The 50,670-nt window shown below is 70.8% G+C and carries 51 protein-coding genes and 2 pseudogenes (1 of these 53 only partly in view); 28 read left to right on the forward strand and 25 right to left on the reverse strand.

Annotated features, from left to right (window positions below; translation table 11 throughout):
* Both ACFQQJ_RS14295 and ACFQQJ_RS14300 read left to right on the forward strand, forming a co-directional pair.
* A protein-coding gene (locus tag ACFQQJ_RS14295; protein WP_377107427.1) for an ABC transporter permease subunit crosses the window boundary here: on the forward strand, positions 1–478 show its end. The gene continues 1,124 nt to the left of window position 1, outside the view; only the last 478 of its 1,602 coding nucleotides appear in the window; its start codon lies off the left edge, out of view; it ends in the stop codon at positions 476–478.
* Complete coding sequence (locus ACFQQJ_RS14300) at positions 478–1,371, forward strand: sugar ABC transporter permease (RefSeq protein WP_377107428.1); 894 nt, start codon at positions 478–480, stop codon at positions 1,369–1,371. Before ACFQQJ_RS14295 ends, ACFQQJ_RS14300 begins: the two co-directional genes overlap by 1 nt.
* Positions 1,372–1,539: 168 nt before the next feature.
* Here ACFQQJ_RS14300 and ACFQQJ_RS14305 read toward each other — a convergent pair whose 3' ends face one another.
* The 5 genes from ACFQQJ_RS14305 to lpdA all read right to left on the reverse strand — a co-directional run bounded on the left by ACFQQJ_RS14305 (position 1,540) and on the right by lpdA (position 5,249).
* Positions 1,540–2,259, reverse strand: a complete 720-nt coding sequence (locus ACFQQJ_RS14305; protein WP_377107430.1) for a CPBP family intramembrane glutamic endopeptidase — start codon at positions 2,257–2,259, stop codon at positions 1,540–1,542.
* A 148-nt stretch (positions 2,260–2,407) separates the two neighbouring features.
* Positions 2,408–2,890, reverse strand: coding sequence for an aminoacyl-tRNA deacylase (locus tag ACFQQJ_RS14310; protein WP_377107431.1), 483 nt, complete (start codon positions 2,888–2,890; stop codon positions 2,408–2,410).
* A 68-nt stretch (positions 2,891–2,958) separates the two neighbouring features.
* The gene (locus ACFQQJ_RS14315) at positions 2,959–3,234 is read right to left on the reverse strand and encodes a hypothetical protein (protein ID WP_377107433.1); all 276 of its coding nucleotides are present in this window, start codon (positions 3,232–3,234) and stop codon (positions 2,959–2,961) included.
* Between the two features lie 189 nt (positions 3,235–3,423).
* Complete coding sequence (locus ACFQQJ_RS14320; RefSeq protein WP_377107435.1) at positions 3,424–3,585, reverse strand: Flp family type IVb pilin; 162 nt, start codon at positions 3,583–3,585, stop codon at positions 3,424–3,426.
* A 266-nt stretch (positions 3,586–3,851) separates the two neighbouring features.
* A complete protein-coding gene (gene lpdA, locus ACFQQJ_RS14325; RefSeq protein WP_377107436.1) occupies positions 3,852–5,249 on the reverse strand; it encodes a dihydrolipoyl dehydrogenase in 1,398 nt (465 codons plus the stop codon).
* Between the two features lie 152 nt (positions 5,250–5,401).
* On the opposite strand from lpdA, the gene ACFQQJ_RS14330 reads away from it, so the two are divergent.
* The gene (locus ACFQQJ_RS14330) at positions 5,402–6,928 is read left to right on the forward strand and encodes a helix-turn-helix domain-containing protein (RefSeq protein ID WP_377107438.1); all 1,527 of its coding nucleotides are present in this window, start codon (positions 5,402–5,404) and stop codon (positions 6,926–6,928) included.
* A 202-nt stretch (positions 6,929–7,130) separates the two neighbouring features.
* Here the strand turns inward: ACFQQJ_RS14330 and ACFQQJ_RS14335 are convergent, their stop codons facing one another.
* From ACFQQJ_RS14335 to pdxY, 3 genes are read right to left on the reverse strand one after another with little or no spacing between them, the layout of a single operon-like run.
* Entirely contained in the window at positions 7,131–7,613 is a 483-nt protein-coding gene (locus ACFQQJ_RS14335) for a universal stress protein (protein WP_377107439.1), read from the reverse strand.
* Positions 7,610–8,872: an SLC13 family permease gene (locus tag ACFQQJ_RS14340; RefSeq protein ID WP_377107441.1), complete on the reverse strand. Its 1,263-nt coding sequence runs from the start codon at positions 8,870–8,872 to the stop codon at positions 7,610–7,612. The genes ACFQQJ_RS14335 and ACFQQJ_RS14340 overlap by 4 nt, the downstream gene beginning before the upstream one ends.
* 3 nt (positions 8,873–8,875) lie before the next feature.
* Positions 8,876–9,730, reverse strand: coding sequence for a pyridoxal kinase PdxY (gene pdxY / locus ACFQQJ_RS14345; RefSeq protein ID WP_377107443.1), 855 nt, complete (start codon positions 9,728–9,730; stop codon positions 8,876–8,878).
* Positions 9,731–9,804: 74 nt separating this feature from the next.
* Here pdxY and ACFQQJ_RS14350 point away from each other — a divergent pair, with 74 nt between their 5' ends.
* The 3 genes from ACFQQJ_RS14350 (at position 9,805) to ACFQQJ_RS14360 (ending at position 12,338) form a co-directional block, all read left to right on the forward strand.
* Positions 9,805–10,587 carry a glycerophosphodiester phosphodiesterase family protein gene (locus ACFQQJ_RS14350; RefSeq protein WP_377107445.1) on the forward strand — a complete coding sequence of 261 codons (783 nt, stop codon included), beginning with the start codon at positions 9,805–9,807 and terminating at the stop codon, positions 10,585–10,587.
* On the forward strand, positions 10,584–11,918 hold the full coding sequence (locus ACFQQJ_RS14355; RefSeq protein ID WP_377107447.1) for an MFS transporter: 1,335 nt from the start codon (positions 10,584–10,586) through the stop codon (positions 11,916–11,918). The genes ACFQQJ_RS14350 and ACFQQJ_RS14355 overlap by 4 nt, the downstream gene beginning before the upstream one ends.
* Before the next feature lie 84 nt (positions 11,919–12,002).
* Entirely contained in the window at positions 12,003–12,338 is a 336-nt protein-coding gene (locus ACFQQJ_RS14360; RefSeq protein WP_377107449.1) for an RNA polymerase-binding protein RbpA, read from the forward strand.
* Positions 12,339–12,379: 41 nt separating this feature from the next.
* On the opposite strand, the gene ACFQQJ_RS14365 is transcribed toward ACFQQJ_RS14360, so the two are convergent.
* The 3 genes and pseudogenes from ACFQQJ_RS14365 to lnt all read right to left on the reverse strand — a co-directional run bounded on the left by ACFQQJ_RS14365 (position 12,380) and on the right by lnt (position 15,340).
* Complete coding sequence (locus ACFQQJ_RS14365) at positions 12,380–12,916, reverse strand: FxsA family protein (protein ID WP_377107450.1); 537 nt, start codon at positions 12,914–12,916, stop codon at positions 12,380–12,382.
* A 134-nt stretch (positions 12,917–13,050) separates the two neighbouring features.
* Positions 13,051–13,791 (reverse strand): annotated as a pseudogene (locus tag ACFQQJ_RS14370) (polyprenol monophosphomannose synthase); the annotation flags it as partial.
* Positions 13,766–15,340 carry an apolipoprotein N-acyltransferase gene (gene lnt / locus ACFQQJ_RS14375; RefSeq protein ID WP_377107452.1) on the reverse strand — a complete coding sequence of 525 codons (1,575 nt, stop codon included), beginning with the start codon at positions 15,338–15,340 and terminating at the stop codon, positions 13,766–13,768. The pseudogene ACFQQJ_RS14370 and the gene lnt, both read right to left, overlap by 26 nt.
* Before the next feature lie 89 nt (positions 15,341–15,429).
* On the opposite strand from lnt, the gene ACFQQJ_RS14380 reads away from it, so the two are divergent.
* Entirely contained in the window at positions 15,430–16,335 is a 906-nt protein-coding gene (locus tag ACFQQJ_RS14380; RefSeq protein WP_377107454.1) for a 5'-3' exonuclease H3TH domain-containing protein, read from the forward strand.
* Between the two features lie 16 nt (positions 16,336–16,351).
* On the opposite strand, the gene metW is transcribed toward ACFQQJ_RS14380, so the two are convergent.
* A complete protein-coding gene (gene metW, locus ACFQQJ_RS14385; protein ID WP_377107456.1) occupies positions 16,352–16,945 on the reverse strand; it encodes a methionine biosynthesis protein MetW in 594 nt (197 codons plus the stop codon).
* A complete protein-coding gene (locus ACFQQJ_RS14390; protein ID WP_377107457.1) occupies positions 16,942–18,090 on the reverse strand; it encodes a homoserine O-acetyltransferase in 1,149 nt (382 codons plus the stop codon). Before ACFQQJ_RS14390 ends, metW begins: the two co-directional genes overlap by 4 nt.
* A 105-nt stretch (positions 18,091–18,195) precedes the next feature.
* On the opposite strand from ACFQQJ_RS14390, the gene ACFQQJ_RS14395 reads away from it, so the two are divergent.
* Positions 18,196–18,663, forward strand: a complete 468-nt coding sequence (locus tag ACFQQJ_RS14395) for a GatB/YqeY domain-containing protein (RefSeq protein WP_377107459.1) — start codon at positions 18,196–18,198, stop codon at positions 18,661–18,663.
* A gap of 131 nt (positions 18,664–18,794) precedes the next feature.
* On the opposite strand, the gene ACFQQJ_RS14400 is transcribed toward ACFQQJ_RS14395, so the two are convergent.
* The 3 genes from ACFQQJ_RS14400 to ACFQQJ_RS14410 are packed head-to-tail and all read right to left on the reverse strand — an operon-like array spanning position 18,795 to position 21,198.
* Positions 18,795–20,057 carry an MFS transporter gene (locus ACFQQJ_RS14400; protein ID WP_377107461.1) on the reverse strand — a complete coding sequence of 421 codons (1,263 nt, stop codon included), beginning with the start codon at positions 20,055–20,057 and terminating at the stop codon, positions 18,795–18,797.
* An 11-nt stretch (positions 20,058–20,068) separates the two neighbouring features.
* Positions 20,069–20,632, reverse strand: coding sequence for an RNA 2',3'-cyclic phosphodiesterase (gene thpR, locus ACFQQJ_RS14405; RefSeq protein WP_377107463.1), 564 nt, complete (start codon positions 20,630–20,632; stop codon positions 20,069–20,071).
* Complete coding sequence (locus tag ACFQQJ_RS14410) at positions 20,629–21,198, reverse strand: HdeD family acid-resistance protein (RefSeq protein WP_377107464.1); 570 nt, start codon at positions 21,196–21,198, stop codon at positions 20,629–20,631. Before ACFQQJ_RS14410 ends, thpR begins: the two co-directional genes overlap by 4 nt.
* 158 nt (positions 21,199–21,356) lie before the next feature.
* Between ACFQQJ_RS14410 and ACFQQJ_RS14415 the strand changes: the two genes are divergently transcribed.
* From ACFQQJ_RS14415 to gnd, 3 genes are all read left to right on the forward strand, one after another.
* The gene (locus ACFQQJ_RS14415; RefSeq protein ID WP_377107466.1) at positions 21,357–22,250 is read left to right on the forward strand and encodes a hypothetical protein; all 894 of its coding nucleotides are present in this window, start codon (positions 21,357–21,359) and stop codon (positions 22,248–22,250) included.
* A gap of 17 nt (positions 22,251–22,267) precedes the next feature.
* A complete protein-coding gene (locus ACFQQJ_RS14420; protein WP_377107468.1) occupies positions 22,268–23,509 on the forward strand; it encodes an AI-2E family transporter in 1,242 nt (413 codons plus the stop codon).
* A 72-nt stretch (positions 23,510–23,581) separates the two neighbouring features.
* Positions 23,582–24,478, forward strand: a complete 897-nt coding sequence (gene gnd, locus ACFQQJ_RS14425; protein ID WP_377107470.1) for a phosphogluconate dehydrogenase (NAD(+)-dependent, decarboxylating) — start codon at positions 23,582–23,584, stop codon at positions 24,476–24,478.
* Between the two features lie 6 nt (positions 24,479–24,484).
* Here the strand turns inward: gnd and ACFQQJ_RS14430 are convergent, their stop codons facing one another.
* The 3 genes from ACFQQJ_RS14430 to ACFQQJ_RS14440 all read right to left on the reverse strand — a co-directional run bounded on the left by ACFQQJ_RS14430 (position 24,485) and on the right by ACFQQJ_RS14440 (position 26,777).
* Positions 24,485–25,009 carry an ion channel gene (locus tag ACFQQJ_RS14430; protein ID WP_377107471.1) on the reverse strand — a complete coding sequence of 175 codons (525 nt, stop codon included), beginning with the start codon at positions 25,007–25,009 and terminating at the stop codon, positions 24,485–24,487.
* Positions 25,006–26,043 (reverse strand): alcohol dehydrogenase catalytic domain-containing protein, encoded by a 1,038-nt coding sequence (locus ACFQQJ_RS14435; RefSeq protein ID WP_377107472.1) that lies wholly within the window; start codon positions 26,041–26,043, stop codon positions 25,006–25,008. The genes ACFQQJ_RS14430 and ACFQQJ_RS14435 overlap by 4 nt, the downstream gene beginning before the upstream one ends.
* 83 nt (positions 26,044–26,126) lie before the next feature.
* Complete coding sequence (locus tag ACFQQJ_RS14440) at positions 26,127–26,777, reverse strand: class I SAM-dependent methyltransferase (protein WP_377107474.1); 651 nt, start codon at positions 26,775–26,777, stop codon at positions 26,127–26,129.
* Between the two features lie 166 nt (positions 26,778–26,943).
* Here ACFQQJ_RS14440 and ACFQQJ_RS14445 point away from each other — a divergent pair, with 166 nt between their 5' ends.
* A complete protein-coding gene (locus ACFQQJ_RS14445) occupies positions 26,944–29,343 on the forward strand; it encodes a RyR domain-containing protein (protein WP_377107476.1) in 2,400 nt (799 codons plus the stop codon).
* Here the strand turns inward: ACFQQJ_RS14445 and ACFQQJ_RS14450 are convergent.
* On the reverse strand, positions 29,294–31,084 hold the full coding sequence (locus tag ACFQQJ_RS14450) for a glycerophosphodiester phosphodiesterase family protein (protein ID WP_377107478.1): 1,791 nt from the start codon (positions 31,082–31,084) through the stop codon (positions 29,294–29,296). The genes ACFQQJ_RS14445 and ACFQQJ_RS14450 overlap by 50 nt on opposite strands.
* Before the next feature lie 185 nt (positions 31,085–31,269).
* Between ACFQQJ_RS14450 and ACFQQJ_RS14455 the strand changes: the two genes are divergently transcribed.
* Positions 31,270–31,875, forward strand: coding sequence for an AAA family ATPase (locus ACFQQJ_RS14455; protein ID WP_377107479.1), 606 nt, complete (start codon positions 31,270–31,272; stop codon positions 31,873–31,875).
* A 49-nt stretch (positions 31,876–31,924) separates the two neighbouring features.
* A complete protein-coding gene (locus ACFQQJ_RS14460) occupies positions 31,925–32,398 on the forward strand; it encodes a cupin domain-containing protein (RefSeq protein WP_377107480.1) in 474 nt (157 codons plus the stop codon).
* Positions 32,399–32,400: 2 nt separating this feature from the next.
* Here ACFQQJ_RS14460 and ACFQQJ_RS14465 read toward each other — a convergent pair whose 3' ends face one another.
* From ACFQQJ_RS14465 to ACFQQJ_RS14480, 4 genes are all read right to left on the reverse strand, one after another.
* The gene (locus ACFQQJ_RS14465) at positions 32,401–32,640 is read right to left on the reverse strand and encodes a hypothetical protein (RefSeq protein WP_377107481.1); all 240 of its coding nucleotides are present in this window, start codon (positions 32,638–32,640) and stop codon (positions 32,401–32,403) included.
* 115 nt (positions 32,641–32,755) lie between these two features.
* A complete protein-coding gene (locus ACFQQJ_RS14470) occupies positions 32,756–33,244 on the reverse strand; it encodes a DUF305 domain-containing protein (RefSeq protein ID WP_377107483.1) in 489 nt (162 codons plus the stop codon).
* Positions 33,245–33,419: 175 nt separating this feature from the next.
* Entirely contained in the window at positions 33,420–34,460 is a 1,041-nt protein-coding gene (locus ACFQQJ_RS14475) for a DMT family transporter (protein ID WP_377107485.1), read from the reverse strand.
* 56 nt (positions 34,461–34,516) lie between these two features.
* Positions 34,517–35,029 carry a GNAT family N-acetyltransferase gene (locus ACFQQJ_RS14480; RefSeq protein ID WP_377107487.1) on the reverse strand — a complete coding sequence of 171 codons (513 nt, stop codon included), beginning with the start codon at positions 35,027–35,029 and terminating at the stop codon, positions 34,517–34,519.
* A 147-nt stretch (positions 35,030–35,176) separates the two neighbouring features.
* Between ACFQQJ_RS14480 and ACFQQJ_RS14485 the strand changes: the two genes are divergently transcribed.
* The 9 genes from ACFQQJ_RS14485 (at position 35,177) to ACFQQJ_RS14525 (ending at position 45,093) form a co-directional block, all read left to right on the forward strand.
* Positions 35,177–35,980, forward strand: a complete 804-nt coding sequence (locus tag ACFQQJ_RS14485; RefSeq protein WP_377107489.1) for a hypothetical protein — start codon at positions 35,177–35,179, stop codon at positions 35,978–35,980.
* Positions 35,981–35,992: 12 nt separating this feature from the next.
* Positions 35,993–37,153: a neutral zinc metallopeptidase gene (locus ACFQQJ_RS14490; protein ID WP_377107491.1), complete on the forward strand. Its 1,161-nt coding sequence runs from the start codon at positions 35,993–35,995 to the stop codon at positions 37,151–37,153.
* Between the two features lie 491 nt (positions 37,154–37,644).
* Positions 37,645–38,811, forward strand: coding sequence for a tyrosine-type recombinase/integrase (locus ACFQQJ_RS14495; protein WP_377107493.1), 1,167 nt, complete (start codon positions 37,645–37,647; stop codon positions 38,809–38,811).
* A 265-nt stretch (positions 38,812–39,076) separates the two neighbouring features.
* A protein-coding gene (locus ACFQQJ_RS14500; RefSeq protein WP_377107523.1) for an IS3 family transposase occupies positions 39,077–40,323 on the forward strand; the annotation gives its coding sequence in 2 pieces (ribosomal slippage) (positions 39,077–39,401 and positions 39,401–40,323; 1,248 coding nt in all).
* A 142-nt stretch (positions 40,324–40,465) separates the two neighbouring features.
* Positions 40,466–41,107: an MBL fold metallo-hydrolase gene (locus tag ACFQQJ_RS14505; RefSeq protein WP_377107495.1), complete on the forward strand. Its 642-nt coding sequence runs from the start codon at positions 40,466–40,468 to the stop codon at positions 41,105–41,107.
* A gap of 373 nt (positions 41,108–41,480) precedes the next feature.
* A complete protein-coding gene (locus tag ACFQQJ_RS14510; RefSeq protein ID WP_377107497.1) occupies positions 41,481–42,242 on the forward strand; it encodes a calcium-binding protein in 762 nt (253 codons plus the stop codon).
* 385 nt (positions 42,243–42,627) lie between these two features.
* On the forward strand, positions 42,628–44,064 hold the full coding sequence (locus ACFQQJ_RS14515; RefSeq protein ID WP_377107499.1) for a sensor histidine kinase: 1,437 nt from the start codon (positions 42,628–42,630) through the stop codon (positions 44,062–44,064).
* A 3-nt stretch (positions 44,065–44,067) separates the two neighbouring features.
* Complete coding sequence (locus ACFQQJ_RS14520; protein ID WP_377107501.1) at positions 44,068–44,727, forward strand: response regulator transcription factor; 660 nt, start codon at positions 44,068–44,070, stop codon at positions 44,725–44,727.
* A 111-nt stretch (positions 44,728–44,838) separates the two neighbouring features.
* Positions 44,839–45,093, forward strand: a complete 255-nt coding sequence (locus ACFQQJ_RS14525) for a hypothetical protein (protein WP_377107503.1) — start codon at positions 44,839–44,841, stop codon at positions 45,091–45,093.
* On the opposite strand, the gene ACFQQJ_RS14530 is transcribed toward ACFQQJ_RS14525, so the two are convergent.
* The gene (locus tag ACFQQJ_RS14530; protein ID WP_377107504.1) at positions 45,090–46,265 is read right to left on the reverse strand and encodes a phosphotransferase; all 1,176 of its coding nucleotides are present in this window, start codon (positions 46,263–46,265) and stop codon (positions 45,090–45,092) included. The two genes, ACFQQJ_RS14525 and ACFQQJ_RS14530, sit on opposite strands and share 4 nt — an antisense overlap.
* A 119-nt stretch (positions 46,266–46,384) precedes the next feature.
* Here ACFQQJ_RS14530 and ACFQQJ_RS14535 point away from each other — a divergent pair, with 119 nt between their 5' ends.
* The 5 genes and pseudogenes from ACFQQJ_RS14535 to ACFQQJ_RS14555 all read left to right on the forward strand — a co-directional run bounded on the left by ACFQQJ_RS14535 (position 46,385) and on the right by ACFQQJ_RS14555 (position 50,643).
* Positions 46,385–47,023: a hypothetical protein gene (locus ACFQQJ_RS14535; RefSeq protein ID WP_377107506.1), complete on the forward strand. Its 639-nt coding sequence runs from the start codon at positions 46,385–46,387 to the stop codon at positions 47,021–47,023.
* The gene (locus ACFQQJ_RS14540) at positions 46,942–47,733 is read left to right on the forward strand and encodes a cation transporting ATPase C-terminal domain-containing protein (protein WP_377107507.1); all 792 of its coding nucleotides are present in this window, start codon (positions 46,942–46,944) and stop codon (positions 47,731–47,733) included. The genes ACFQQJ_RS14535 and ACFQQJ_RS14540 overlap by 82 nt, the downstream gene beginning before the upstream one ends.
* A gap of 609 nt (positions 47,734–48,342) precedes the next feature.
* Positions 48,343–48,951 (forward strand): PepSY domain-containing protein, encoded by a 609-nt coding sequence (locus ACFQQJ_RS14545; protein WP_377107508.1) that lies wholly within the window; start codon positions 48,343–48,345, stop codon positions 48,949–48,951.
* A 311-nt stretch (positions 48,952–49,262) separates the two neighbouring features.
* Positions 49,263–49,599, forward strand: a pseudogene (locus ACFQQJ_RS14550) (transposase); the annotation flags it as partial.
* 327 nt (positions 49,600–49,926) lie between these two features.
* Positions 49,927–50,643: a CPBP family intramembrane glutamic endopeptidase gene (locus ACFQQJ_RS14555; RefSeq protein ID WP_377107510.1), complete on the forward strand. Its 717-nt coding sequence runs from the start codon at positions 49,927–49,929 to the stop codon at positions 50,641–50,643.
* Positions 50,644–50,670 lie beyond the last annotated feature (27 nt).

A 50,670-nucleotide genomic window follows, 5' to 3' on the forward strand; every position in this document is an offset into this window, starting at 1 on the left:
CCCGTGGCTGGACGACCCGTGGCTGGCGCGGCTGTCCGTCCTCGGGGTGAACCTGTGGCTGGGCTTCCCGTACATGTTCCTGGTGGCCACGGGAGCCCTCCAGGCACTGCCGGCAGACATCAAGGAGGCCGCGAAGGTGGACGGCGCCGGCCCGGTGCGCACCTGGCTGTCGGTGACGGGGCCGCTGGTGCTGATCACCACGGCGCCGCTGCTGATCGCCAGCTTCGCGTTCAACTTCAACAACTTCACCCTGATCTACATGCTCACCAAGGGCGGGCCGCGCTTCGGGGACACGTCCGCCCCCATCGGTGCGACCGACCTGCTGATCACGATGGTCTACTCGATCTCGGGCGTGGACGGCTCCGCGCCGAAGAACTACGGCCTGGCCAGTGCGTTGTCGATCGTGATCTTCGTGCTCGTCGCGGTGATCGCCGGTCTCGGCTTCCGCCAGACCCGCAAGCTGGAGGAGGTGCTGTGATGGCCGCGACAGCGAAGGCGATCGCGCCCGCCGAGCGACGCAGGATGACGCCGCGGAAGTGGCTGAGCCACCTCGGGTGGCGGCACCTGGTGGGCCTCGTCGCGGTGGTCTACGCGGCGTTCCCCGTGGTGTACGTGGTGTCCGCGTCCCTGACGACCGACGGGACGCTGACCGGCTCCAACCAGCTGTTCCAGACGATCTCGGGGGCGAACTTCGCGGCTCTCAACGCGACGAAGTTCTGGGCATGGATGGGCAACACCCTGGTGATCGCTGTCGCGACGGCGATCGGCACGGTGGTGATGGGAGCCGCGGCGGCGTACGCGTTCTCGCGCTTCCGTTTCACCGGACGCCGCGCGGGGCTGACCAGTCTCCTGATCATCCAGATGTTCCCGCAGGTGCTCGCTTTCGTCGCGATCTTCCTGCTCCTGCTCACGCTCGGCGAGGTCGTGCCTGCGCTGGGCCTGGACTCCCGCCTCGCGCTGATCATGGTCTACCTGGGCGGAGCGCTGGGGGCGAACACCTTCCTGATGTACGGGTTCTTCAACTCCGTGCCGATGGAGATCGACGAGGCGGCCAAGATCGACGGCGCCACGCACGCCCAGACCTACTGGACGATCGTGCTGCCGCTGGTCGTGCCGATCCTCGCCGTGGTGTCGCTGCTGAGCTTCATCTCGTCGTTTGCGGAATTCGTCGTGGCGCGGGTCGTGCTCCAGACGGAGGAGAACTGGACACTGGCGGTCGGGCTCTACAGCATGGTGTCGTCGCAGAAGGACGCGAACTGGGGCCTGTTCGCCGCCGGGGCCGTCGTCGCGGCGCTGCCCGTCCTGCTGCTGTTCCTCTTCCTCCAGCGCTACATCGTGTCCGGCCTCACCGCGGGAGCGGTCAAGGGCTGAGCGCGGGGGAGCGGTCACCCGGCTTCGCTACGCGCGTTTCACGACGCTGCGCGAACCCACGCAGCGTCGTGAAACAGACGTAGCGAGGGCGCGGTTCATCGCGCCACGACGCGGCGCTGTATCGGACGGTCTCTGACACCGACTGAGCGGCCCGGCAGGGGAGTGCGACTAGAGGCCGAGGGCCACCGGTAGCAGGAAGAGCACGCCCATCGCCCAGATCACGTGCGTGATCACCGGCGCGAGGACGCCGCCGGTGACGCGGCGCTGGAGGCCCACCACCACGCCGACGAGGGCGGCGGAGAGCACCATCACCGGCAGCCCGGTCGGGATCGTCGTGAGGGCGTAGACGAGGGTCGTGACGAGCATCGCCTGGCGGCCGCCCACGGCCGCGTACAACGCGCCACGGAAGAACAGCTCCTCGCCGATCGCGTTGAGCAGCGTGAGCAGCACGACGACGGGGAGGAAGCTGAAGTAGGACGGCACGAGCAGGACGGCCAGCTGGTCGCGCAGGGCCGGCACGGGGCTGGCGAGGGCCGCGACGCCGAGGAAGAGTCCCAGCAGGAGGAGCCCCAGGATGACGGCCTGGAGGACCCCGCGGCTCGCGCGCTGCCCGTCCCTGCTGTTCGCACTGCCGAGGTAGAGCTTGCCCGACAGCAGGCCGCCGACGATCCAGGTAACGGCCAGGGCGAGCGTCGCCGCATAGTAGGCGGGGTTGCCGGGGGACAGCCGCAGGCTCCAGGCCAGCATGAACGAGCCGACGGCGAGCGTCACCGAGGAGATCCAGCGCCGTTGGACCAGGGCCTCCGCGGACTCCTCGTGGTCCCGGTCCACCCGGTCGACGAGAGCGGCGCGGAAGAACGCCCGCAGCTCGGTGACAGGGTTGATCACAGTACTGTTCCTTCGCTCGGGGCGCCGGGGGGCACTGGGCGACATGCTAGTGGTCCCGGACCGGCCGTCCCGGAAGGTGGGGGACCGGACGCGCGGGACGTCGTGTCGGGGGCCCTCCGGTGGGCCCGGAGCGGCGGACGGGGCGCTCTCACGGCGCCTCCGAGCACAGGTCGGCCAGCACGACATCGCCCCGCAGCCCCGCGAGGTCGGCAGCGGCGAGTTCCACCGACACCTCGGGAAGCCCGCTGCCGCAGTAGAGGACCGAATGTCCCAGCAGGCCGAGGTCGAGCACGAGCGTGGCCCTGGGATCGTCACAGGCGGGCGTCACTCCGCCCGGCTCCATGCCGAGGACGGCGAGGGTCTCGGTCCCGGCCGGACGCAGGGACGTGCGGGGGACGCCGAGCGCGCGGGCCAGGTTGCCGTACCGCAGGCGTGCCCGTCCGGGGATCGCGGCGAGCACGATCCGTCCGTCGGGCAGGGTGAAGGCCAGCGTCTTGGCGGAGGTGTCCACGTCGAGCCCGGTCAGGTGCAGTTCCGACTCGGTGCGTGCGGCCGGGTGCTCGTGCAGGCGGTGAGCCACACCTGCACGGGCGAGGACGGTGGCGGCGACGGGAGTGCGTGCGCTGGTCACAGCAAGGAGTGTGCCCGATCCACGCTCAGCGGGGACCGGGCACCGGACAGTCGTGCGTCAGATGGGGCTCAGAAGGAGCGGACGTGCACGGGGATCGCGGTGAGTCCGCCGGGGATCGGCGACCAGGCCGGACGCGCGGGAGCCGGCGGCGTCGGGGCGGGTGCGGGGGCCTCGTCGTAGACGACGACGCCCTGGTACTCGGGGTGGCAGCGAAGGACGTGCTCGACGCCCAGTGCGCGGCTGTGGAAACGGTCGTCGCAGGCGGCGCAGATGAAGCGTTCGTCGGTCTGGACCACACGGTCCAGCCAACGGTCGAACCGGGCGACCAGCTGGGTGAGGCTCATCTCTTGCGTCCGATCAGTGGGGGGCTTCAGGGGACCGGTGAGGCTCGGGGGAACCTCTTCAAGTGTCATAATGTTCCTTATCGGACAACCTGGGGAGTTCTCCGGCAAGGCTTCTTCCGCCTGCCTCCGGCGTGCGGGGATCCCGGTGTTCGCGGGCGTTCCGGACCGTTGGCCTGCGGGTGTTCGTTCTTACGGACTGAAGGTGGAGAAGAAGGTCGCCACCGGGGTGAACAGGCCCTGGGTGCCGATACCCAGTGCCGCGACGCCCACGATGACCACGGCGGCGATGAAGGCGACGAAGATGCCGTATTCAACGGCGGTCGCCCCGCGCTCCGGGTTCCATTTCCTCACCCCTCGATACTAATGCACCGACCATTGCCGTGAAAAGCCCGTTTTCGCTAGTGAATAGGGCATTTTCAGCGACATTCTGTCCCCCTCAGGGGCGACATTTCCCCGATTATGTCCCCCGTGGGGAGGACATTTGTCCCCCGTTGGGAGGACACGGCCCTGCAGCGCTCGTCCGCCCGCTCCGGACGCACGACAGCCCCGCCGCCACGGGTTTCCCGGGTGCGATGGGGCTGGTGGGCCCGGCCGGCTGTAGACCGGCCAGGGCGTTCCTACAGGTTGATCATGTGTCCCGCGATGCCTTCCACGGCCTCCTTGAGGGCCTCGGAGAGGCTCGGGTGCGCGTGGATGTTGCGTCCGACCTCGTCCGCGGTGAGGTCCCACTGCTGGGCCAGTGTGAGTTCGGGGAGCAGTTCGGACACGTCCGGGCCGATCATATGGGCGCCCAGGATCTCGTTGTAGCGGGCGTCCGCGACGACCTTGACGAAGCCGGTGGCATCGCCCAGGCCGTGCGCCTTGCCGTTGGCGCTGAACGGGAACTTGGCGACCTTCACCTCGTAGCCGCGCTCGGCGGCCTGGGCCTCCGTGTAGCCGAACGAGCCGATCTGCGGCTGGCAGTACGTCGCGCGCGGGATCATGTCGTAGTTGATCGGCATGGTCTCGGCCCCGGCGATGGTCTCCGCGGCCACGACGCCCTGGGCTTCCGCGGTGTGGGCGAGCATCAGCTTCATCGTGACGTCGCCGATGGCGTAGATGCCCGCGACGTTCGTCCGCATGTAGTCGTCGATCGCGATGGCCCCACGCTCGGTGAGGGCGACCCCGGTGTTCTCCAGCCCGTAGCCGGTCGTCCGCGGGGCGAAGCCGAGGGACTGGAGGACGCGCTCGGCCTCCAGAACCTGCCCCTCTCCCCCACCGGCCGGGCTGACCCGCACCCGCACGCCGTCGGAGTGCTCCTCGATGCCGTCCACCTTGGTGGACGTCAGCACCTTCACGCCGAGCTTCTTGTACGCCTTGAGCAGCTCGGCCGCGACCTCGGGGTCCTCGTTGGGGACCATGCGGTCGAAGTACTCCACGATGGTGACGTCCACCCCGTAGTTGGCGAGGACGTAGGCGAACTCGGTGCCGATCGCGCCGGCGCCGCAGATCACGATCGAACTGGGCAGGCGGTCGGAGAGGATCTGCTCCTCGTAGGTGAACACCCGCTCGCTGCGCTGGGTTCCCGGCAGCATCTTCGTGGTGGCGCCGACGGCGATGATGCAGTCGTCGAAGGTGATCGTGTCCTCGCCGTTGTCGGTGGTGACCGCGATCGTCCGGGCGTCGGTGAAGGTGCCCCAGCCGTTGATCTCGGTGATCTTGTTCTTCCTCATCAGGAAGTGGACGCCCTTCACCATGCGGTCCGACACCGCCCGGCTGCGATCGAAGGCGGCCTTGAAGTTGAACCGCACCTCGCCCTCGATGCCGAAGGTCGACGCCTCCTTGGTGAAGATGTGGGCGAGTTCCGCGTTCCGCAGCAGGGCCTTGGTCGGGATGCAGCCGACGTTCAGGCACACACCGCCCCACCACTGCTTCTCGATGACGGCGACGCTCTTGCCCAGCTGGGCCGCACGGATCGCAGCGACATAACCCCCCGGACCGGCACCGAGGACGACGACATCGAAGTGTTGGGTCATGATGGTCACCTTAACCGACCGGGGCGAGCGTTGTCGGGGCGTCGCCGGGTGCCGGTCGGGGTATTGCTGCACATCCCCCGGAGACTGCGTGGGACGGCCACTTCTGCGGCGGGGCTCGGCGTTCATATCCCATATGACATAAGGTGCGTGGCGTGGCAGACCTCCTCCCGAGCAGCATCGGCACCCTGATCCGGGACGCGCGCAAGCAGCGCGGCCTGACCCAGCAGGAACTGGCGGACGTGCTGGGCACCTCGCAGAGCGCGGTGCACCGGATCGAGTCCGGCGGGCAGAACCTGAGCCTGGAGATGATCAACCGGATCGCCGGCGCCCTGGACTCCCCCCTCATCCACGCGGGTCCCGCCGGACCCACGCACCTGCGCATCCACGGCCCGGTGACGCTCCACGGCTCGATCGCCGTCCGCTCGTCGAAGAACGCGGCGGTGGCACTGCTGTGCGCGTCCCTGATCAACCACGGCCGGACCGTCCTGCGCGGCATCGCCCAGATCGAGGAGGTCAACCGGATCCTCGAAGTGCTCACCAGCATCGGCGTCCGGGCCACCTGGTCGGCGGACAAGTCCGAGCTGGAGCTGGTGCGTCCGGCCCGGCTCGATCTCGCCCGGATGCACGCGGAAGCCGCGCGCCGGACGCGCTCGATCATCATGTTCCTCGGCCCCCTGCTGCACTCCGAGGACGCGTTCGACCTCCCCTATGCCGGCGGCTGCAACCTCGGCGCCCGCACCGTCACCCCGCACCTCCAGGCGCTGCGCCACTTCGGGCTGACCGTCCGCACCACGCAGGGCCTCTACCACGCGGAGGTGCACCCGACGCCGGAGGCGGACCGGCGCATCACCCTCACCGAGCGCGGCGACACCGTCACCGAGAACGTGCTGATGGCCGCGGCCCAGTTCCCCGGGAGCACGGAGATCCGCAACGCCTCGAGCAACTACATGGTGCAGGACCTGTGCTTCTTCCTCGCCGAGCTCGGCGTGCGGATCGAGGGCATCGGCACCACGACGCTCACGGTGCACGGGTTGGACCGGATCGAGGCGGACGTCGCGTTCTCCCCCTCCGAGGACCCGATCGAGGCCATGAGCCTGATCACGGCGGCCATCGTCACCGGCTCGGAACTGACCGTGCAGCGCGCGCCGATCGAGTTCCTCGACATCGAGCTGGCGATCCTGTCCGAGATGGGCCTGGACTTCACGCTCAGCCCCGAGTACCGCTCCGACAACGGCCAGACGCGGCTGGTGGACATCACCGTCCGCCCGTCGGTGCTGCATGCCGCGGCCGACAAGATCCACCCGATGCCGTTCCCAGGGCTGAACATCGACAACCTGCCGTTCTTCGCGGTGATCGCTGCGGTGGCAGAGGGCCGGACGATGATCCACGACTGGGTCTACGAGAACCGGGCGATCCACCTCGTCGAGCTCAACAAGCTCGGCGCGGACGTCCAGCTGCTCGACCCGCACCGGATCGTGGTGACCGGCCCGACGCGCTGGCGCGGGCAGGAGCTCATCTGCCCGCAGGCGCTGCGTCCGGCCGTGTGCCTGCTGCTGGCGGCGCTGGCCGCGCGCGGGACGAGCGTGCTGCGCGACGTGTACGTGATCAACCGCGGCTACGAGGACCTGCCCAACCGGCTCAACGCCCTCGGCGCGCGGATCGACGTCTTCAAGGACTGAGCCAGAGCCTCGTCACCCCCGGCGGCACGGCATCGCCCGGCTCCACCCTTCCGCCGAGGGCCAGCCTTGACGCCGAGGGCCAGCACCAGGGAGCGAGCCCTCGACCTCAAGGCTGGCCCTCGCGAACGGGGGCTGGCCCTCACGCAGGAAGGCTGGCCCTCAGGCACGGGGGTGACCCGCGGGGAGCGGGTGGTGGGCGCGGTCAGGGGTGGTCGGGCGGCGGCGGGATGGACGCCAGGCCGGGTGCCCGTCCGGGCCACACCAGCAGGACGCGGCACGGGGCGTGGTCGACGACGAAACGGGTGTGCCGGTCGAGGCTGCGGGGTCCCAGACGCGACAGGTCGCCGTCCCTGGCCAGCACCAGCAGGTCGGCGTCCGCCGCCGCGGCCGTCACCTCCCTCTCGACGCGGCCGGTGCGCAGCTCCACCTCCGCCGGACGTCCGAGGCGGCCGGCAGCGGCGTCGAGCATCGCCCGCGTCGCCTCCTCAGCGATCGCCGTGACCCGTGCACCGGGGTCACGACCGGCACCGCGTCCCCACAGGCCGGTGCGCGCACCGGAGACCTGGGCGGCGACGTCGCCGGGCACCGCGGCCAGCAGGCGCACCTCGGCGTCGGGGAAGAGATCCGTGACGGCGTCCACGCACGCCGGCCAGGTGGCCTCGGTGATCCAGACCAGAACCTTCACAGTGCACCTCCGAACAGTCGGACCGACGCCCACAGCGCCAGCACAGAGACGACGATGGCGACCGGGGTCGCCAGCAGCCCGAGCAGGGTGAACTCCCCCAGCGGCGCCTCGTGGTCGTGCGCGTGCACGATCCGGCGCCACAGCAGCGTGGCGAGCGATCCCACGTAGGTGAGGTTGGGGCCGACGTTCACCCCGATGAGGACGGCGAGGACCGGCCCCACTCCCCCACCGGTGGCCAGCGGGAGCAGGATCAGCACCGCCGGCAGGTTGTTCACGAGGTTCGCCAGCACCGCGGCGAGGCCGGCCCACCACAGCAGCGCGACGAGGGAGTCGTCGCCGGGGACGAGGTGTGCCATCGCGTCGGCGAGGCCGTTGTCGACCACCGCCTTCACCACGATCCCCAGCGAGAGGACGAACGCGAGGAACGGCAGGTTGAGCGCTCCGGCCACCTCCGGGACGCGGACCTGACCGCGACGGACGGCCCGCACCGCGAGCACGAGGGCGCCGGCCGCCGCCACCCACGCCACCTCCACCCCGGCCAGCGACGCGACGACGAAGCCGAGCAGGGTGAGGGCGAGCACCGTCGCGCTGAACCGCGGCAGCGCCACCTCGTCGGACACGGCAACCCCCGCGCCCGCGGAGACCGTCAGATCGCCGGCGAAGTACCAGCGGAAGGCGAGGTACTCCACGACGAGGACGGCGAGCCACGGCAGCAGCATCACCAGGCCGAACTGGACGAAGCCGATGCCCAGGGCGGTCATGGCGAGCAGGTTCGTCAGGTTCGACACCGGCAGCAGCAGCGAGCCGCCGTTGGCCAGGTGGGTGCACGCGTAGACGTGCGGCCGTGGCCGGACACCGACCCGGGCCGCCGTGGCGAAGACCACCGGGGTGAGCAGCACGACCGTGGCGTCCAGGCTCAGGACGGCCGTCGTGATCGCGGCGACGGCGAAGACCAGCAGGAGCAGGCGGTGCGGCTCGCCGCGGCTGCGGCGGGCCATGAACTGCCCGGCCCACTCGAACAGCCCGTCGCGGGCGCACAACTCGCTGAGCACGAGGACCGCCGCCAGGAACCCCACCACCGGGAGGAGTTGGGCGGTCTCCTCGGCAGCCTGCGACCAGCCGAGCCCCCCGGTGAGCAGGACGACGGCCGCGGCCGGGACCGCGGCGACGGCCTCCGGCAGGCCGCGGGGACGGATGACGGCGAACGCCAGGACGGCGACCAGGAGGATCGCCGCGAGGGCTTCCGCGCCGGGCGACATGGGCTAGCGCAACCGCTCCACGTCGAAGTGGAAGTCCGGGGCGACGAGCTGCTCCTGCGCCTGCACGAGCAGCAGTTCCGTCGAGCCGGCCTCGGTGGTCGCCTTCAACAGCGAGTACACCGCGTCGGCGGTGCGTCCCATCGCCTGCCCGACGTCGTCGCCCTCGAGGTGGTGGGCGAGGAAGAGGGCTGCGGTCAGGTCGCCGGACCCGGTGAAGTTCCGCTCCAGCCGCGGCGTGATCACCTGCCAGGCGCCGTCGGCGGTCACCGCGAGCATCCGGATCTCCTCCGGGTGGTCCCCCTCCAGCACGGTCGAGGTGACCAGCACGACCTCGGGCCCCTTCTCCCGCAGGGCGTCCGCGGCGTCCAGCACCTCGGCGACGCTCGTCGTGGTGCGCCCGGTGAGGAAGTCGAGCTCGAAGTGGTTGGGGGTGACGATCTGGGCCGCGGGCACCACCTTGTCGCGCATGAACTCCGGGATGCCCGGACGCACGTAGATCCCGCGGCCCACGTCGCCGATCACCGGGTCGCAGCAGTACACGGCGCGGGGGTTGCGCTCACGCACGAGGTCGACGGCCCGCAGCACCTCTGCGCCGACCGCTTCCGCGCCCTGGTAGCCGGACAGCACGGCGTCGACCCGGCCCAGCACGCCCCGCTCGTCGATGCCGGTCACCACCTCTGCGATGTCGGACGCGGCCAGCAGGGGCCCCCGCCACGCGCCGTACCCGGTGTGGTTGGAGAAGTGGACGGTGATCACCGGCCAGACCTCGACCCCGACGCGCATGAGCGGGAAGGTCGCCGCACTGTTGCCGACGTGGCCGTAGGCCACCGAGGACTGGATGGAGAGGATCGTGGTCACGGCGACATTCAACACGCCGCGTGGGGTTTGGGCGAGCCGTGGGCCGCGCGGCGGGATGGACATAGAGTGCAGCCGTGCAGCGCCGTCACCATCCGTACCTGGCGAGCGGGTTCGCCGCGATGGCGCACCGCGGCGGTTGGGTCACCCCCGACGACGTGCCTCGCGAGAACACCGCCTACGCCTTCCGCAGGGCCGTGGAACTCGGCTACCGCTACCTCGAGCTCGACGTGCACGCCACAGCGGACGGGCGGCTGGCGGTGTTCCACGACGCGGTTCTCGACCGGGTCACCGACGCCAGCGGAGCCATCGGCGACCACTCCTGGGCGGAACTGGCCGGCGTCCGGATCGGGGGCATGGACCCCATCCCGCTGCTGGAGGAACTGCTGGAGGAGTTCGGGTCCACGTTCCTGAACATCGACATCAAGGACGACCGCTCCGTGGCGCCGCTGGTGGACGTGCTGCGCCGCTTCGGCGCCACCGACAGGGTGTGCGTCGGGTCGTTCTCCGGAGCCCGGCTGGCCGCGTTCCGGCGCGCCGCCCCTGAGGTTCTGACCTCGGTCACCCCCGGCGGGGTCGCCTGGGCGACGCACGCCTTCGGCCTTCGCCGCCTGCGGCTGGACAAGGGCGCCGCCTTCCAGATCCCCGTCCGCGACGAGCGCACGCCGCTGGAGCTCGTGCGTGCCGACGTGCTGCGGGTGGCGCACGCCACCGGCCGCGTCGTCCACGTGTGGACGGTCAACGACGAGGCGGAGATGAACCGCCTGATCGACCTCGGGGTCGACGGGCTGGTCAGCGACGACATCACCACCCTGAAGAGGGTCCTGGTGGCACGAGGACTGTGGGAGGGCGCGGCATGAGGAGCACGAGGGAACAGCGGGCCTGGTACTGGTACGACTGGGCGAACTCGGCCTTCTACACCACCACGGCGACGGTGTTGATCAGCCCGTACCTGGTCAGCCTCGCCACCAACGCGGCCTGCCCGGACGTCGGCTCCGGGCAGTGCAGCCGCCCGGTGCTGCTGCTCGGCCTGGTGCCGGTCCTTCCGGGCGCGCTGCCGTCCCTGCTGGCGACGCTCAGCACCCTGATCTCCGCCGTCGTGCTGCTGTTCGTCGGGGCCGCTGCCGACCGTTCCGCCCATCCGCACCGCTGGCTGGGCGCGACGGCCTGGCTCGGCGCCGCCGCCGGGTCGCTGATGTTCTTCCTCATGGGGTCGAACTGGGAGCTGGGCGCCTGGTTGATGGTGATCAGCCTGATCGCCTTCGGCGCGTCCATCGTCGTCTATGACTCGATGCTGGTGCGCATCGCGGGTCCCGACGAGCGGGACCGGGTCTCCAGTCGCGGCTGGGCCTGGGGCTACGTCGGCGGCGGCCTGCTGCTGGCGCTCAACTTCGCCCTGATGAGCTTCTACCCCGCCCTCGGCATCGACAAGGCGATGGCGGTGCGGATCAGCCTGCTCTCGGCGGGCCTGTGGTGGGCCGCCTTCACGTTCATCCCCGTGCTGGGGTTGCGCTCGCTGCCCCGGGAGGTGCCGGTGGAGGTCGCGCGGCGCAACCCGTTCCGGCAGCTGGCCGCCACCTTTGCCGAGATGCGCCACTACCCGCAGACGCTGGCGTTCCTGCTCGCGTTCCTGTTCTACAACGACGGCATCCAGACGGTGATCGTGTCCTCCAGCGTCTACGCGATCCGCGAGCTGGGCATCGAGGAGAACCTCGTGCTGGCCACCTTCCTGCTCACGCAGTTCGTCGCCATCCTCGGTGCGCTCGGGTTCGGGTGGGTCGCGGCGCGGATCGGGGCGAAGCGGACGGTGCTGATCGGCATCGGCATCTGGCTGGTGGTCGTCCTGGTCGGGTTCGGGATCCCGTCCGGCGTCGTCGGCGCGCTTTTCGGACTCGGTGCGGCCATCGGGCTGGTGATGGGCGGCACCCAGGCGCTGTCCCGCTCGATGTACAGCCAGCTGATCCCCGCCGGGCGGGAGTCGGAGTACTTCAGCTTCTACCAGGCGATGGAGCGCGGCACGAGCTGGCTGGGCACGCTCGCGTTCGGCCTGGTGTTCCAGTTCACCCAGTCCTACCGGCTGGCGCTGGTGGCGCTGGTGGTGTTCTTCCTCGTCGGCGGCGCGTTGCTGGCGAGGGTCGACATGCGCAAGGGAATCACCGACGCCGGGAACGTGTTGCCCAAGGTGTTGTGACGGCATTGCCCGTCCCGGATACCCGGGGACGCGGCCCCGAGCGATTTGGGGCCGCTGGCTAGCGTGGCAACGGAGGGAGACACCATGGCTGATCGTGCACTGAGGGGATCCGGGCTCGGATCAAAGAGCCACGCCGACCCGAGCGGCGTGGAGCTCGCGCCGCGCCAGGAGGTCGGCTTCGACTGCCCGAAGGACCACCACTTCACCGTGGTCTTCTCCGAGGAGGCCGATCTGCCGACGACGTGGGAGTGCCCGCGCTGCGGTGAGGTGGCCCGACGCTCCGACGGCGCGGAACCGGAGGTCAAGGAGACCAAGGCACCCCGCACCCACTGGGACATGCTCCGCGAGCGCCGCTCGATCGAGGAGCTGGAGGACCTGCTCGCCGAACGCCTGGGCGAGATCCGCGGCGAGGACCGCTGACGGTTCCGGGACGCCGGTGAGGGGTCACGGGCGCCCCAGCGTCAGTCCTCGATCTCCCCGCTGATCACGCGCGGCTCCTGCGTGCCCGTTCCGGGCGCTGCGTCCGGTTGCTCGACCGTCTCTCCCCTGACCACCGTGTCGGGGCTGAACCGTGCCCGCATCACGCCGAGGTCGAGGCCCTGCCTCGCGGCGTGGCGGGCGACGACGAGGCCGATCAGGCGCCGGGCGAGGGGACGCGTCCACGGCAGCAGGCAGACCAGGCCGACCAGGTCGGTGAAGAAGCCGGGCAGGATGAGCATGAGGCCACCGACGAGCACCAGGGCGGCGTCGGCGAGCTGGCCGCTGGGCATGCGTCCGGTCTCGTAGGCGTCGACGAGCGCGCGCCAGGCCTTGCCGCCCTCCCGCAGCATGAGCCAGGTGCCGAGCACCGCCTCGGCGAGGAGGATCGCGAGCGTGGGCAGCACACCGATCCGGGTGCCGACGGTGGTCAGCAGCCACACCTCCGCCACGGAGACCAGGACGAAGCCGGCGACGAGCAGGGGCAGCAGCCACCGCCGCGCGCGGCGGGGCGCCGTCACGATCGCGCTCCCCCGGCCTTCCGCTGCTCGAGCCAGCGGGACACGCGCCCGCGCAGTCGACCCACCGCGCGGCCGGCGTCGGAGGCGGCGTTCTTCGCAGCCGGGCCGACCGTGTCGGCCACCCTCCCGGCCGCGTCCCTCGCCTGCCCGAGACGGTAGGTGACACCCCACCGCGTGGTCAGCAGCATCGCCTCCGCGACGATCGCGCCGCTCATCTTGGAGTCGCCGTACTCGCGCTCGATGAAGGTGATCGGCACCTCGGCGACGGTGAAGCCGTTGCGCAGCGCCCGCCACACGAGGTCGACCTGGAAGCCGTACCCGGCAGCCTCGACGCCGTCGAGGTCGATGCCGCGCAGCGTGTTGGCCCGCCAGGCGGTGAACCCGCCGGTGGCATCCTTCACGCGCAGGCCGAGCATCAGCCGCGTCCAGAGGTTGCCGCCCCGGGAGAGGAGCTCGCGGTGCAGCGGCCAGCCCTTCGTCGCGCCGCCACGCACGTAGCGGGAGCCCTTCACGGCGTCCGCGGTGCGCAGGCGCTCGAGCATGGCCGGCAGGTGCTCGGGCTGGTGCGACCCGTCCGCATCGTGCTCGACGAGCACGTCGTAGCCCTCGTTCAGGCCCCAGCGGAAGCCGGCGATGTACGCCGCGCCGAGGCCCTCCTTGCCCTTGCGGTGGAGCACGTGGATGTGATCGTCGGACGCGGCGAGCTCGTCGGCGAGCCGCCCCGTCCCGTCCGGGGAGTTGTCGTCGGCGACGAGGATGTGCGCCGTAGGTACCGCCGCCCGGATCCTGCCGGTGATCGGACGCAGGTTCTCCGATTCGTTGTAGGTCGGGATGATGACGAGCACTCGCTCAAGCGACGCTGCCGAGTCGGCCATTCTCTTCTCCAGGTGACGGTGCGGATCTGCCCATTCTGCCCCATGCGAGAGCGAGCCCGAGGCCAAGGAGCGACAGGACGACGATCGCGAGCTCGAGGGCCGGGGCGAGCCAGGTGGCGGGGGTGAGGCCCGTGCGCTCGGGGAGGGTGACCACCCCGGAGGCGCCCACGTGTTCGGGGCCGGTGAAGGCCACCGAGCCGTCGGCGTTGATCAGGCCGGACACCCCGCTCGTGGTGACGACCAGCACTTCGCGGCGCAGTTCCATCGCCCGCGCGCGGGTGATCGCGAACTGCTGCTCGATCTGGCCGGTGCCCTGGTACATGGCGTTGCTGGACTGGACAAGGATGAGCTGGCCGCCGTACCGGACGGTGTCGTACGCGAAGTCGTCGTAGACCAGGTCGTAGCAGACCATGATGCCCAGGGTGGTCCCGCGCCCGTCGGGCAGGGTGACCGGCAGCGCCCCCGGCACCAGCCCGGGCACCGACTGGGCGCCGACGTAGGCCAGCTCGGGGACCAGCGGCAGCAGCAGGGAGCGGTACGGCACGAACTCGCCGAACGGCACGATGCCGCGCTTGACGTAGCGCGCCAGTTCGCCCTGCTCCGGATCCCACCACAGGGACGCGGTCTGTCGCTCGTCGGGCCCGGGGCCGTCGAGGATCGCGCCGAACAGGATCGGGACGCCCAGCCGGGCAGCGGTCGAGCGGATCAGGGTTCCGGTCTGGGCGTCGCGGTAGGGGTCCATGTCCGTGGTGTTCTCCGGGAACACCACGAAGTCGGGAGCCGGCAGCTCTCCGGCGTCCACCTTGTCGCGCAGACGGCCGGCCTCCGCAGCGTGGTTGCGCGTGATCGTCCGAGGCTCGCCCAGGCCGTAGACGCCGCCGCCCGGCGCGCCACCCTGCACCCAACCGACGTTCGCCGTGCCCACCTGGGCCCCGGCGGGGACGAGGCCGCCGGCCGCGGAGAGCAGGGCGGCCGCGGCCAGCCCGGCGATCGCGACCAGGCCGCGCCGGCGCGTCCAGGCCTCGAGCAGCCAGACCGCACCCTGCGCGACCAGTGCGGTGAGGAACGACAACCCGGTCACGCCGATCAGGGGCAGCACCCCGGCGAGCGGGGAGTCGACCATCGCGTAGCCCAGCCGCATCCAGCCGAAGCCGGTGAACGGGAACCGGGCGAAGGTGAACTCCACGGCAACCCAGCAGCCCGCGGCGAGCAGGGGCCACCACGGCAGGCGGAAGGCCACCTTCAGCAGGCCGCCCAGCACGCCGTAGAAGACCGCCTCGACCATCACCAGGCCGACCATCGCCTGGACGAAGATGACCTGCATCCAGCCGACGCCGAGCAGGAGGAACCCGACCCCCCAGGCGTACCCCAGGCCGATCGCCCCGGCGACCCGCCGGGCGGCGAGCACGACGAGGGTGAGCCCGGCCACGCCGAGCGGGGTGAGCGGCCACCAGCCGTGGGGCTGGAACCCGAGGGCAGCGAGGGCGCCGCAGACGAGGGCGATCGCCGTCCGCAGGGCACCAGGCATGCCCGCCAGCCGATCGATCACGCAGCGAACCCTACCGGGCCGGTGGGAACCTCCCACGCCGGGGCCCCTGCGGCGCTGACAAGCGGCGCCCCGTGCGGCAGCATGGGGCGATGGCCGAACCCCGTCTGCTGCTGTTCGACACCGCGTCGCTCTACTTCCGGGCGTTCCACGGCGTGCCGACCACCCTCCGGTCGCCGGACGGGCGTCCGGTCAATGCGGTGCGGGGGTTGCTGGACTTCCTCGCCCGGTTCATCACCGCCTACGCGCCGACGCAGGTCGCCTGCTGCTGGGACGACGCGTGGCGTCCGGCCTGGCGGGTGGCCCTGCTCCCGTCCTACAAGGCGCACCGCGTCGCCTACCGCGACGTCGAGCAGGTGCCGGAGGAGCTCGTCGCACAGGTGCCGCTGATCCGCGAGGTGCTGGCCGCCCTCGGCCTCGTCGTGGTGGGCGCGACCGACTGCGAGGCCGACGACGTGATCGGGACGCTCGCCACCGCCTCCGCCGTGCCGACCGACATCGTCACCGGCGACCGCGACCTGTTCCAGCTCGTCGACGACGACCGGTCCGTCCGCGTGCTGTACGTCGGCCGCGGCGTGGCGAACCACGACCGGGTGGACGCGGACTGGCTGCGCGCGAAGTACGGCATCGACGGCGCCGGCTACGTCGACTTCGCCGTGCTGCGCGGCGACCCGTCGGACGGCCTGCCGGGCGTGGCGGGCATCGGCGAGAAGACGGCGGCACGCCTGGTGGCCGACCACCGGGACCTCGCGGGGATCATGGCGGCCGCCGCGTCCGGGCGGCTCTCCCCCACCCTCACGGCACGCCTCGCCGCGGCCGTCGGATACCTGGGTCCCGCGCAGGAGGTGGTGGCCGTGCGGACCGACGTCGCGCTGCCGCCGCTGGACCTCACTCTGCCGAGGACGCCGTCCGACCCGCAGCGTTTCGCCGACCTCGCAGAACTGCTGGGCCTCGGCGGAAGCGCAGAGCGCATCGTCGCGGCGCTCGCGCGCGGCTGACGGACGGGCCGTCGGCTCAGCCGGCGCGCAGCACGTAGACGGCCGACCCGCCGGTGATGTTGGCGAGCCGGTCGCTGGGCAGCGGCCGTCCCGTGGGGTGCAGCACGATCCGCTGCTCGATGACCAGCCCGAGGCGCGCGAACAGCTCCTCGAGCTCGACGAGGGTGGTGTGCCGCAGGTTCGGGGTGTCGTACCAGGCGTGCGGGATCTCCCGCGACATCGGCATGCGGCCGCGCAGCAGGCGCAGCCGGTGGCGCCAGTAGCCGAAGTTGGGCACCGACACGATCAGGCGCCGGCCGATGCGCTCCATGTGCTTGAGCACCTCCACCGGGCGGTGCAGCGTCTGGACCGTCCGCGAGAGCACCACCACGTCGTAGGAGTGGTCGGCGAAGTCGGCCAGTTCGGAGTCGAGGTCGAGTTCGATCACCGGCACGCCCGCAGAGATCGCTGCCAGCACCAGCGGCGGGTCGATCTCCACGCCGGTGCCGCGACAGCCGTGCTCCGCGATGAGCTCGGCCAGCAACTCGCCGGAGCCGCAGCCGAGGTCGAGCACGCGGCTGCCCGAAGGGATGAGGCCTGCGACCAGGCCGAGGTCGGGACGCAGCGTCATCGCCGGACCTCCTTCAGCGCGCGGTCGAGGTAGGCCCGCAAGGTCGCGTGGTAGGGCTCGACGGCCAGCAGGAACGAGTCGTGGCCCCACGTCGAGGGGATCTCCCGGAACGTCACCGGCTGGCCGGCGCGTTCCAGCGTCCTCACGATGCGGCGGGAGTGATCCGTCCCGAACCGCCAGTCCGTGGCGAAGGAGAGCACCAGCCACTTCACCGCGCGGTCGCCCACGCGGGCGAGGGCCTCCGGGTCGGCGAACGGGTCGAAGTAGTCCATCACCCGCGTGAGGTAGAGGTAGCTCAACGCGTCGAACCGCTCCAGGAACGCCTGCCCCTGGTGGTCGAGGTAGCTCTCGACGGCGAAGTCGATGCCGAAGCCGGGCTCGTGCGCGTCCGGGTGCGGCTGGCGTCCGAACTTCTCGGTGAGCGCGTCCTCGGACAGGTAGGTGATGTGGGCCATCATCCGGGCGATGGACAGGCCGGTGTCAGGGTTGACGCCGGCGGCCGCGTACGCACCGTCCACGAAGTGGGGGTCGGCCATGATCGCACGGCGGGCGACGGCGGAGAAGGCGATGTTCTGCGCGGTGAGCCTGCTCGATGCGGCGATCACGACGGCGTTCGCGACCTCCTCGGGGTGGTCGAGCGCCCACTGGAGCACCTGCATGCCGCCGAGCGAGCCGCCGAGGGCCGCCAGGAGCCGCCCGATGCCCAGGTGCCGCACAAGCGCCCGGTGCACCTCGACGAGGTCGCGCATCATCAGCACGGGGAAGTCGAGCCCGTACGCGGCGCCGGTGGCCGGATTGGCCGAGGAGGGGCCGGTGCTGCCCTGGCAGCCACCGATCAGGTTCGCGCAGACGACGAAGAAGCGGTCGGTGTCCAGCGGCTTGCCGGGGCCGATCAGGTTGTCCCACCAGCCCGGGCGGGTGGCACCCTCGTGGTAGCCGGCCGCGTGCGCGTCCCCGGTGAGCGCGTGGCAGATGAAGACGGCGTTGTCGGCCGCGGGCGACAGGGTGCCGTAGGTCTCGTACGCGACGTCCACCGGGCCGAGCGTGCCGCCCCGCTCCAGGCGGAGGGGCTCCTCGCCGGTGAACAGGCGCACGGTCCGGGTGCTGACCAGGCCGACGGACCCGGTTCCCGGCTTCGCTTGCATCCTGTTGGTCCTCTTCCCACGCGCTCGGCGGGCTCACTATAGCCGCGTCGGGTGGCACCTCCCCGACGTGGAACAATGGCGTGGCACGCAGCGAAAGGGCGAGTGATGAGCGAATTGGCTGACCGGATGCAGGCCGACCTGGTGGCGGCGATGAAGGCCAGGGACGACCTCGTCCGCTCGACGCTGAGGATGGCGATGACCGCGATCAAGAACGAGGAGGTCGCCGGGACCGAGGCCCGCGAGCTCTCCGACAACGAGGTCCTCGGCGTGCTCAACCGTGAGGTGGCCAAGCGTCGCGACTCGGCCGAGGCCTACACAGCAGGCAACCGTCCGGAGCTGGCCGAGAAGGAACTGGCCGAGGTCGAGGTGCTCCAGCGCTACCTGCCCGCCGCGCTGACCGACGCCGAACTCGACGCCATCGTCGCCGAGGAGGTCGCCGCCGCGGCGGCCCGGGCCGGCGAGGCGCTCACCATGCGCCAGATGGGCCTGGTCATCAAGGCCGTGAATGCCCGCGCCGCCGGACGCGCCGAGGGCGCCAAGGTCGCCGCGAAGGTCAAGGCCGCACTCAGCTAGCTCCTCGCCCATCTCCGTCCCGGCCGCCCCTCCCCCCGTTCCCGCTGCCGATCGCAACTCCCGCTACCGGAATTTCGGTAGCGGGAGTTGCGATCGGGGGCAAACGCGGGCGTGGGGGTGGGAAGCGCGGGTCAGGCAGGGCGGTAGCGCCAGAAGGCGGGGACGGCAGCCGCGACGGCAAGGGTGAGGACGATCACCAGGAGGCCGCCGCCGCCGATGGCCCAGGCCGTGCCCACCAGGCCGGCGGCGTAGCCGTGGAGGACGTCGGCGATCCGGGGGCCGCCGGCCACCACCACGATGAACACGCCCTGGAGGCGGCCGCGCACGGCGTCGTCGGCGGCGGCCTGGAGCATCGACTGCCGGAACGCTGCGGACGCCATGTCGGCGGCGCCCCCGACCACGAGGAACGAGACCGCTGCCACCAGCATCGGCAGCTGCCAGCGTCCGGCGAGGGCGACGGCGGCCCCGAGCCCGGTGATCGCCGCGCCCCAGACCAGGATGCAGAGCACGACCGCCCGTCCCTGCCGGGTGACCCGGGGCAACCACCCTGAGAACACGCCCCCCAGCACCGAGCCGATCGGGATCGCCGCCATCAGCCAGGCGAACTCCGTCCCGCCCTCGATGGGTCCACCGAAGGCGACATGGGCCACTTCCGGGGCCAGCGCGCGCGGCATGCCGAAGATCATCGCGACGAGGTCGACGACGAACGAGGTGAGCAGGATGGGGTGGCCGCGCAGGTAGGCGAAGCCGTCCACGACCGAGCGCAGGCCGGGTGATCCCACCCGGTTCTCCACGGGCAACCCGGGCAGGCGCCAGACGGCGGACAGCGTCGCGAACAGCGTGAGGGTGTCGATGAGGTAGAGCCAGCTGTAGCCGACGACGGGGATCAGCGCGCCACCCACCATCGGCCCGGCGATCGCCCCGGCCATCATCACCGTCATGTTCAGCGAGTTCGCCGCAGGGAGCTGTTCGACCGGCAGCAGGCGGGGCAGGACGGCGCTGCGCGTGGGCTGGTTCACCCCGAAGAACGCCTGCTGGAGGGCGAAGAGGCCCAGCATCACCCACACGTTGCGCAGGTCCAGGGCCGCCTGGAGCCAGAACAGCCCGCTGGTGACGATCAGCCCGACCGTGGTGACCTGGAGCAGGAGGCGCCGGTCGAAGTGGTCCGCGAGGGCGCCGCCCCACAGTCCGAACACCACCAGCGGCACGAGCCCGAACAGCCCGGTCAGTCCGACGTACCCCGAGTTGCCGGTGATCGCGTAGATCTGTGCCGGCACGGCCACGACCGTCAGTTGCGCGCCGATCACCGTGATGATGTTGGCCCGCCACAGCCGACGGAAGGGCGCGTTGGCGAGGGGTGTGGTGTCCGCGAAGAGTCCCCTGATGCCTGCCACGAGCGCGGAGCCTAGCCGAGTGTGCCGGAGAGCCGGTGCTCCCGGAGCGTCCGGTACCCGGCGCCACCGGGGAGCGAGCGCGAGTGGACGAGGCTGAACCCGTCGACCGTCCAGGCCTGCGGAGGGAGGGCGTCCAGGACACGCAGCCACCGGGTGGCCGACGCCGGACGGGTCCGGGCGAGGGTGAGGTGCGGACGGAAGCGCCCGCCGTCGACCTCGACGCCGCACCCGGACACGGCCGTGCGGCAGCGGCCGGCGAGGCGGGCGAGCGGGTCGGACCCCTCGCGGACGCCCAGCCAGAGCGCCTTGGCGTGGTCGGGATCGGGGAACGCGCCGGCTCCGGCCACGACGACCTCGAACGGCGGGGTCCGCTCCGCCACCGCGTCCAGGGCCTCGGCGAGCGCGTCCAGGGCCGTCTCGGGGACGGCCGGCATGAAGGCGCACGTCACGTGCCAACTCTCGGGCAAGGTCCAGCGCAGCGACGGGTCGGCATCGCGCCGGGGCTCGAGAAGCGTGTCCCAGGCCGCCACCACCGGCGGGGGCGGGACGACGGCCACGAACAGGCGCAGGCTCACGACAGCAGTTGCAGCAGCTCGTCCCGGTTGCGACGGAGCTGGACGGCGCCGAAGACCATCACCGCCCCGGCAGCGAGCATGAACACGCCCACCGTGACCGCGAGGAAGGCCGCGCCGGTATCGGGGTTGACCAGGAAGTACAGGCCGAGCAGCGCGGTGATCGCCCCCGAGATGAGCACCCACAGCCAGCTGCGCTGGCCGGTCGAGCGCAGCTGGATCGCGACCGCCACCTGGAACAGGCCGACCACCAGCGCCCACATGGCGAGGAAGATCACGATGACCGCAGCGAGGGTCTGGGGACGCGCGATCGCCAGCAGGCCGAGCAGGATCCCCGCGATGCCCTCGAACAGGATCCAGCCCCAGCTGGTGCCCCGGAAGAAGATGCCGGTGCCGAGCGCCACGAGGCCGTCGATGAGGCTGAAGACGCCGAAGACGGTGAAGAAGGCCTGGACGGTCACCCCCGGCCACAGGATGGCCACCAGCCCGAGGGCGATGGCCAGCACACCCCGCAGGAGGTTCAGCCACCACAGCCTCGAGACGAGGGCCTCCGGGGTGGTCGTGCTCATGAACTGCTCCTTCCGTGGGCGTCCTCCGGGAGTCTAGGGCGTCACCCTGCACCTGCGGTCACGCATCTACCCAAGCCATGCACGAATGCGCACGTTTCAGGTGCATGGTGGCAGCCGCGTGAAAGCGTAGGACAGACCCCTGACGCCCGGAGCACCACATGCCACCACGGAACTGGCCGCGTTTCGCCGGCCTGGCCGCGCTGTGGGGTGCCTCGATGGTGGCGCTGTGGATCGCTGTCGGCGGGCTCGGCTGGGCCCTCGCCGCGGTGCTGCAGTGCCTGGTTGTCGCGGCCACCGTCGCCCTCGCGTCACGAGGTGCCGGTGCCCGGGTGCGGCTGGGCGGGCCGGCCGTCCCCGTGCTGGTCACCGCGCTGGCCCTCGCCGTCCAGTCGGCCGGACTCGCGGTGGCCCTGGGACGCCTGGGCGTGGCGCCGGCGGTGCTCGTGCTCAGCGCGATGCCACTGTTCGCGGCCCTCACCGGGCAGGTCTGGGGCATCGACCGGATCACGGGCGTCACGGCGGCGGGGCTGGGCGTGGGCTTCCTCGGGTTGCTCTTCGTGGTGGCCTTCCCCGCGGACGGGGATTCCTGGGCCTTCATCACCGGGGTTCTGTGCGGACTCGCGAGTGCGCTGGCGGCCGCCTTCGTCAGCCGCTACGGGCCGCGCCGCCTCGGGGCGGATCCGGGACGGGCGGTGACCGCCAACCTGCTCGCCGCAGCCGTGCTCTCGCCCTGGCTCGTGGTGGCGGGCATCGGCATGCCCGGCCTCGGGGAGGTCGCGGCGCTCGGGCTGATCGCCCTTGCCGCCGTGGGCATCGCACCGATCCTCATCGTGCCGCCGCGCGATGCCGCGGCCGCCCGCTTCACCAGCGGGGTGAAGCTCACCGGCATGGTCCTGGCCCTCGGCGTGGGGCTGGTGGCCCTGGGCGACCGGCTGACCGCCCTGCAGGTGGTCGGCGCGGTCCTCGTGCTGTGCGGCACGCTCCTGGTGAGCGCCCTGCTGCCGCCCCGACTGCTCAGGCGGTGGCGGTCTTCGGGCGTCCCCCGGGCCTGAGGCCCTACGCTGCTCGCATGGCCGATACCGAGCAGACGAGGGCCGAGCTGACCGACCCCTCCGCCGACGGCGCGGACGGTGCGTCCGGCGTCCCCTCCCCCGCCCCCACGCCGACGGGCGGGACGCCTGTGCCGACCCCCGCCCCCGTGCCGACCGGCACGCCCGCGGCGCCCACCTCCCGTGTGAGCAGGGTGTTCGTCGACTTCGGGCACCCCTTCGTCTGGGGCTTCACCGCGACCGTCGGCGCGCTGGTCGCCTGGTCACTCGCGGGGGCGATGGCGTCGCTGTCGACCGTTCTGGTGTCTGTCGGAGCCGCGCTGTTCATCGCCATGGCCCTCGATCCCATGGTCCGCTGGCTGGAGGGCCACGGGATGTCCCGTGGCCTCAGCATCGCCGTGGTGTTCGTCGGCTTCGCCGTCGCCTTCGGAGCGGTGATCGCGCTGATCGTGCCGACGGCTGTCGTGCAGATCTCGCAGTTCGCGTCCGCCGTGCCCGGCTACATCTCCGACCTCCAGGACGCCGCGTGGTTCAAGAACCTCGTCGCGGCCAGCGGGCAGAGCGACATCTACCAGAACCTGCTGAACCAGGCGCGTGCGTGGCTGTCCAACCCGGCCAACCTCCTCGCCATCGGCGGCGGGGCGCTCGCGGTGGGCACCGGGGTCGTGAACGCGGTCTCCGGCACCCTGATCGTGCTGGTGCTGACGCTGTACTTCCTGGCCTCGCTGCGGACGATGATGCACGCGATGACCCGGCTCGCGCCGGCACACGCCCGCGCACAGCTGGGTGAGATCACCGAGCAGATCACCGAGTCGGTCGGCGGCTATGTCTCCGGCATGGCGGTCCTGGCGTTCTTCAACGCCGTGTTCTCGTTCATCCTGCTCACGGTGCTCGGTGTCCCGTTCGCCGCACTGCTCGCCTTCCTCGCCCTGCTGATCACGATGATCCCGATGGTCGGGCCGGCGCTGTTCTGGATCCTCGCGACCAGCGTCTCGCTCTTCCACTCCTGGTGGATCGGGCTGATCTTCGCCGCGGTCTACTTCGCCTACATGCAGGTCGAGGCCTACGTGATGACCCCGCGGGTGATGACGAAGGCCGTCGACATCCCCGGCTCCCTCGTCCTGATCGGCGCCATGGTCGGTGGCACCCTGCTGGGCCTGCTGGGCGCGCTGGTGGCGGTGCCGGTGACCGCGTCGCTGCTGATGATCGTGAACAAGGTCTATGTGCCACGGCAGGACGAGAAGCTGGTGCGCTGGGGCTGATCGAGCGCCCTCCGCGGGTACAGGGCCTTGCGGCGCGGTCGTAGCCTGAACCCGACACCGAGGAGGCGCACGATGCAGTTGGGCATGGTCGGACTGGGACGCATGGGCGGCAACATGGCCGAGAGGCTGCGCGCCGCGGGCCACGAGGTGGTCGGCTACGACACCAATCCCGAACTCTCGCAGGTGCCCGACCTGGCGGGCCTGGTCGCGCGGCTCACGGACAGCCCGCGCGTGGTGTGGGTCATGGTGCCGGTGCAGTTCCTCGACCAGGTGCTGGACGACCTCGGCGCACTGCTGTCCGAGGGCGACATCGTCATCGACGGCGGCAACAGCCGGTGGACCGGCGACGCACCCAGGGCGGAGAAGCTGGCCGCACGCGGCGTCCGTTTCATCGACTGCGGGGTCTCCGGCGGCGTGTGGGGAACGGAGTACGGCTACGCCCTGATGTGTGGCGGCGACGCTGCGGACGTGGCCGTCGTGCAGCCGGTCTTCGACGCGCTGAAGCCCGCCGGCGAGCACGGCTTCGTGCACGCCGGCTCCCATGGTGCCGGTCACTTCGCGAAGATGGTCCACAACGGCATCGAGTACGCGATGATGCAGGCCTACGCCGAGGGCTGGGAACTCCTGGAGAAGGCGGACGTCGTGACCGACGTCCCCGCGGTGTTCGACAGCTGGCGCGAGGGAACCGTGATCCGGTCCTGGCTGCTCGACCTCATCGCTCGCGCCCTGGCCGACGACCCGGGCCTGGAGCGGATCCGCGGCTACGCCGACGACTCCGGCGAGGGCCGCTGGACCGTCGACGCCGCCATCGACCTCGGCGTGCCGGTGCCGGCCCTCACCGCCGCGCTGTTCGCCCGCTTCGTCTCACGCCAGGACGAGTCGCCGGCCATGAAGCTCGTGGCGGCGATGCGCCAGCAGTTCGGCGGCCATGCCGTGCAGTCCGAGTCGCCGGACGTCGCCGCGGTCTGAGCCGCGTCAGGCGGTGTCGTCGCCGCCGTCCTCCCTGCGGTGGGCCCTTTTCTGCTGCAACCGGGCCTGGAACAGGCTCACGAGCGAGGCGACGAAGGCCAGGTTGAAGGCCATCTGGACGGTGACCACCGCGCGGGCCACCTGCCCCGTGGCCGACACGTCGCCGAAGCCCACCGTGGACACCGTGGCCATCGACAGGTACAGCGCGTCCAGGCGAGTCGCGAGGCCGGTGAACTGGCCGGGGTCGGACGCCGCGAGCAGGAGGTACACGGAGGCGAAGCTGACCAGGGCGACCTCGAGGATGAGCGCCAGGTGCACCAGTTGCAGTCGCTTCTCGGCGCGGCGCAGCTCGTCCACGGTCACCCACGCCACGAGCGCGAGGCCGGCCAGGCTTGCCACGATGCCGGCCACGAACCCGATCGGGGCGTCCTCGCTGACCGGCGAGAGAAAGTAGATCACCAGGACCGCCACCGGCAGCGCCACGCGGTTCAGCCAGGGGCGCCGCAGCCCCGTCCCCGCGTTCGCGCTCACCGGAGGCCCACCTGGGCCACCACGATGCCCCCGGTACCGGACGGGTTGTCCATGGCCGCCAGCTCCGCCCCGGCGTCGGCGAGTCCGACGACGCGGCCCAGCAGCGGCCGCGGGTCGAGGGTGCCCCCGGCGATCAGGTCGAGCATCGCGGGGTAGTCGCGGGCGGCCATCCCGTGGCAGCCGGCGAGGCGGAGCTCGCGGGACACCACGACGTCCCAGGGCAGCGGTGTGGCGAGGTGCTCACCGAACATCAGGCCCACCTGAAGGTGGCGTCCCCTGCGCCGCAGCCCGCGGATGGACGCGGTCGCCGTTGCGGCAGAGCCGAGGGCGTCCATCGAGACGTGGGCGCCGCCTCCCGTCCGGGCGACCACGGCGTCCACAGGGTCCGCACCGACCGGCACGGGCCAGGCTCCGAGCGCTTCCGCGCGCGCGAGGGCGTCGCCGGAGACGTCGAGCGCCAGCACGCGCGCCCCGAGCGCGACCCCGATCTGGACCGCGGACAGGCCCACGCCCCCGCAGCCGTGGACGGCGAGCCACTCCCCTTCGCGCAGGCCGGCCTGGGCGGTGAGGGCGTGGTAGGCGGTCGCGAACCGGCACCCCAGGCTGGCCGCGGTGACCGCGTCGATGGTGTCGGGCAGGCGCACGAGATTGAAGTCGGCGGCCGGCACGGCGACGTACTCTGCGAAGGACCCGGGCCCGGTGAAACCGGGCTGGGTCTGCGCGGGGCAGACCTGCGCCTGGCCGGCCAGGCACCACTCGCAGCGTCCGCAGCCGTTGACGAACGGGACGGTGACCCGCTCCCCCACGGCGAAGTCCCGGACGCCCGGTCCGACCTCAGCGACCACCCCGGCGAATTCGTGGCCGGGGATGTGCGGGAGCGCCACCGGGTCGTGCCCGCGCCACGCGTGCCAGTCGGACCGGCACACCCCCGTCGCCTCCACGGCGATCACGGCCCCGTCGGCCGGGCAGGCCGGCTCAGGGACGTCGAGGAGTTCGGGCATCGTCCCGATCGAGGAGTAGACCACTGCGCGCACGGGAGCGTTCTACCAGACCGGGCGGCCCCCGACGCGACGGTGCCGACGGGCGAGCCCTGACCACCCGCGAGCCCCGGCGGGCCTCACTCCCCCGTGTCGCCGACGTGGGGTGAGGAGTGGCGGCGCGCGAGGACGATGGCGTCCTCCAGGTCGGCCGGCTGCCCGTCCGGGCCGGTGGCGGACCGCTGGCGCGTCTCGGCCACCAGCGCCTCCCACTCCGTCGGACGCAGCCCGAGGGCCTCAAGCTCCTCGTCGGGGGTGTGGAAGTCGTGGTGGTGGCTGTCCAGCGCGGTCGCCCACGGCGGGGGTGCGGCGTGGGTCACCAGGAGCAGGTAGCCGCCCGGCGCGACCGCCCCGGCGGCCCTGCGCAGGATCTCGTCGCGCGGCAGCTCGACCGGCGATTGCAGGAAGAAGGCGCTGACCAGGTCGAACGTCCCGCCCGGGGACCACTCGGCCAGGTCCTGGGCGACCCAGGTGATGCGGTCAGCGGGGACGCCGAGGTCGGCGGCCGCGGCCCGTCCCCGCTCGACGGCGGTGGTGGAGATGTCGACGGCCGTCACCCGCCAGCCCTGCTGCGCGAGCCACACGGCGTCCCCGCCCTCACCGCAGCCCAGGTCCAGCGCCGTGCGTGGCGTGAAGCCGGAGACGAGGTCGACCAGCACCTGGTTGGCCCGTCCCGACCAGACCTGCGGCCTGCTCGCGTAGCGCTCCTCCCAGAACTGCACCGCTGCCATGGTTCTCCTCCCTCACTGGCCGCCCATCGTACGGCGCGTCCGGGCTGTCCTCCGCGCCGTGCGGCGCGCGTGACACGAAGCAGCAATTGAGCCCCGTCCCGTCCCCTGCGCCCGGCCCGGCCGCCACGGCTATCGTGAGGCCGACACCACGGCCGGCGGAGGTTCGATGGGTCCCGACAGCGCACAGTCGCGGCGGTGGGGAGCGGTGACCGTCGTCGCTGTCGCCTGCCACGCCGCCCTGCAGGCCTGGCTGGTGGTGGCGGCACTGTCCCCGGGCCTCCTCGCGTCCGTCCCGCAACCCCTCGCCTGGATCGCCCGGCCGGGCTCGGTCGGGGCGATGACCGTCGTCCTCGGAGTGGGCGCGGTGGCCTTCGGGCTGGTGGTGGCGACGCGCTGGAGGGCCCCCGCGCGGGTGCCGTTCCTGCTGTCGGCCTGGAGTGCGGGGACGGCCGTGCCGCTCGCTGTCGCCGCCTACCTCCCGTGCACCGGCGACGGCCCACCCCTGTGGGACGCGCTCAGCAACGCCTTCGCGCTGTTCCTCGGCTCGTTCGAGCAACCCTTCGGGCCCGGTCAGGCCTGCGCCTATCCGACCCCGCTGGCCCTCCAGGTCGCCCGGCTGCTCGCGATCCTGGCCACCCTCAGTGGAGCGACGTCCGTGCTCTTCTCCGTCTCCCGCTCGCAGCTCGACCGGCTGGCCGCCCTGCGCGCGCGCCGCCTGGTGGCGGTGGTGGGTGCGGACGCGTCGTCGTGGCCGCTCGTGCAGCACGTCGCCCGCTCGGCCGGACGCGGCGTGCGGACCGTCCTGCTCACCGGCGAGCCCGAGGCCCACGCCCGGGCGGCCCCGAGCGACGGCGTGCTGGTGTGGCGCACCCCCGGCGACGACCCGCTCGCCCTGCGGGACGGGTTCCCGTGGAGGCGGGCGGTCCGGTGCTACCTGCTGGCTTCCGACGGGGGCGCCAACCGCGCGCTCGCCCGCCAGTTGCGCGAGGCACTGCCGCCCGGCGCGCCCGGCTCCCCGCGGCTGCCGGTCGTCGCCCGGATCGACGACCCGTGGCACGCCGACGACTTCCGCCGCGGGTCCATCGGCGATGCGCGCGTGGTGTTCGACGCGGTCGGCACGCACGAGTCCACTGCCGGGCTCCTCGTGGAGCGGATCCGGGGCGTGCCGGGGGTCACCGACCTCCTGCTGGTCGGCGAGGGCGCGCTGGCGCTGGCGGTCCTGGCAGAGCTGTCGCAGGCCGGTCGCGAGGCCCGGTACCTCGACGGCGCCGCGGTCCTCCCGCGGGTGCGGCTGTTCGGTCCCGGCGCCGCCGACCTCCTCGCCGACCACCGGGTGCGCCAGGGGCGGTTCGCCTCCGACCCGGTGGCCGTCGACGTGGCGTCGGGCAAAGCGTCGCTCGACGATCTGGAGCCCGCTCTCGCCGGTGTCGGCACGGCCGGCGGGCGCGCCGTCGTCGTGGTGGCGCAGGAGGGGTCGAGACTCGGGACGAGGCTCTCCGTCCGGCACCCGGAGCTGTCGGTGTTCGAGCTCGCGCAGGGCGCCGGGGAGCTCGGCGGGGAGGAGACGGCGGCCGGTGGCCTGGTCGAATTCGCCCTGGCCCTCGCCCCGTCCACCGGCAGGGGCGCGGACGCCTGGGAGCGCGCCGCGCGGGCCGTCCACGAGCGCTACCGCCGGCGCTTCCCGAGCGCCGCCCACGCGAGCCCGTGGGAGGAACTGCCGGAGTTCTACCGGGAGTCGAACCGCCGGCAGCTGTCGAGCATTCTGGACGGCATGGTGGCGCTCGGCCGCACGTGGTCCCCCGCCTCCCCGGAGGACACCCCGTTCGACGAGGCGCGCATCACCTCAGGCAATGACGAGGACCGGATCGCCGAGGGATCGCGGCTGTTCCAGCTCTCCGAGCAGGAGGTGGCCGCCCTCGCCGCCGCCGAGCACGAGTCGTGGCGCGCGCACCACCTCACCGAGGGGTGGCGCCAGGGGCCGCGCCGGGACGACGACGCGCGGCGGCACCCCGACCTGTGCGGCTGGGAGGAGCTCGCGGAGGCCTCGCGGCGCAAGACCATGGCCGGAGTCGTCGACACGCTCTTCCGGCTGCGCGCCCTTGGCTACCGGGCCGTGCCCGCCGGGCCGGCCGTGGGCTGGGCGCGCTACCGCCGGGTGGGCGAGGTGCAGGCGTCCCGGTTGGACCGGCACCACTCCTGGCGGTCCACGGACGGCGCGGACCTGGCCGGCGTCCCCGGTGACTGGCTGGTGACCGACCCGTCGGGAGGGACGCGGACGGTGACGGACGCGAGCTTCCGCGCGACCCACGAGCACGATCGCGGCGACACCTGGCGCCGGACCGGCGTCGTCGAGGCCCGTCCCGTCCTTCCGGGCGAGCGCGTCGACACGCAGGAGGGTCCGGTCGACGCACGAGGCCCGGGGTGGGTCCTGCGGGACGGGGACGGGCACGCCTGGGTCGTCGGGGAGGAGCACTTCCGGGCCGCCTACGCCCCGGCCGGCGGCCCCGCGGCCGCGGTCAGCGCTGGGCCAGCCACTCCTCCAGGCGGGACGGGTACGCGGTCATGATGATGTCCGGGCGCTGCGCGGTGAACGTCGCCCACTGGGCGGGGTCGTTCAGCACCCACACCATCACCTTCACACCGATGGCCTGGAGCTCCCGGAGGTAGGACGGCGTCGCCACACCCTGCTCCACGCCCACGGCCCACAGCCCTTCGTCCGCCAGCGACGAGGCCGGGACCTGGCGGCCCGAGACGAACAGCATCCGCTTGTACGCGGGCGCGGCCCGGGCGACGTCGTCGAGCCACTCGCGCGAGAACGAGGTGATGACGGTCCGCTCACGCAGGCCGTAGCGGACCGGCGCGGCCAGGAACTCCTCGCGCTGCGCCGTGGTCTGGGCGGTCTTGACCTCGAGGAACACCATGGCCTTCCCGCTGGCGGCGGCGATCCCCTCCAGGGTCGGGTCGAGCCGCGGCACGGGGTACTGCGCGGGGTCGGTGGAGGTCGGCTTGGACTTGCAGAGCCGGTTCAGGTCCTTCCAGGTCGTCCGGGACACGCGCACCGCTGCGCCACCGCAGTCCAGCCCCTTGGTGGCCTGTTCGTCGTGCACGAGGACGGCGACGCCGTCGGAGGTGAAGCGGACGTCGGTCTCCACCGAGAACCCGTCGGCCGCCGCGGCCTCCATCGCCTGCTGGGTCTCGAACTGGTGCTTCTCCAGGCCCCCGCGATGGGCGAGGATCATCGGCACGGCGGCGTCGCCGCCGGAGGCCGGGCTGGGCGTGGTGGTCACCGGGGCCGTTGGGGTGGCCGGGGCGGATGCCTCCGGTGACGGGGTCGCCGCCGCGACGGGCGTGCCACGGGGCCACAGGACGACGGCGGAGGCGACGAGCACGAGCACCGCCACCGCCGCGCCCACCAGGACGAGCACCCGGGGACGTCCGGGTGCTGCGGGGCTCCCCGCCTGCGGCGACGATCCCCCGACGGGCCGGACGGGCACGGCACCACCGGGCTGGGCGTCCGGGGGTGCGGGCCCCGGGTCCGCGGGCGGGCCGAAGACCGGGAGCGGGGGGCGAGTCGTGGCGGAGGGCGCCGCCGATGGTGGTGCGGTCGATGGCGGTGTCGCCGACGGGGGTGTGGCCGGGGCGGGAGGTGCCTCCTCCCGGGCCGGGGTGCGCGCGTCCCCACCCGGAGGGTCGGAGGCCGATGACGCGTCTGGCGGAGGCGCGGACGGCGCTGCCGGCCCGGGCGCGACGACCGGCACCACGGCGGGCGGCCGAACCGCGGGCGCATCCGGGGGCGGGACGGCCGGCGCCGCCTCGGGGAGCCGGGCAGCCGCCCCCGTACCCATGGTCGCGGCGAGGGTGGCGAGGAGCCGATCGGTGTTGAAGCCGACCGGGCTGATCTCGACCGCCTGGCGGCGGGTGAGGGGCAGCAGGTCGGGCGGGAGCTCGTCCGCCTGTGGCATCGCCGCGCCGTCGACCAGGATCGGGACGACCCGCACGCCGCGGGTGAGCGCGGCGGTGAGCTCGAGGCGGACGAAGTCGTCGGGGTCGTCGAGCCTGCGCCGTCCCCGCGCGTCGGTCATGGTGGCCCACCGGTTGCCGATGAGAGCGAGCAGGACGTCGCACGCGGCGACGGCGTCGGTGATCCGCTCCACGAAGTCGTCGCCGGGGTCGATGTCGTCGACGTCCTTGAAGACCGACCCCGCGCCGAAGCGGGCGACGAGCACCTCGTAGAGCTGCCGGGCCGGCCAGGCCGTCTCCTGGCGCCGGTAGCTGATGAAGATCTTGCCCTGCCTGCCCTCCGGCACTGGGGCCCCTTCCTCCCAGGGAGGTTGTCGCCATGCTAGGCCGGGAACGCCTCCGTCCGACGGTGGCAATTTGGCACCCGGCCGGGCACTCGCCGCGGGACGAGCGGGCCTCCGGCGGCGGACGGCGGGTCGGCGTAGGGTGCGAAGTGACCGCCGGGACGCCCGGGGGCCGGAAGGAGCGGGCCATGCAACCCTCGATCGTGATCAACCGCGAGTACGGCAGCGGCGGGCGCGAGGTGGGCCGGCTGATCAGCGAGCGCACCGGCATGCGGTTCTACGACACGCTGATCCTCCAGGAGGCGGCCAGCCGCCGCGGCCTGCCCGCGGACCTGCTGTCGAGCTTCGACGAGCGCATCGCCACCGGCCAGTTCTTCGACCTGTCGATCATCGGCGGGTCGGACCCGGAGACCTACTCGCTGCCCTTCCGCATGTACGCGGCGATCGCCGAGGTCGTGACCGAGGCCGCCCAGACTGCTCCGGCCGTGTTCATCGGACGCTGCGCCGACCAGATCCTGCGCGACGCGAACCTCCGCTTCCGGAACGTCTTCATCTACAGCACCGACCTGGAGCGCAAGATCGAGCGCGCGGTCGAGGTGGACGGGGTGGCACGCAAGGACGCGGAGCGCCACATCGCACGGATGGACAAGGCCCGCGTGCGCTACCAGCAGTTCCTCACCGGGACGCGACTGGGCGACTACCGCACGTACGACCTGTGCCTGAACACGGGTCGCCTGGGCTACGCGACGTGCGCCGACATCATCCTGGCCGCGGACGCCGCCGCCCCGTCCTGAGCGACCCGGGAACCGCCCGCTCCCTGCCCCGGGCGAGCAGAATGGCAGCATGAAGATCATCGACAACGGTCCCCTGCCCAACGTCTTCGACCTGGAGACGGCGACGGTCGAGAACACCACCTACCGGACGGTCGCCTGGACCGGGAGGTACCTCCAGGTGACCCTGATGTCGATCCCGCCCGGCTCGTCCATCGGGCTCGAGGTGCACCCGGAGACCGACCAGTTCGTGCGGATCGACGCGGGTCGCGGGCAGGTGCTGATGGGTCCGGCGGAGGACGACCTCGGCTTCCGCGCCGACGTCAGTGACGGCTGGAGCGTCCAGGTTCCCGCCGGCAGCTGGCACGACATCGTCAACACCGGCGAGGAGGACCTGCGCCTCTACGTCGTGTACGCGCCGTCGCACCACGCGTCCGGCATCGTGCAGCAGACCTCCGCGGACGCAGAGCGCGACGAGGACTCCGGCCGCGACGAGCCGCCCTCCTGGACGGTCCAGCCCTCGGTGCCGACGGACGGGAAGTCCTGACCTCAGGCGTCCGACCGGTCGAGGACGAACGCCGCGACGTCGTCCAGCATCTCGACGAGGTGTTCTGGCTGGCCCGTCCACACCTGTCGGGAGGTGGGCAGGCCGGCGAGGATCATCGACGCGGTGAGGTCGTCGATCGCCATCCCGCGGGGCGCGGGGCGTAGTGCGATGGCGCGGGCCCGCTCCCGCTGCACCGGGCTGAGCCCGTCCCACCACGTCTGGAGCGCGCGTGCATCGGCCATGCGCTGATTGTGGCCGTAGCGCGACGCTCCCGTGCGGTGCGAACGCTGGACGGACGCGTCCCGCACGAGGGCACCGTCCCGGCAGGGCCGTTCCCGCGTCCGGGCGCGGACGGTCTCAGCGAGGCAGCTGCTGGAGGTACTGCTTCATCTCTGCGATCTCGGCCAGCTGGGCGTCGATGATGCGCTGGGCGAGGTCCTTGACCCTGGGATCGCTCAGGCGGGCCCGCTCGCTGGTCAGCACGGCGATCGAGTGGTGCGGGATCATCGCCTCCATCCACTGCCGGTCGCCGATCGTGGCCTGCGTCCGGACCAGCCAGAGGCCCGCACCGAACAGCACCACCGCCGCGGCGACGACCGTAAGGTTCATCAGCCGGTCGCGGTACATCCGGCGCATGAAGGCCAGCATGACGACGGCCATCACTGCGGTCGACATCATCGTCATGAACAGCCGCGTCCAGCTGAAGTAGGCGTGGTCGAGCTCATAGGTGTTGAAGTACATGACCACGTACATCAGCACGGCGGAGGTGAAGATCATCGCGGCGAACCGGAGGTAGGACCGGCGATCCTGGCGGCGGCCTGGCTGGTCGGTGCGCGGGGCGTCCATGGGGGTCTCCTCTCTCTTCGGGCCCGGGTGTGCGTGCCCTCCGTCCCCGTACCCCCGGGCAGGCGGGCCGACGCGCACCGTCAGGATGCGTGGGGTGCGTGCAGGGCTGCGGCCGCGGGGTTCACCTGCCCGGTCCGTGCCGGCGGGGTTCACCTGCCCGGTCCGTGCCGGCGGGCTAGTGGTCGTGGCGGTGGTGGGCGTCCGGGTAGTGGGGATGGGCGTGGCTGAGCTCGGCGTGCTCATGGGCGTGCCGGTGCCCGCGGCTGGTGACCGGCGGGGCGTCCGGGCCGTGCGGGTGGTCGTGGTGGCCGTCGTCGTGGGTGTGCCAGTGGTCGTGGGTGAGCGCGGGGTGGGTGTGCTCGTGGACGTGGCGCTCGCGCAGGTGAAGCCAGACCCCGACACCCATCAGGGCCCCGGCCACCAGGAGGGGCACGGTGACGGGGTCGCCCAGCGCAACGGCGAGCACGGCACCGAAGAAGGGGGCGACGGAGAAGTAGGCGCCCGCGCGGGCGGTGCCGAGGTGGCGCAGGGCGACGATGAACAGCGTGAGGCTGACGCCGTAGGCGAGGAAGCCGACGCCGGCGGCGGCAGCGATGTTGGCGGCGGCGGGGAGGGTGGACCCGAGCAGGAGGGCGAGCACGAGGTTGGTGGGCCCGGCGACGAGTCCCTTGACCGCGGCCAGCCAGGTGGCGTCCGTCAGCGACACCTTGCGGGTGAGGTTGTTGTCGATCGCCCAGCCCAGGCAGGCGCCCAGGACGGCGAGCCCGGCCCAGGGCGAGCCGAGCTCGACACCCATCGGGACGACGAGCACGACGGCACCGGCGACGATCGCGAGCATGCCGAGCGCGACCCAGCGGTCGACGTTCTCACGGAACACGACCCAGGCGATGAGTGCGGTGAAGACGCCTTCGGCGTTGAGCAGCAGCGACGCCCCCGTCGCCGGAAGCTGGGTGAGGCCGACCATCAACAGCACCGGAGCGAGGACGCCGCCGAACACGACGGCGCCGGCCAGGGGCAGGCGGTCGGCGCGCGGCAGGCGGACGCGTTCTGCCCGCCGGGCCAGACGCCAGGCGGTCAGGCCGAGCCCGGAACCGGTGTAGAGCAGCCCGGCGAGCATCCACGGGCTCACCGAACCCAGCAGGAGCTTCGCGACCGGGGCGCCCGCGCCGAACAGGAGGGCAGCCACCAGGGCTGCGCGGACTCCCGCGTTGCGCATCCGGGCCTCCTCTCGTGGGCCGAGTCGACTGATCCGACGTTCGGCGGATCACCAACCTAGCGGTCCGGGTTCAGCAGCTTCGCCATGGCGAACTCGTCCACCGGGGTGCCATCGACGATCAGGGAGTGGCGCCGCAGGCCCTCCTCGACGTAGCCGCAACGCCGGTAGAGCCCGATCGCCGCGGAGTTGTGGGTCATCACCGTGAGCTCGAGGCGGGCGACGCCACGCTCGGTCGCCCACCGGTCGACGGCCTCGAGCAGGCGGCGTCCCCAGCCGCTGCCCCGGGCCTCCTCCAGCAGCCCGATCACCACGTACGCGCTGTGCCGGTTGCGCCGGAACGGCCCCCGCTCGGCATGGACGAAGCCGAGGGCCCTGCTCCCGTCGAAGACGACCAGGTAGCAGTGGTGGTCCGGATGGAGGAGGGAGAGCCACTCCTGGAGCAGGCGGGGGTCGTCGGAACGCTCCCCCGGCTCGAGCATCATCGTGCTGTTCTCGCGGTCGAGCTCGCACAGCATGCGCGTGACCGCTCCCGCCTCTTCAGGGGCCGGAATGCGGATCGTCGGGTTCACCAGACGATTGTCCCCGCCTGCGATCCCGTCCGGGCCGCGTCGCGCGAAGTCGGGGGCGTGGCCGTCCGGCCGGGCCACGGGCGCGCAATTCTGCGCGGTGACCGTGCCCTGGCGCGCTACTAGCCTCCAGCGCAGGGGGGTTGTCACGTGGCGTCGCCTGAGGAGACCGCAGCCGGGGACGGGCCGGTACCGCACGCCGGGACGACGGCCGGGTCGGCGCCGCAGCGTCGCCGGCTGGTCGCCAGGACGGTCACGATCACGGCCGTGGTCACCTTCGTCGCCACCCAGCTGGCGGGCTGGGCGATCAGCCGGGTCGCCGACAGTGTCGCGGGCGCGGCCACGCCCGCCCTGTCGGTGGAGTCGTCCGGCCCGATCGTGAGCCCGTGGGACGTGACGATCCCGCAGTCGCCGGACGAGGTGGCCGGCGCGTTGGTCCGTCCGGAGACGATCGCGCGGTGGGCGTTGAACCAGGGCGGTGGGCCGTCGAACCGCGTCCGGATCGAGCTGGTCGTGAGCGGCACCAGGGATCGCGCCGTCCTGCTCGAGGGGATCAGCGCGACCGACGTCGACTGTGCCACGCCGCCGGCCTGGACGGCGATCGCGGCCACCGTCGGCGGCGAGGTTCCGGTGCGCGAAGTGGAGATCGACCTCGATGCGGGACGGACGCAGGGGACGCCGAAGGCCGACCCGTCGTTCGGGGAGGAGTTCCGCTTCCCGCTTCAGGTGTCCTCCAGCAGCCTGGAGTTCTTCACCGTCACCATCCGGAGCACCTCCGCCGACTGCCGGTTCCGGCTCCGCGTCGACTTCCGTGACGGCGGCACCCGCGGCAGCCAGATGGTCGACGACGGCGGCCGGCCGTTCCGGGTGATCTCGCCCCGCTCGGCGGCGGCCCACATGGAGTGGCACGCCACCGACGGCGGGCTGTGGACACCGACGAAGGTCGTCCCCTGAGAGGAGGAACCCGTGCGCAGGTCGATCGCAGCCCTGGGCAGCGGAATGGTGCTGAGCTGCCTGCTCACCGCGTGTGCTGACCCGGTCTCCGCGCCGTTCACCCCGGACTCCGCGACCGAGCAGCTGGTCACCCAGACCCAGACGGCGCTGGAGTCGTACTGGTCCGGGCAGCTGGCGACGTTCAGCAGTGCGCCGTTCGAGGCGCCCACGCGGATCGTGTTCTACGACGACGAGCACGAGCCGGTGGTCGAGGGCTGCGCCCTGGCGCCGGGCGACTGGAAGGGAAACTCGTTCTACTGCCCCGGTGACGGGGTGCTCTACCTCAACCCGGACCTGTTCGCGGCGCTGGCGGACCAGCTGAAGACCCCGGCGCTGGGCGGGGTGGTCGTCCACGCCCACGAGTTCGGCCACCACCTCGCGGAGGTGGACGGGGCGAGCTTCGTCACCCCGACGATCGGCGGCGAGCTGCAGTCGGACTGCTACGCGGGGGTGTTCCTCTCCGCGGTGCAGGACGGTGACGTGGCGTTGCCGGCCCTGGGCGACTTCGACCTGTACGACGCCATGCAGACGATCCGCCGTCTCGGGACGGAGGGCGTGGACTGGGACGACCACCTCACGTGGTTCGCCGAGGGTGCGCACGGAGGGCCGGCCGAGCGGGCGTACGCGATGGCGCTCGGCGTGATCAGCAAGGATCCCCGCCTGTGCCAGGCCTACGAACTGACCGCGCCGATCGACACGATCAGTGTCGGTGCCTTCCGGTTCACCCCTCCCCCGGCCACGACCGACACGGTCTTCGGGCAGGTGCACCTGATGCGGTCGCAGGCCTTCCCCGACCTGATGCTGACGGTGTCGCCCCGGCAGGTGCGACCCGGACCCGCCGGCCCGGCGCTGGACGGGCTGTTGCCCGCGTACTTCGGCGGCGTGCCCGCGCAGCGCATCGGCGCCGTGGAGGACTTCGTCACCATGGACGGGCTGGCCTCGGCGAGCCAGCGCTACCAGCAGGACGCGGCGGCCGGCCCGAGGCACGGCGTGCTGGTGCTGGCCACGCGCGGGACGGGGACGTCCATCGTGCTGGACTTCAGCGCCGCCGGGCCCAGCCCCGCCGACGAGGGCTGGGAGGACCTGGGCAACGCGGCGTTCGCGTCCCTGTGGGGCGTCTACTTCGACGGCTGAACCGTGCGGGTGCCCGTGTGTATCGGGCCACGAAACCGCAAGGACGCCCGAACCTGCCAAAACGCGGGTCCAAACGTCCTCGATGTCCTGAGACATCGCACAGTCGGGCTGACAGGATTTGAAGGTGCCCTTGGTCCATCTGCTGAGGGTCGTAATGGCTAGGCTATCTACCGTAGCCACTAGGCCTTTTGGTAGCGATGCGGAGTCGGTCCTGATGCTCTGAGTGGGCTGAACTGGGGTCGTGTAGGGTGTCGCTATTGCACGTTTACTGCACGACGTCCAACGGTCGCTACTGCACGCAGAGGGGTCTTCAGACAGTGCCGTGCTGGCAAGCGTGAGATCGGAGGTACCCCATGACTCCATTGTCCCAGCCGTCAGCAACTCCGGCGAGCCCTGCGCCGGTCGCGGCTGCAACAGACCGAGCGGCGGCGTCGTCGTCGCCCAGAGGAGGAAGCGCTGAGAGTTCGAAGCGGACCCGCCGTGGGTTCGGCATGGTGCGAAAGCTCCCCTCTGGCCGCTACCAGGCCAGCTACCTGGATCCGAACGGCTTGCGGATCAACGCCAGTGCCACCGAGAACGGCAAGCCCGTCCCACTCACCTTCCTGGACAAGAAGACCGCGGAGGCCTGGCTGAGCCTGCGGCAGACCGAACTTATCGAGCAGCGGTGGAAGCCTCCAGCGGCCCGCGAACCCGACGAGATCTTGTTCAGTGAGTACGCCGACCGATGGCTGGCCTCCCGGGAACTGAGCCCCAGGACCCGGTCGGAGTACCGCAAGGTCCTTGACGGCGTGCGGCTGGCCGACTTCTCCGGCTACACGCTGGACCAGATCAGCCCGGCGATGATCAAGCGATGGTGGACCGCCCACGATGACGGCCATCCCACCGCCCGCAAGAAGGCCTACGACCTACTCCACGCCATCCTGGCCACTGCGTCCCAGCAGGACGAGGACACCGACGCTCCCCCGCTGATCACAACCAACCCTGCCCGGCTCTCGGCGAAGACGAAGAACCGCACGCCGACCAGCCGCCCGAAGGGCAGCATCCGTCCCGCCAGCCTCGCCGAACTCACCAAGATCATGGACGAGATGCCCCCGCGCTACGCCGCGATGGTGCTGCTGGCCGCCTGGTGCGCCCCCCGATTCGGAGAACTCACCGAACTCCGCCGCCGCGACCTGACCATCAACACCGACACCGAAGGCAACCCCGTCGACGGCACCCTCACCATCACCAGGGCCGTGGTGTGGCCCGAACCCGACACACCAGTGGTAAAGAGCCCGAAGAGCCTCGCGAGAGAAGTCGCCATCCCACCGCACATCCTCGCTCCCCTACTCCTCCACCTTGACGAATACGCTGCACCCGGCAAGGACGGGCTGCTGTTCCCCGCGGTCGAGTCCGGCGGCCACATGAAACACGGAGCCCTCTACAAGGTGTTCCGGCGGGCCCGCCAAGCTGCCGGTCGCTCCGACCTGCGTTGGCACGACCTACGCCACACCGGCGCCACCCTCGCCGCCCAAGCCGGCGCCACCCTCGCCGAACTCATGAACCGCCTCGGCCACTCCACCGTCGGCGCCGCCCTCATTTACCAACACGCAGCCGCAGGCCGCGACGCCGAAATCGCAAGACGACTCTCCGCCATCGCGACGAATAGCCCCCTCTAGCCAGAAGCCATCCGAACCGACCGCCTCACAGACGGCAGCGCGGGCTCGATTCCGGTTGGAGAGTCCGACGTTGCGCACCGCTCCCGTCCGGCACAGATCATGGAGTTGGCACGATCAGGCCAGGGGTGGCTCCGACCACAGACCGAGCCCCTGCAGCTGCAGCTGCAACTGCTCCGCGTCCACGTCTCGACCGCGTGGGGCTTGCCCCCGGGTCTTGGACACGTGGAATCCAGCAGGTGCTGGAGGAAGCGAGATGATCAGGATCATGGCCAGGAAGAACTACTCCGATGAGTTCCGCCGGCAGGCCGTCGACTTGTACGAGTCCACTCCGGATGCCACGTTGCGGGGTATCGCTGCCGATCTCGGGGTGTCCCGGGGCACGTTGGCGGACTGGGTGAAGACGTTCGGGACGGGCTCGACGACGATGCTGCCGGCGGAGCGCACGACCAGCGGCGCGAGGCCGGCCGCCACCGAGACGGCGGCGGTCAGGATCGCCCGGTTGGAGGCGGAGAACGCCCGGCTGCGGGCCGAGAAGGTCAAGGTCGAGACTGAGCGGGACATCCTGCGGAAAGCAGCGAAGTATTTCGCTGGGGAGACGAACTGGTGAACCGCTTCCAGTTCGTCGCCGACCACCAGCACGCCTACGAGGTGAAGCGGTTGTGTGCGGCTGTCCAGGTCGCACGTTCGTCGTTCTACGCCTGGGTTGAGGCCGGCCCGGCCAGGGCCGAGCGGGCCGCGGCGGATGCCGAACTCGCCGAGCGGATCCGGACCGTGCAGGACCCGAAACAGGGTGGAGATCGGGCCTACGGGGCACCCAGGGTGACCGCCGAACTCAACGACGGCGTGCCGGTCGCCGACCGGGTCAACCACAAGCGGGTCGCCCGGGTGATGCGCGCTCACAGCCTGGCCGGGATCCGGCTCCGTCGCCGGGTGAAGACCACTGTGCCCGAGCCTGCCGACACCAAGTACCCCGACCTGCTCAAGCGGGACTTCACCGCCGAGGCGCCCAACCAGCGCTACGTCGGCGACATCACCTACCTGCCGCTGCCCGAGGGCCGCAACCTGTACCTGGCCACCGTGATCGACTGCTTCTCCCGCAAACTCGCCGGCTGGCAGGTCGCCGACCACATGCGCACCCAGCTCGTCGAGGACGCCCTGAAGGCCGCCTGCCGCGACCGGGGCAGCCTGGCAGGTGCGGTGTTCCACAGCGATCACGGAGCGGTCTACACCTCGAAGTCGTACGCCAAGCTGTGCGGCCAGCTCGGCGTCACCCAGTCCATGGGAGCGGTCGGCACCAGCGCCGACAACGCGATGGCCGAGTCGTTCAACGCCACCCTGAAACGCGAACTCCTCGACGGCACCGCCACGTTCACCGACGAGACCAGCTGCCGGCGCCACGTGTTCCGGTGGGCCACCCGCTACAACACCCGCCGCCGCCACTCCTGGTGCGGCCACCAATCCCCATCCACCTACGAGGCCCACCGGGCCACTACGCTGCCCACCGCGGCATAATCAACCACAACCGTGTCCACGATCCGGGGCGAAGGCCCGCGGACCTACACCAATTGAACACCCCAGGTGGCGGCGGCTGCGCGGTATCCACCAAGACCTGGCAGGCGCGCTGTAACGTGGGCGGCAGGACAAGGAGGCGGCGATGAAGCTGCTGCGACCTGGCCTGTGGGCCATGGAGTCATCAAGTTCATGGGGCTGTGAGACCTACCTGTTGGCCACTGCTGGACGGGTCTTCCTCGTCGACCCGGGCCCGTCCTTCCAGCTCAATCCCTTGGCCCGCGAGTTGAGAGCGTCGGGGCGTTCCCCCTACGACGTCACCGACATCCTGCTCACGCACTACGACTGGGACCACACCCACTCGGCGGCGGAGTGGCGGCGCCGGACTGGTGCCACGGTGTGGCTGGGCGCAGCTGACGCCGAAATCCTGCGCACCGGCAGCGTGCCCGGCACCCGGCTGCGCCGGTTCGCGTGCTGGCTCTTTCGGATGTCGGAGCTTCCCCAGGGCACGGTCGAAATGAACGGCGAGGTGACGGTTGCCCCCGGGCTGACCGCCCTGCCGACCCCGGGACATACTCCGGGCCACTACGCGTTCGTGTGGGGGGACGTCGCCTTGATCGGCGACGCGGCGGTGAGCGGACCCGACGGCGAACTACTCCCGTTCACCCCCAGGCAGCTGATGACGGACCCGGACCAGGCGGATGCGACACGAACCAAGCTGACAGCCCTGCCCGTTCGGATGTTCGGCCCGGGACACAGCCCAGCGGTGGAGCGCCAACGCCTTTGACTCGACCCACCCAACCCCGCCGACTCGAACGGGACGCCACAGCGGAAACCAACAAGCGAGTCCACCCGTTCCGCAAGATCACTGACACGGCCGGCACGAATCGACCGACCCGCCCCCAACCCCATGGCCGCAATCGGACCACGACGAATGCGCGGAATTGGCTTGCGACCGGATCCCCTCCCTACTACCGGGGTCACCCTTTCTGCCGTTGTCGCCTTTGTGGTCGCCGGGCTGCGTAACTTCTGGGGATGCTGCGTCGATTACATAGGTAAGAGGCGAGCACCCCGGCGCCTTCCCCCCACCAGTAGGAGTCATTGCGATGGCAACACACACCAGCATGCGAACGATCGCTGTGGTCGGCACGATGGGACTGATGAGTCTCGGCCTGATCACACCGGCACACGCCTCCACCCCCCAGGAAGGCGCCGCAGCCACCTGCAACGGGCTGACCGTGACAATCACCTCCTCGGCTCGCCACATCCGCGGCACGAACCGGGCCGACGTCATCCAGGTGACCGGATCAGGGCGCCATGTCGTGCATGCACGGGGCGGTGACGACACGATCTGCGGATCGCCCGGTGCGGACATCATCTACGGCGGCGCCGGCAACGACACCATCTTCGGGATGGGTCGCGCCGACCGGCTCCACGGCGACAGCGGCAACGACCAGCTCAACGGTGGCGCCGGCAACGACCGCGAGTACGGCGACAGCGGTGACGACACCATCGTCGGCGGCGACGGTGACGACGCGCTGAGCGGCGGAACCGGCAAGGACGAGATCGACGGCCAGGACGGCGACGACCACGAATACGGCAACAGCGGCGACGATGCCATCGTCGGCGGCGAGGGCGACGACGTCCTTCGGGGCGGGACCGGATCGGATGAGATCGACGGCCAGGACGGCGACGACCACGAATACGGCGACAGCGGTGACGACTCGCTCCTCGGCGGCGCAGGCCAGGACTACCTTCGCGGCGGGAACGGCAACGATGAGGTCGACGGCCAAGACGGCGACGACGAATGCTACGGCGACAGCGGTGACGACTCCGTCAACGACGACCAGGGCGAGAGCGATGACCAGGGTGAGGACACCCAGGACGGCCAGCACGGCCCCGAGGACCCCGAAGAGCCGTAAGCCACCACCTCTCGGTGGTGGACGGGGTGTCTGCGGATCACCCGCAGACAACTCCTGACCGGACACCAAACCCGAACCAGGATCACCACGAGAGGCCCGACGCACACGCGTCGGGCCTCTCGGTATCTACTCAAGAACCTCACTAATCGGACAGCGCCAGGCAAGACAAAGGCGGCTAGTCGTCACGAACTTACGTCCGGGCTCCGAATTGTTGAATCTCGGGGTCTTTGCGCGAGGTGATGCGTGACTTGCGTCGCCCGAAGGGTCTTCGGCTGGAAGACCCCGACACACACACCAACGAACACCTAGTCTCGCTCGGACTGATTGTGACGCTGAGCGCTTACCCCTGGTGGCCGGGTACACCAAGTCGCGGCAGACTGTGGTGATGGGTACCTCGTCGGGCTCACTCCTTCATTCGGCCTGGAGCGTCCGCTCCCGGGTGATCGCCGCCGTCGTCGCGCTCACCGGCATCGCCTTGGCCATGTCCGGCACAATCGTGTTCACCCGCGGCGATGCGCTCACCGAGCAACGGGTCGGCGCCGACCTCGGCCGCGCTGCGGAAGAGTTCCGAACCCTCGCCACCCAGGGTCTCGATCCGGATACCGGGCACCCCTTCGCCGCCGCTGAGCCCCTGTTACGCGTCGCCGTTCAGCGCTCAGTGCTGGCGCCGGCGGAGGGCGTGTTCGGCGTTGTCGATGGCCGGGTGCGCTGGACGGCGCAGCGCGGGGTGCAGCTCAGGCCGGAGGATGACCCGCAGCTGGTCCGGGCGATGCTGGGTCTGGCCGGCGCCGACAGCACCAGCCAAGGGCGTCTCACCACCTCCGTCCGCGACTACCGCTACCTGGTCGTTCCGGTGAGTTTCGGGACTGCGCAGCCCACCGGTGCGCTCGTCCGTGCCGTCGACTTCAGGGCCGAGGAGGGGCTACTCAGCGAAGTGTGGCGCAGCTACCTGTTGGTATCGCTGGCCTCCTTGCTGCTCGTGGGCCTGCTGATCTGGGTCCTCGTCGGCAGGCTCCTGGAGCCAATCGCGTGGATGCGGCGAACCGCCGAGCGAATCTCCGACACCGACCTGAGCCAGCGCATCCCGGTGCGCGGCACCGACGACGTCTCAGCCCTCGGGGTTACAGTCAACGGCATGCTCGACCGGCTGGAGGGTGCGGTTGGCGCGCAACGGGAGCTACTGGACGACGTCGGCCACGAGTTACGCACCCCGTTGACGATCATCCGGGGCCACCTGGAGCTGCTGGACCCCGCGGATGAGGAGGAGGTTATCGCCACCAGGGCGCTGCTTTTGGACGAGACCGACCGGATGCGTCGGCTTGTGGACGACCTGCTGGCTCTCGCGAGGGCCGAGCATCCCGAGTTCATGCAAGCGGAGGGAACCGATGTCGCCAGGCTCACCGACGAGACTCTGGCCAAGGCGACTGGGCTCGGCCCGAGGCATTGGGTGCTCGACGAGCTGGCCGACGAGGAGTTGGTGCTGGACTCCCAGCGGATCTCGCAGGCCTGGCTGCAGCTGGCGGCCAACGCGGTCAGGTTCTCCTCGCCGGATTCCACGATCGGACTGGGAAGCCGGATCGAGGGCGACCAACTCAGCCTCTGGGTCCGCGACGAAGGGGTGGGAATCAGCGCAACAGACCAGGAGCGGGTGACCCGTCGTTTCGAACGCGGGGAAGGCGCTTCGGTCGCCGGCGGCAGCGGTCTTGGGCTGGCGATTGTTGCCGCCATCGCGCGCGCCCATCACGGTCGAGTGGAGATCGAGTCCGAGCCGGGGCACGGTTCCAGGGTCAGTATCGTGCTGCCTGTCAGAAAGGGGAACTGACCCATGAGCCAGATCCTGATCGTTGAGGACGAGCCGCGGATCGCCGCCTTCGTTGCCAAGGGGTTGCGGGCGGCCGGGTTCACCACTTTGATTGAGCCCTCCGGTGAGGCGGCGCTCCAGCTCGCCATCACAGAACCGATCGACCTGGTGGTTCTGGACGTGGGATTGCCGGACATCGACGGTTTCGAGGTGCTCGCCCGACTCCGGGGCCAGGGCGTGACAATTCCGGTGATCATGCTCACCGCAAGGTCATCGGTGGCTGATCGGGTAGCCGGCCTGCAATCGGGGGCCGACGACTATGTGCCCAAGCCGTTCGCATTCGAGGAACTGCTGGCCCGCATCCAGCTGCGCCTACGCACGGATGCCGCAGGTAGATCATCGATGGTGCTGGTGCACGGCGACCTGTCACTCGACCTCGGCACCAGGCGCGCGCGTGTGGCCGGACGTAGCGTCGACCTGACCGCTCGAGAGTTCACCCTGGCGGAGATGTTCATGCGCAACCCGGACCAGGTACTCAGCCGAGAACAGCTGCTCTCAGGAGCCTGGGGCTACGACTTCGACCCGGGTTCGAACGTGGTGGACGTCTACGTCCGCTACCTGCGCCGCAAGCTCGGCGCGGACTACTTCGAGACCGTCCGAGGAATGGGTTACCGGCTGACCTAGCCTGGGGTGTGGGCACTCGGCGGGCTCACCGGTGAGGGCCCGGTCAACGGTGATTCGGTCGGGTTGCCCGGACGAGTCGCGGTTGGCCCAGAGGTAGTCGCGGTCGGCTCGGTGCTGGTCGAGCTTTCCGAACCGGGCTTGGCCGAGGGCTGCTGGGTGCTGGTGACGGTCACGGCCGGCCGCGGCTGCGCTGGCAGTGCCTCGGTGGTGGCCTCGCTGGCGATCAGGCCAACGCTGAACGCCGTGAGTCCGATCGCGCCCGAAACCACCCAGGTGGTGTTGGCCCTCGACATGCGCACGGGTGCCCCTTTCCTCATTTCCACGCTAGTCGCAGCCATCCAGGCAGTTCCAGCGTGCCGAGATTAGGGTTCTCTCATCGCCGGTCGGCCGGCCCAGGCTTCGGCCAAGTCGAGTCGATGCTCGGCCTGGTCCCCCTCGCCTCCTGCGACCAGGCTGACGAGCACGGCGGCGACCCTGGCGGTGAGCGCTGCCGGATCCACCCGGCGGGCAAGCTCCCCGGTCCAGGTCGAGACGATGTCGTCGACCCCGCCGTAGTGCGCAGGCGAGAGGCCCGGCAACACAGCCAGATGGGCCAACAGGCACGCCAGATCATCCTCCCTGAGGCCCGGACCGGCCGCGTCCAGGTCGATCAACTGGAGGCTCGGACCCTCGACCATGATGTTGGCCTCGTAGAAGTCGCCGTGGGTGGGGACCACCGGACCCACCGGGGCGGTTTCCAGAACGCGCCGGACGCGGTGGACCAGGCGGGCCAGCCGGTCAGCTGACCCAGGCAGGCGCTGGACGGCTGCCGCGGCGTGGAAGTCCAATCGGTCCGCCCACGAGGGGCGCCGGGGCAGCAGCAGCAGGCCGGCCGGAAGCCGATCGAGAAGTCCAACCAGGGCTCCTGGCGTCGGCAGATCCGGGTCGCTAGACCCCGCCAGCAGACTCGCCAGGGGCCGACCGGCCGCAGCCGGCGTCAGCAACACGCCCGCCGTCGGGCGGCTGGTTCCCTGCGGGGTGAGCCCGTTAGCGGCGAGTAGCTCCTGTCGCGCAGCCAGCCGGTCTGCGCGCGCCGGGCTGAGCACCTTCAGGTAGCAGACCGCACCGTCGGCGTTGACCCTGAGCACCGCCCGACGCAACGGGCGGTAGCCGATCAGGGCCAGGTCAATGGCGGTCGGTGTTGTATCGAGCCAGCCCAGCACCGTCTCCGGGTCGCAGGCTGCCGCGAGACCGGGGAGCATCGGGTCATCGGGGTGCCGCCACACGCCGAACCTGAGGTCGCCCCGGCTAAGCGTCACGGCCGGTGAACCGACCTCGGCGGTGGTGGCAAAGAGGTGCTCTACCACCTGGCCGCCTGGAGTCGGGTACCCGACCTGGTAGCCCGCGGTTACTTCCGCCCCGGGCCGGTACTGCCAGTTGGTCAGGTCCGCGCTGAAACCTTCCAGCTCCGCCAAAGGACTGCCGGTGAGGGCGGCCACGAGCAGCCCGATCGCCTCCGGGGACTGGAGCAGTTCCGCGGCGGCGATCAGGTCATTCACCAGACCAGTGTGGCTGCGTCCCAGCCCTGCCGCGGTCGGAGACTGCAGCGGGACCGTGGACGTGGCCGGCGCGGTCATCCGATCAGTCCGCCGTTGGGGCGCTGGGTGCGCTGTTGGGTGTGTTCGGGCTGTTGGCCGTGTTCGGGCTGTTGGCCGTGTTGGGGCTGTTGCAGGTGTTCGTCGCGTTGGCCTTGCTTGGGGCGTTCGGGGTGTTGTCGATGGGCGCAGTGTTCGCGGTCGTCGTCGTTTGCGCTGACGCGGACGGGGAATCGCTCGGACCCTGGCTAGGAGTGACGGTAACACTCGAGCTTGCGCTCGTGGTGGGAGTTGGAACAGGGGTCTCAGCCATCGCCAAAGACGCCCCACCAAGCATCGAGAGGCCGACGGCACCCGTGACTGCCCACAATGCAGTGGAACGATTGATCTTCATGTTGGTTCCTTTCGCCTTGCTGATCCGATGCTTCGAGTTCATCGCGCGGTCGTTAACCCACCGGGAGAAGCCGGTGAGAGTCCTCTCATCGGGCGACCCGGGTCCGCTCTCTGGATCGCGGTGTGACCACTTGCGCGACCGCCACGCCGTCCTCCAGGAGCGGCTAAGCCAGATCGAGGGACCGCTGGCCGATTTCGTCGACGACATCCGCGAAGCCGGTATCACCGCGTGCCGAGCGTCGCGGTCGTGCTCCACCCCGGTACCACCACCACTCCCCTGGCCCTGCGCGCCATTGTCGCCTTCAACCGCGCGTTCCCCGAGCACGTGATCATCGCGCAGATCACGCCGGCCATGGCTCGTGAGCTGGGGCTTCTTCGGCATGGAAGGGTGGTTGTGGGGGCCGAACTCGACGGGATGGACGACATCCAGCTCTCACGCGAGGCCCGCACCATCGACGCTACGCGTTACACCCGCCGACAAGCTGCGAGTCGTGGCCGCCCTGCAGGCGGACGAGCAGGTGGTGGCCATGACAGGCGACGGAATCAACGACGCCCCCGGCTCAAGAAGGCCGACATCGGCATCGCGATGGGTATCACGGGTACCGACGTCACCAAGGAGGCCGATGCGATGACCCTCACCGACGACAACTTCGCCTCGATTGTTGCCGCAGTCGAGGAGGGCCGCGCGGTCGTCGACAGCATCAAGAAGTACCTGATGTACCTGCTGTCATCCAACATCGGCGAGATCGGGCTGATGGCCGGAGCGGTGCTCCTGGGCCTGCCGCTACCCCTGTCCGCCGTCCAGATCCTCTACGTGAACCTAGCGACCGACGGGCTGCCCGCCCTCGCGCTCGCCGTCGACCCGCCTCAACGAGGCCTGATGGACCGCAGGCCGCGAAACCCGCGCACCGGTATCTTCACCCGCCCCGTGTTGGGGTGTGGTCCACCGCGATCAACCTCGGCCTGTTCATCGGTGCGCTCAACTCTGGCCGCAACCTTCATGAGGCGATGGGCATGGTCTTCGTCTCACTCGTCCTGATCCAATTCTCGTCAAGGCCCTTCGCGAACGCGTAGCTGAACCTGGCGGTCCTGTGTGAGGTGGCCCTTCTCATCGCGATCGTCGATTTCCCCCCGCTCCAGGGCCGTTCGACACCTTCGCTCTATCCCCAGGGGACTGGCTCCTCGTCGGAGCCCTGTCGGCCACCGTCATGCCAGTACTCGAGCTGGTGAAGCGGATCGTGCGGAAGGCATGGTTGGGTACCGCGGAGCATTGAGGTCCTGACCCTCAACATGTACACAATGCGTCCGACTTCGCCGGCAAGAAGCAGCCGAAGCTCCGCCTGAGCAATTCGCGACGGTATGTACCGCTGACTTGACATTGACACTGCCCACCAAGTCGAGCAGCGCCATTGGAGCCAGCACAGAGCACCCGAACGGCGGGTAGGTCAAGCCGAGAGCATGGCCGGTGGGGTGCCCGATGAGAGGACTCTCATCGGGGTCTCCCGGTGGGTTCACGACCGCACGATGTACTCATGGCATCGCTTCATCCACTTGTCGCGGATGGGGTGTCGCTCCTTGGTGGGGGGCGGGGGGAACCAGATCGACGAGTGCTCGGCTCGCTGACTGGTAGTCGAGGAAGGATCGCCGCATGAGTCGCGTTCGTTCTACCGCGTTCGCGTTCGCCGGACTGTTGGCCACGCCGGTCCTGTTGGCCGGTTGCAGCAGCGGCTCCGGGCCAGTGGCCACCGTGACCGTCACGGCCACCGCCGAATCGACAACCAGCGCCCGGTCCAGCACGCCGGCCAGCGCCGCGCCTTCCAGCACCTCCCCGGACAGTAGCCAGGGGCTGACAGCAAAGACTGCGATCGACGCCGCGCTGGCGAAGGTGCCCGGCGGTGCCGCCGTTGAGGGCGGACGAACCGACGAAGGCGCGCAACAGGTCTGGTACATCGTGGTTCGCGACAAGGACGGGGTCGGAACTGAGCTGTACCTCAGCTCTGCCACCGGGGAGCTGGTGCGTCAACGACCAGCCAGCCTGTCCCGCCTAGCCAGCGGCGAGCTTCCCACGTTGACTGCGCGGCAGGGTCTCACCGCGGCCATGGCCGAGGTGCCCGGAAGCCAAGCGCTCGAGTTCGACCTCGAGACCGAACACGGCATCATCGCCTGGTACGTGGTGGTCGGCGATGCCCGTGGCCTGACGGAGGTCTACGTGAACGCCGACACAGAAGCGATCATCTCCACAGAACGCGACAGCTGAAGGACCGGCGCACCGAAACAGCATGGCCCGCGACCCCTGGGTGAACATTTCAGAACGGCCATGGAAAGCAAAGGCGGACCAGGTCGATCAGGTTGCCATCGATCGAGAGGCAAGAGAGCAGGGGTGGCGTCGCGGAGCCTGACCCAAATCCAGCCCGGGGCGCGGGGTGTTGGCGAGTCTGAACGCGGGTCACTGGCGGCGGGACGATCCGGGGAGGCTCAAGGACGCCACTCGCGTTCAGACCGAGTCGGATCTGCCGGGGTTCCCGCGGTGTTCCCGCGGCCGAGCACGAGCTGGATGTGTTCCTGGACAAGTGGGGCCGGCCCTACCCAGCGATCGTGCGATTGTGGCGCAACGCATGGGGAAGAGTTCACCCCGTTCCTGGCCTACGACGTCGAGATCCGCTGGGTGATCTGCTCCACCAACGCCATCGAGTCCTTGAAGGCCAGGTTCCGCCGGTCGGTCCGGGCCAGGGGCCACTTCCCGACCGAGCACTCCGCCATGAAGACCCTGTACCTAGTCACCGGATCACTAGACCCCAACGGCACCGGTCAGACACAATGGGCAGTCAGGTGGAAGCCCGCCCTCAACGCGTTCGCCATCACCTTCGCCGACCGTATGCCGGCGGCCGAGAACCGCCGAAGATGAACGCCATTTGCACCGTTCATCGGACAGACCATTCACTACAGATGCGCGATCTACGGCTATTGGGGCCGACACCGCCTTCTGCGCAACAACGCTTGAGCTCTTCAGAAACGACCGATTTGTCGGAATCGAACAAGAGACGGCGACCACCGGCCACCGTCCGGCATCTCGGACATGGCCGCAACTGCCGATCTGCGGGTGTTTCGTTATGGCGGAACACCGGGCGGCAAGGGTTCGCTGGTCTTAGGGGCTCGGTGGCGGCCGCCACCGAGCGAAGCAGGGTCTCCCGTTGCCTGCCCTCCTACCCAACTGCGAGCGTAGTGTGGGGAAATGGCCTGGTTCCTGAGCTGGGTTCGGCGTCACGACGTTGTGGCGTTTCCGCTGATCACGTTTGGCCTGGGGTGGCTGTTCTATGTTCCGGCCGCCTTCGTCATCGCTGGACGCCCCGAGCGGTATGGGTGGCTCGTCTTCTTCCAGACCCCCGGGGCGACGGCCGCCCTTGTCTCCGGGATCCTGGTGCGACATGCGAGAGGGGGCAGGTCCGAGGCCCGGGAGGCGTGGCGTCACTACCTTGAGTGGAAGGGTCACCGGTGGTGGTGGTGGCTGGGCGCAGTCGCGCTCATGCCGACGCTTGCGGTTCTGGCGGGCCTCGGCCATGGATCGTTTGGCGCCGGCCTGTCCGACCTGTGGAGCCGGTTGGGTTGGGTCACCCTGTTGCTCCTTCCGCTGATCGGGATCGCGCAGTTGGCCACCAGTCCGCTTCTGGAGGAGTACGGCTGGCGGGGCTTCTGGCAGCAGCGACTCCAAGACCGCCTTCCGGCTTGGGGAGCGAGCGTGCTCGTGGGCCTGCTGTGGGGTCTCCACCACGTGCCGGTCGCACTGGCCGTCGGCGCCGACCCCTGGCGTGCGGTCGTGGGTGCGGTCGGGCCGTCGGTGCTGGCGGCGTGTGAGTATGTCAACTCGACTTGGCCCCACCAGGACGGCTTGAGTTGGCCCCACCTGCTCGGGTGTGGGCGAGGCGGTAGCTGGTCGTGCCGGTTTCGATGATGGTGGCGTCGTAGGTCAGGCGGTCGA

It is taken from the genome of Propionicimonas sp. T2.31MG-18 (assembly GCF_964266745.1).
Taxonomy (GTDB): Bacteria; Actinomycetota; Actinomycetes; order Propionibacteriales; family Propionibacteriaceae; genus Propionicimonas.

Excerpts from the sequence above, each read along its gene's own strand:
- ACFQQJ_RS14300 (WP_377107428.1), top strand. The coding sequence starts at position 478 with ATGGCCGCGACAGCGAAGGCGATCGCGCCCGCCGAGCGACGCAGGATG.
- ACFQQJ_RS14315 (WP_377107433.1), bottom strand. The coding sequence starts at position 3,234 with ATGAGCCTCACCCAGCTGGTCGCCCGGTTCGACCGTTGGCTGGACCGT.
- lpdA (WP_377107436.1), bottom strand. The coding sequence starts at position 5,249 with ATGACCCAACACTTCGATGTCGTCGTCCTCGGTGCCGGTCCGGGGGGT.
- ACFQQJ_RS14340 (WP_377107441.1), bottom strand. The coding sequence starts at position 8,872 with ATGTCGCCCGGCGCGGAAGCCCTCGCGGCGATCCTCCTGGTCGCCGTC.
- ACFQQJ_RS14355 (WP_377107447.1), top strand. The coding sequence starts at position 10,584 with ATGAGGAGCACGAGGGAACAGCGGGCCTGGTACTGGTACGACTGGGCG.
- ACFQQJ_RS14360 (WP_377107449.1), top strand. The coding sequence starts at position 12,003 with ATGGCTGATCGTGCACTGAGGGGATCCGGGCTCGGATCAAAGAGCCAC.
- ACFQQJ_RS14380 (WP_377107454.1), top strand. The coding sequence starts at position 15,430 with ATGGCCGAACCCCGTCTGCTGCTGTTCGACACCGCGTCGCTCTACTTC.
- metW (WP_377107456.1), bottom strand. The coding sequence starts at position 16,945 with ATGACGCTGCGTCCCGACCTCGGCCTGGTCGCAGGCCTCATCCCTTCG.
- ACFQQJ_RS14390 (WP_377107457.1), bottom strand. The coding sequence starts at position 18,090 with ATGCAAGCGAAGCCGGGAACCGGGTCCGTCGGCCTGGTCAGCACCCGG.
- ACFQQJ_RS14395 (WP_377107459.1), top strand. The coding sequence starts at position 18,196 with ATGAGCGAATTGGCTGACCGGATGCAGGCCGACCTGGTGGCGGCGATG.
- ACFQQJ_RS14410 (WP_377107464.1), bottom strand. The coding sequence starts at position 21,198 with ATGAGCACGACCACCCCGGAGGCCCTCGTCTCGAGGCTGTGGTGGCTG.
- ACFQQJ_RS14415 (WP_377107466.1), top strand. The coding sequence starts at position 21,357 with ATGCCACCACGGAACTGGCCGCGTTTCGCCGGCCTGGCCGCGCTGTGG.
- ACFQQJ_RS14420 (WP_377107468.1), top strand. The coding sequence starts at position 22,268 with ATGGCCGATACCGAGCAGACGAGGGCCGAGCTGACCGACCCCTCCGCC.
- gnd (WP_377107470.1), top strand. The coding sequence starts at position 23,582 with ATGCAGTTGGGCATGGTCGGACTGGGACGCATGGGCGGCAACATGGCC.
- ACFQQJ_RS14440 (WP_377107474.1), bottom strand. The coding sequence starts at position 26,777 with ATGGCAGCGGTGCAGTTCTGGGAGGAGCGCTACGCGAGCAGGCCGCAG.
- ACFQQJ_RS14445 (WP_377107476.1), top strand. The coding sequence starts at position 26,944 with ATGGGTCCCGACAGCGCACAGTCGCGGCGGTGGGGAGCGGTGACCGTC.
- ACFQQJ_RS14455 (WP_377107479.1), top strand. The coding sequence starts at position 31,270 with ATGCAACCCTCGATCGTGATCAACCGCGAGTACGGCAGCGGCGGGCGC.
- ACFQQJ_RS14460 (WP_377107480.1), top strand. The coding sequence starts at position 31,925 with ATGAAGATCATCGACAACGGTCCCCTGCCCAACGTCTTCGACCTGGAG.
- ACFQQJ_RS14465 (WP_377107481.1), bottom strand. The coding sequence starts at position 32,640 with ATGGCCGATGCACGCGCGCTCCAGACGTGGTGGGACGGGCTCAGCCCG.
- ACFQQJ_RS14470 (WP_377107483.1), bottom strand. The coding sequence starts at position 33,244 with ATGGACGCCCCGCGCACCGACCAGCCAGGCCGCCGCCAGGATCGCCGG.
- ACFQQJ_RS14475 (WP_377107485.1), bottom strand. The coding sequence starts at position 34,460 with ATGCGCAACGCGGGAGTCCGCGCAGCCCTGGTGGCTGCCCTCCTGTTC.
- ACFQQJ_RS14495 (WP_377107493.1), top strand. The coding sequence starts at position 37,645 with ATGGTGCGAAAGCTCCCCTCTGGCCGCTACCAGGCCAGCTACCTGGAT.
- ACFQQJ_RS14505 (WP_377107495.1), top strand. The coding sequence starts at position 40,466 with ATGAAGCTGCTGCGACCTGGCCTGTGGGCCATGGAGTCATCAAGTTCA.
- ACFQQJ_RS14510 (WP_377107497.1), top strand. The coding sequence starts at position 41,481 with ATGAGTCTCGGCCTGATCACACCGGCACACGCCTCCACCCCCCAGGAA.
- ACFQQJ_RS14515 (WP_377107499.1), top strand. The coding sequence starts at position 42,628 with ATGGGTACCTCGTCGGGCTCACTCCTTCATTCGGCCTGGAGCGTCCGC.
- ACFQQJ_RS14520 (WP_377107501.1), top strand. The coding sequence starts at position 44,068 with ATGAGCCAGATCCTGATCGTTGAGGACGAGCCGCGGATCGCCGCCTTC.
- ACFQQJ_RS14545 (WP_377107508.1), top strand. The coding sequence starts at position 48,343 with ATGAGTCGCGTTCGTTCTACCGCGTTCGCGTTCGCCGGACTGTTGGCC.
- ACFQQJ_RS14555 (WP_377107510.1), top strand. The coding sequence starts at position 49,927 with ATGGCCTGGTTCCTGAGCTGGGTTCGGCGTCACGACGTTGTGGCGTTT.